The sequence below is a fragment of the Pseudomonas sp. W3I7 genome (assembly GCF_030816095.1).
Classification (GTDB): domain Bacteria; phylum Pseudomonadota; class Gammaproteobacteria; order Pseudomonadales; family Pseudomonadaceae; genus Aquipseudomonas; species Aquipseudomonas salomonii.
This window is the reverse complement of record NZ_JAUSXP010000001.1, coordinates 398660-454446: the sequence shown is the minus strand read 5'-3', so window position 1 is coordinate 454446 and position 55787 is coordinate 398660. Positions and strand designations below refer to the sequence as shown.

Genomic DNA, 55787 nt, shown 5'->3' with positions numbered 1-55787 from the left:
CGGTTTTGCCAGTGCCGGTCTGGGCCGCGGCCATCAGGTCGCGACCGGCCAACACCGCCGGAATGGCTTGCGCCTGCACCGGCGTCGGGGTCTGGTAGCCAAGCGTCTGAAGGGCGCGCAGCAAGGGTTCGATCAGGCCAAGTGTGGCGAAAGTCATGTGTTTACCGTAGGAAAAATTCAGCGCCATAAGCGGGTAAAAAAAGCCGTAATGCGCCGCAGTTTACCTTATTTCCGGCTTGGGCTTGCGCCACTGGGGCAGGCTGATCAATAGCACCGCGCTGATGATCACCAGCATCGCCAAGGCTTCTTCCATGCCGATGGTCTCACCGACGAACACAATCCCCAACAACACCGCCACGGCCGGGTTCACATAGGCATAGCTGGTCGCCGCCGCCGGGCGTACGTGCTTGAGCAGGTACATATAGGCATTGAAGGCGATGATCGAACCGAACGCGGCCAAGTACGCCAGAGCCAGCCAGCCTTCAATCGGCGGCACAGCCTGCAGGCGTTCACCGGTGAGCGCACTGCCCACCAACAGCAAGGCACCGGCGACGATCATTTCCGCCGCACTGGCCATCGCGCCGGCAGGTAATGGCAAGTGCCGGCTCCACACCGAACCAAAAGCCCAGGCGGCAGCGGCGAACAGCAACAACATCGCCCCGGTCGGGCTCGACTGCAGGTTGGAACCCATATTGAGCATGGCAATACCGATTATCCCCAGCACTACCCCGGCCCATTCCAGGCGAGTATTTCGCGCGCCCCAGAAATAGCCGAACAACAACGTGAATAATGGCACTGTCGCCACCGCCAATGCCGCAACACCCGACGTCACCCCCGTGTGCTCAGCCACCGACACCGCGCCATTGCCAAAGGTGAGCAGCAAAATGCCGATCTTGCCCGCAGCCTTCCACTGCACCCACGTCGGCGCAGGTGCCCCGCGCCAGCGCAAAAAGCCATACATCAGCAAACCCGCCACCAGGAATCGAATCCCGCCGAGCATCAGCGGCGGCCAGTATTCAACGCCGATTCGAATCACCAGGTAGGTGGAACCCCAAATCACATACAGCGCAAAAAAAGCGGCGATCAACGGTAATGGAAAGCGACGTGGGCCAGGCATTGGGCGGCTCTATGGCAGGAGATGGAAGGCTTATTCTAAAAAGGCAGCAGGCTAAACATAAGTTACAAAACCTGTTTAAAGCGCCCATACACTTTTCAAAGCATGGTTATGAAGGCTATAAACCATGCTTTCGAAAGCCACGCGTTACTGGAGCCTTATCATGGACAAATACGACCGCATGCTCCTCAGCGCCCTGCTCGAAGACGGCCGCGCGTCTTACGCGCAATTGGCCCGCACGGTTAACCTCTCCGCGCCCGCCGTGGCTGAACGCGTGGCCAAGCTGGAGGCCAGTGGTGTGATTACCGGGTATCAGGCCAAGGTGGACCTGTCCAAAATCGGCTTGCCCATCCAATGCACCATCGAACTGCGCTTGACCAATAACGGCAGCCAGAAGGTGTACGACGCGCTGGCTGAAATTCCCGAGCTGACTGAATGCCACCGGGTCACGGGCGACCCGTGCGTGATCATGCAGGCGGCGGTGGGGTCGATGCCGGAATTGGAGAATTTGATTAACCGGGTGGCGAAATTCGGGTTCAGCAAGACTTCGATTATTTTGTCCAGCGCGATAGAACGGCGGGTACCGTTGGGCCATTTGGAGGTAAAAAATGCTGGGTAAGCACAGCAAAATCGTCAGCCTCAGCCACCCGATCACTGCGCGCATGCCGTTATGGCCGGGGGATCCGCCGGTGGTATTTGAAGACGTCGCGTGCCTGGAAAAAGACGGCTATTTCCTGCGCCGCTTCAGTATGGGCGAACACAGCGCCACCCACATGAATGCACCGAACAGCTTCTATGCCGATGGCATCGGGATTGACGGCTATCAACCCCAAGACCTGGTTCGGCCTGCCGTGGTGATTGACGTGCGCGCGCAAACCCAAGGTAACCGCGATTACCAGATCGGCCTGCATGACCTTCAAGCCTGGGAACACCAACACGGGCGCATCGAGCCGGGCTCGGTCGTGCTGATGTACACCGGCTGGCAGCACCTCTGGAACGACCCCATCGGCTTTTTTGGCGAAGATGCCCAAGGCCTGCACTTCCCGGGCATTGGCGAGCCGGCGATACGCTGGCTGCTGGAACACCGACAGATCGCCGGCGTGGGCATTGATACCCACGGGGTTGATCCGGGGCAAAGCACTGCCTTTGCCACCAACCATGCCGTACTGGCCGGCAATGGCATCGTATTGGAGTGCCTGACCCATCTGGAGCGGCTGCCGGCCAAGGGCGCGACCCTTGTGATTGGAGTACTGGGACTGGAAGGCGGCTCGGGATCGCCGGTTTCGGTGATGGCGTTTATTCCCTGACAATGCCATCGCAGGCAAGCCAGCTCCCACATTTTGAATGCATTTCACCTGTGGGAGCTGGCTTGTCGAATCGTCGCAGCGCTGCGATGGCGTTAGTTGCATCACCGCTTCCGATTCTTTTGAAGGACATTTCCGAGCGCCATTTCATGCCTTGTTCCGGCTGAATTCGGCCGCTAGTCTTCCCCATGTCATCGGCCCTTCGATGACCGGAAGTGCAAGCCGAAATTGACGGAGGAGTGAGTTACAAGTGCCGGAGAATCAACATGGTCAAAGCAACCTCTGCCTCAACTACTACCCCGACGGACTTCCTCAGCGAAGACGCCCTCCTCAACCGCCGAGCCATCGACTACTACCTCAAGGCATCCGCCCCGGACGCGCCCAATTTTGTACTGAATGACAACCTGAGCTTCGAAGACGCCCTCGCCCATGCGGCCGACTTGCTGCATTGCGCGGTGGAGACGGTGAATGTGTCGGGTGAGACGCTGAGCACCCAGCAGCGGGCGGTGATGCATTTGGTGGGGATGGCCAAAGGTGTGGTGGATCGGGCGTTGGAGTGTGTGCAGCCTCGATGAGCACCGCATAACCCCTGTGGGAGCTGGCTTGCCTGCGATAGCGGTGGGTCAGTCACTGAATACCTGGCTGATATACCGCTATCGCAGGCAAGCCAGCTCCCACATTTTGATCTGCGCTTGAGTTAGAACCCGCGGTGCTTTTTCAGGTGTTCGTTAATCTTCGCCGCGGGCACTTTCTGCAAGGCACACAGCAGGTCGTGGGACAGTTCGCGCAAGCCGTGGGTGCCGCGCAGTTGCTGGGCCAGGTGCGTGGTGAGGTTGGCGGCCATCTCCGCATCCGCCATCGCCCGGTGAGCCTTGCCGGTGTGGGGCAGTTGGGCGAGCGCGTTCAGCGTGCCGAGCTTGTGATTGGGCGCAGTCGGCATCAGGCGGCGGGCCAGTAGCAGCGAGCAGGCGAATTTTTGCAGGCGGGTGCGGCGGATCAGGCCCAGTTCAAAGTCCCAGAACCTCTGGTCGAACGCGGCGTTGTGCGCCAACAGTGGCGTGGTGCCGACAAATTCATTCACTTCATTCATCACCCGCTCAGCCGGTGGCGCGCTGCGCAGCATGGCGTTGCTGATGCCGGTGAGTTGTTCGATAAACCCTGGCACGCGCACGCCGGCATTCATCAGGCTTTGGTAGCGGTCCACGATTTGGCCGCGCTCGAGGATAACCACCGCGATTTCCGTGGCCCGGCAGTGGCTGCTCGGGGTGATGCCGGTGGTTTCAAAGTCGATGACCGCTATACGTTCCAAACCTGTTCCAACTCCGTCTAACTATTTATTGAGCCTGAGCGCTTATTTGAGCAGCAGCGCGCCTTCGATGGGCACGTAGCGGCTGGCGGCGCGAATCAGCGAGTTGGCCGTCAGCCCCGGCACGCCGTAGGCCACGGCTTCAACGCCGTGCTTTTGGATGATGCGTTCGAGCAGCATGTCGAAATCACCATCGCCGGAGGCCAGCACCACTTCGTCGACGTGGTCGGCGGCGTCCATGATGTCCAGGGTGATGCCCACGTCCCAGTCGCCTTTGGCCGAGCCGTCGGCGCGCTGGATGTAGGGTTTGAGTTTTACCGTAAAGCCCAGGTTGCGCAGGATCTGTTGGAATTGCTGCTGCTTGCTGTCACCACGGTCGATGGCATAGGCGTACGCCTCGACGATCTGCCCGCGTGAACTGATATCAGCCCACAGCGCCGCATAGTTGAAGTGGCAGCCATACGCCTGGCGCACGGTGTAGTAGAGGTTTTGCACATCGGCGAACACTGCAATTTTTTTCACCGCACTTCCTCATGACAGCCAGGCGCCACGGCCCGGAAAGGTTGCCAGTATGCCAGCCATGGGAAAGTTTCAGCGAAAAATCAGCCCGGGGCGACGAAGCGCCCCGGTTGAAGGTGGGTCAGACGAAGGAGTCGTCGTCGCCAAAGGAGGAGGAATCGTCGGAATAGTCGCTGTCTGCGAAGCTGTCGGATGAGTTGTCATTGCCCCAGCTGTCATTGCCGGCAAACTTCTGGTCGTCATTGCCCCAGTTGCCGTTGTCGCTGGCCGGTGCCGGCTCTTCGCGGATGATTTCTTCCACCACCTGCGGCTGCTGCGAGTTGTGGCTGAACAGGCTGCTGATGCCTTCGGCCAGCATCACACCACCGGCCACACCGGCGGCGGTTTTCAGCGCGCCACCCAGGAAACCACTGCCGATGGGCGCGGCGGGGGCTTGCTGCGGCTGTTGATAATTCTGCTGTGGCGCAGCGTAGTTCTGTTGCGGTGCAGGCTGGCCAAACGAAGGCCGCGCCGGCTCACGCCAGCCGCCGCCGGAAGAAGGCGGAGCACTTTGTGGCGGTTGCGAGTCGCGGGAACTGCTGCCACCAAAGATGCTCGACAGGAAGCCACCACTGCTCGGCGCCGGTTGCGCGGCCTGGGAGCGGGCCTGTTGCAGTTCGTCCTGCAATTGCTGGATCTGCTGCGCCTGTTGCTTGTTCTGCGCGTCGAGGCTCTTGATCGCGTGTTCTTGCACCAGGATCGACTGGGTCATGTAGTACCCGGCGGCCGGTTGGCGAGTCATATGCTCCTTGATCCGCGCTTCGGCCAGGGCGTCGCGGGGGGCTGAGTCCGTTTCGGCTTGTTGCAACCGTGAAAACAGTCCATCGATCAGGGTTTGCTCTTCGCTGTTCATGGCGACCTCGTTAGATTGCCGGTAGAAATCATGGGCCCGCCTGTAATCAGGTGAGCTACAGCGTAGTTATGGGGGTGTTACCAGACGTTTCAATGGTCTTTACGTAAGGTTTACGTTTGCTTACCTCTCGTCATGATCGGTTAAAGTGTTGGCCTTGCTTTTAGGGCTGTGATGAACCTGATGAATCCGTTAGACGTATTGCGCGACTCCCTCCGTTTCACCCAACGCAACCTGGGCGCCATCGTCCAGCTGTGCCTGCCGTTGGTGATCCTCGAAGCCCTGCTGCAACAGGTGCTCGACCACACACTGGGCCCGGATGCGTTCCCCGGTTACAGCGTGGTCGTCGGGTTGTTGGTGTACCCGCTGTACACCGGCGCCTTGATCCTGTTTCTGGATGCGCGCACCCGTGGTGAGTCGCCCAGCACTAAAGATGTGTGGGCCATGGCCCTGGCCATGTGGCCGCGTTTCGCCCTGCTGACGGCGGTCAGCACCTTGCTGATTTTGCTGGGGCTGTCGCTGTACTTCCTGCCGGGCCTGTGGCTGATGGTGGTGCTGGCGTTTGCCGAGTACCTGCTGGTGTTGCGCGGCATGTCAGCGCTGGAGGCGATGAAGGAAAGTTTGCGCCTGACCCGTGGGCATTTCTGGCGAATCCTGGTGTGCCTGCTGTGCGTAATGACGCCGTTGTGGCTGCTCAAAGGCGCGAGCGTGGCGGTGTACCCCAACCCCGCGCCGCTGCTGGGTTTGCTGATCGACAGTGCCCACAGCTTCCTGCAACTGTTTACCAGCGTGGTACTTTTCCGTTTGTTTATGCTGATCGGTGGCGATGCCGACGCACGGTGATATGCTCCGTGCCACTTCTGATAACGCTATAAGCCGAGCCAATGACCCGTTTATTGCGCATCACCCTGCTGAGCCTGTTGATCATCGCGGGCCTGCTCGCGGCCCTTATCTACAGCCTGACTTGGCGCCCCGTCGACAAGCAGACCCTGCCCGTCAGCTGCGTAGCGCCACGTGCGCCGACCTTGCTGCCGGGGCAGGCGCTCAAGGTCATGACCTGGAACGTGCAATACCTGGCCGGCAAGAACTATGTGTTCTGGTACGACAGCCCCGACGGCAACGGCCCGGACGATCGCCCCACGGTGGAAGACATGGCCTTCAGCCTGGACGAAGTGGCGCGGGTGATTCGCGACGAACAGCCCGACATCCTGCTGTTGCAGGAACTCGATGAAGGCGCCAAGTCCTCTCACTATCAGGACCAGGTGGCGTTGCTCCAGGAACGCCTGGTCGACCTTTACCCATGCAGCGCCCAGGCCTTCGACTGGAAAGCCGACTTTGTGCCCAACCTGCATATCTTCGGCAGCGTCGGCCGCAAGCTCGTCACGCTGAGCCGCTACCAGATCGAACACGCCGAACGCCTGCAACTACCGGTGTCGCCGGCCAACTTCATCAGCCGCCAGTTCCAGCCGAAACCTGCGTTGTTGCTGACCTACCTGCCGTTGAGCGATGGCGGCCAACTGGCCGTGCTTAATACGCGGCTGGATGGCGATAAGCCTGGGCGTTCCGCCGTGCAGGAGCAGGCCAAAGCCACGGTAAAACTGTTGGATAAGTTCGAAGGCCGTGGCACGCCTTGGCTGATTGGCGGGGATTTCAACTTGCTGCCGCTGGGGCAATTCCTGCGCCTGGATGCCGGCAAGCGTGGGCAATATTCGCCGGACAGCGAATTGCATTTGTTATGGGATAAGTACCCGATGATCCCGAGTAACAGTGAATCCAGTGGGATTGACCGGGCGAAGTGGCTGACACACTTCCCCAATGACCCGAGTGTGGATGGGCCGGATCGGACCTTGGATTATTTGTTCTACAGCCCAAGGATCAAACGGGTGGAGGCCAAGGTGCGCCAAGACGACACACTGCGCATCTCCAACCACCTGCCGGTGATCGCCCGGTTCCTGCTGCCGGCTGCGCAATAGCCCGCACCACAACACCCCATGTGGGAGCTGGCTTTTGTGGGAGCTGGCTTGCCTGCGATACAGACGACTCGGTCTGTCCGTTTCACCGAGGCGATGCTATCGCAGGCAAGCCAGCTCCCACAAAAGCCAGCTCCCACATTGGATCTTCACATCACCTACTTTCGGGGTTTGATCCGGGCAGTGGGTTCGGCCACCAGTGGATCATCCGGCCAGTAATGCTTGGGGTATCTTCCTTTCAAATCCTTCTTCACTTCGGCGTAGGTACTGCGCCAGAAGTTCGCCAGGTCCTGCGTCACCTGCACCGGCCGGCGCGCCGGGGACAGCAGGTGCAGCTTGACCACCTGGCGCCCACCGGCAATGCGCGGCGTGTCCGCCAGCCCGAACAATTCCTGCAAGCGCACCGCCAGAATCGGCGGCTGTTCGCTGTAGTCCAAACGCACCGATGAGCCCGAGGGCACCTTCACATGCTGTGGCGCCAGCTCGTCCAGGCGTTGGGGCAGCGGCCAGGGCAGCAGGTTGTGCAGGAAGCTGGAAATATCCAAATTAGAAAAGTGGCTGAGGCGCGAGACTTTGCCCAGGTAGGGCATCAGCCAATGCTCCAAATCGGCCAGCAAGGCTTTGTCGCTGATATCCGGCCATTCGCTGGTTTTACCCGCGTCCAGCTGGCGCAGCAGCATGACGCGGGCCTGCCACTGGCGCAGTTCGGGCGTCCACGGCAGCAGCTCCAGGCCTTTGCGACGCACCAGGTTGACCAATGCCTGGCTGCGCGCGGACTCATCCAGGCCGGTCAGCGGTTCACGGCTGAGCACCAGCTCACCGACTTTGCGTTGGCGTTCGGCGCGCAGCACGCCTTCGCGTTCATCCCAATCAAGCTGGTCAACCGTGCGCACTTGCTCGGCCAGCACGCTGTCGAACAGCACCGGGTCAAAATCCGTCGCGAGGTAGATGCGCTCTTCGCGCTGGCCCTGGCGGCTGCCGAGGTCGGCGATCACCAGCCACGGTTGCTTCATCAGGCTGTCGGCCTCGGCGAACAGCGCGGCGCGGCCGTTGGCCAGGCGATATTCGGCGCCACCGGGGCGGCGTTGCTGGGCGACGCGGTCGGGGTAGGCCAGCGCCAGCAAGGCGCCGAGCCAGCGCGGGTGGTCGGGGTCGGCCACCGCTTGAGTCGGCTGGCCTCGCAAGTAGCCCCGGTACTGACGGGCCAGTTGCTTGGCGCGCTGCACGCCGCCCTGGGTGCCACGCGCGCGTTCTTCGCCCGACATCAATGCCAGGCGACTGTGCAAATCCGCACCGCCGCCGCGCAAGATATCGCGCTCACCCAATAAGGCCGCCACATCACAAGCGGTCGCGGCCAGCCCCAGGTCCTGCCCGCGCAGCAACAAGTGGGCGATACGCGGGTGCGCGGGCAACTCCGCCATTTTCTGGCCATGGGCGGTGAGCGTGTCATCGTTCAACGCGCCAAGGCGCACCAGCAAATCCTGGGCCTGGGCATACGCGGCAGTCGGCGGCACATCCAGCCACACCAGTTGCGTGGGCGTCACGCCCCAACGCGCCAGTTGCAAGGCCAGGCCCGCCAGGTCGGCGGCGAGGATTTCCGCACTGCCGTAGGCGGCCAAACCTTCGTGCTGGTCTTCGGACCACAGGCGATAACACACGCCCGGCTCCAGCCGCCCTGCCCGACCGGCTCGTTGGGTGGCGCTGGCGCGGGAGATGCGTTGGGTGTCGAGGCGGGTCATGCCGCTGCCGGGGTCGAAACGCGGCACCCGCGCCAGCCCGGCATCGATCACCACGCGCACGCCATTGATGGTCAGGCTGGTCTCGGCAATGTTGGTGGCCAGCACCACTTTGCGCTTGCCAGCGGGCGCCGGGTCGATGGCGGCGCGCTGGGCGTTAAGGTCGAGTTCGCCATGCAGCGGGCACAGCAGCACATCAGGGCGATCACCCAAGGCTTCGGCCAGTTGTTGATTGACCCGGCGAATCTCGGCCTGCCCCGGCAGAAACACCAGAATGCTGCCCGTTTGGTCCTGCACCGCGTCGAGGACGGTCTGCACCACACGCGGCTCGATAAATTCACCGGCCTGGTAAGGCCGCCCCCAGCGCATCTGCACCGGGAACATGCGCCCTTCGCTGCGCAGGATCGGCGCATCGTCCAGCAGACCCGCCAGGCGCTCGCCTTCGAGGGTGGCGGACATCAGCAGGATTTTCAGCGGTTGCTCGTCGCGAAACAGCTCGCGGCCGTTGAGGCTCAGGGCCAGTGCCAGGTCGGCGTCGAGGCTGCGTTCGTGGAACTCGTCAAAAATCAGCAAACCCACGCCGTCCAGTGCCGGGTCGTCTTGCAGCCGGCGCGTAAGAATGCCTTCGGTGACCACTTCGATGCGGGTGTTGGGGCCGACTTTGCTGTCCAGGCGGATGCGGTAGCCGACCGTTTCACCGACCTTTTCACCCAGCTCACTGGCCAGGCGTTCGGCAGCCGCACGCGCGGCGAGGCGCCGAGGTTCGAGCATCAGGATGGTTTGCCCGGCCAGCCAAGGCTCATTCAATAAAGCCAAGGGCACGCGGGTGGTTTTACCGGCACCGGGCGGCGCTTCCAGCACGGCCTCATGGCGATTCGCCAAGGCGTCACGCAGGGCGGGTAAAACATCATCAATCGGCAACGAATTCATACTGGCTCCAAAGCAGAGCGGCGAGTATAACGGCGAACGTTCGTCCTTAATTGGAATGCAGGCAAATGTGGGAGCTGGCTTGCCTGCGATAGCGGTGGGTCAGCCCGCCCATGTGGCACTGATACACCGCTATCGCAGGCAAGCCAGCTCCCACATTAGAGCGGCGTGGCTCAATACAATTGTCATATAGTTTCGTATCAACCGTGTTCAGGAGCATTTTATGCGTATCGCTTCCCGTGTTATCGGCGGTGTCCTCGCCGTCACCCTGCTGAGCCAACTGACGGCCTGCGGCTCGATTTTCTACCCGGACCGTCGTGGCCAGATCGACGGCAAGATCGACCCGGCCATTGCCGTGCTCGACGCCGTGGGCCTGCTGTTTTATGTGATCCCGGGCCTGATCGCCTTTGGCGTGGACTTCGCCACCGGCGCCATCTACTTCGAGCCGGGCAAGACCGCCCAGGTCGCGCCGGAAAAACTGCACGAAGCCATCGGCGCCGACGGCAAGGTCGACAACGCCAAGCTGCAAACCATCATTGAAAAGGAAACCGGCCGCCGCCTGCCGCTGGATGACCCGCGCATGATCCAGTTCAAGGGCAGCGTGCAACAACTCGCGTCCCTGGGCCTGCAACCCGCCGCTTAAGGATCCGTATGACCAGCAGTCCCGAACACGCCAGGCTCCTGCGCCTGGCCACCCGCGCCTCGGTGGGCGTGGCCTGTGCGCTGATTATCACCAAGGCCATCGCCTGGTGGTTCAGTGGCTCGGTGAGCATGCTCGCCGGGTTGACCGACTCGCTGCTCGATGGCGTGACCTCGCTGCTGAACTTGCTCGCGGTGCATTACGCGCTGCGCCCAGCCGATGACGATCATCGTTATGGGCATGGCAAGGCCGAATCGCTGTCGGGCATGGCCCAGGCGTTGTTTATCGCTGGCAGTGCGGTGTTGATCGCCGTCCAGGCGTACCAGCGTTTGCAGCACCCGGAACCGGTCGGCGCGCCGTGGCTGAGCATTGGCGTCATCGTGTTTTCGCTGCTGATGACCGTGGCGCTGCTGATGCTGCAACACCGGGTAATCCGCGAAACCGGCTCCAACGCCGTGCGCGCCGACTCACTGCACTACCGCTCCGACCTGATGCTCAACGGCAGCATTTTGGTGGCACTGGTGTTGGCAGGGTTTGGCTTTCATCAGGTGGATGCGTGGTTCGGCCTCGGTATTGCCGCTTATATCCTGTGGAGCGCGATCCAGATCGCCCGCGAGAGCTTTGCCGTGCTGATGGATGAGGAACTGCCGCCGGATGTCAGCCAGCACATGCTGGAGTTGGCGCGCGGTGTGCCGGGCGTGCTGGGTGCGCACGATTTGCGCACGCGCATTTCCGGCAGCCACTGGTTTGTGCAGTTGCATTTGGAATTGCCGGGGGAATTGACCCTGTCAGTGGCCCACGGCATCAGCGACCAGGCCGCCGATGCCATTCACAGGGCTTACCCGCGTGCCGAAGTGCTGGTGCACGCCGACCCGCGGGAAGTGGTGACGGGTAACAAGGCCTAGTACTGCACCTGATAACCACGACTGGTCAGGCAGTTGCCCTGGGCCTGGCGGTAGGTTTGCACCACCGCCGGGTCCGGGGCGTAGGTGACGGTGCGTGGGTCGAAACCGCTTTGCTGCACCGCCCAGCGATAACAGTCGTAACCGTCCTGCTGTACCTGGGCCGGTGACTGGCCGTTGGCCGGGTAGGCCACCACGTCATAGCCGTTGCCCTGCGGCGCGGGTTGTGGCGCCGGCACTTCGGTCGGCGGTTGCACCACCACGTATTGCTGGGTGGCGTTTTCATAGGTGTAGTAGGAACCCGCCGCGAGGAAGAACAGCGCGCTGCCCACCCACACTTCCCGTGCGTAGTCCGGCAGGTATTGCACGCGAATACCGTAGGGCGGCGTCACCACCACATAGCGCGGGCCTTGCGGGCGATACCAGTAGCCGCCGGAGAAGAAGTAATCCTGGCCACGGTAGGGCACGCGATAATTGCGATCGGGGAAACGGTCAACGGTGTAGCCGGGACGATATTGCGGGCCTGGCCCCCAGCCGTTGCCGTGACCATTGGGCCGACCCGGCCAGCGGTTGTCATTGGGGTGACCATTATTGAAGCCGCCACCCGGACGTGGGCCTGGGCCATTGCCGGCCTGCCAGTGCTGGTTGCCATCGTTACGGCGTGGGATGTCCTGATAGTAACCCTGGCGCGGTTCCTGGGTTTGCCGCACCGTGTCCGGGCGGCCCTGGATCGGCAGGTTGTTCGCTGGCTGCGGCGCCGGCCGCGGTTGCTCGGCATTTTGCGGGCGGCCTTGCCACTGCCCACCGCCGTGCTGCTGTTGCTCGGCGCGATCAAAATGCGGGTTCTGTGGGCGCGGTGGGTTGTTTTCCGGACGCGGTTGAGTGTTCTGCGGGCGCGGCTGGTTATTCTGCGGTCGCGCCTGTTCATTGCCACGCCCGCCTTCCGGGCCTCTTTCATGCTGACCACCGCCTTCATAGCGCGGGTCGTCGGCCATCACTTGGGTGCCGACGCTTACCATCAGCAAACCTACACCTGCCATACGCCAGATGCGCTTCATGCTATTCCTCACTGCGGATTAGGGCCTGGAGTGTCCGGCCTTACTGCATGAGACTGGAAAAGCCTCACCCGGTTCTGAGACAGGTTATCAGTCACGAGAAGTATTTTTTGAGGTAAACGCGCAGACAAAGAAAAAGGGGCGACCCGTCGGCCACCCCTTGAGAATTTCGTCCTGGCTCAACGCTTTTGACGTTGGCTCACCTCACGCCGTCTTGTGGACAGTGTGCAGCCTGGAGGCCGGCTCAACCCTGCTGGGGCGGCGGCCGCAGCAGGCCTGATTGGGCTTGCTGCAGTGGACTGTTGTCCAGGCGGTGATTCTGTTGATAACGATACAGGCCAACGTCCGACAGATGATTGCGAAGATTGCGTCAATAAACAGTGCTTGCGCAATTTTTAACCCTTCATAGATAATTCACCGCAATAGTTACGACAAAGGCCAACCCAATGAGCAAGCTTGACCGATACGACCTGAGTATTTTGGCGGAATTGCAGCGCGACGCGAGGATCTCCAACCAGGAGTTGGCCGAACGCATCGGCCTGTCGCCGTCACCGTGCTCACGCCGGGTCAAGCAGTTGGAAGACGACGGTTATATTGCACGCCAGGTCGCCCTGCTCGACCGCAAGATGCTGGGTCTGAGCCTTACGGCCTATGTACTGATCGGCATGGACCGTCACACGCCTGAGCGTTTCGAGAATTTTGAAGCGGCAATCCGCACCTTGCCTCAGGTGCTGGAATGCAGCTTGGTCACCGGGATGGACGCGGACTATCAGTTGAAAGTGGTGGTGCCGGACATGGACCACTACCAGAAATTGCTGCTGGGGCATTTGACCCGGATTGAAGGCGTGACCAGCGTAAGGTCGAGTTTTGTGCTGAACCAGGTGCTCAACAGCACCGAGCTGCCGTTGACGCACCTGCGTACCTGACCTCAAACACACTAATAATCCCCTGTGGGAGCTTGATCCCTTGTGGGAGCTGGCTTGCCTGCGATAGCGGTGTGTCAGCCTGCCCATGTGGCACTGATACACCGCTATCGCAGGCAAGCCAGCTCCCACATTGACAGCGTCACGACGCAGGTCAATGTTGTGCTTGAAGCCCTGCCTTATACTTCCCGCCTGCCCTGTCGGAAAAAATCCCCATGAACAACATCGACCCCGCCCTCTTTGAAGAATGGATGATGACCGGCCTGGTCACGATCCTGATCATCTTCATGGGCTTTATCGTCTGGGACCTGGCGAAGAAATCCAAGGCCGGGCGCTTTGGGTCGTTCATCCTGTTTTTCGTGCTGGGCCTGGGCGTGGCCGCGTTCATCATCAAAAGCGTGGTGATCGGACTGATCGAGTCCGGCGCTTTATAAACGCGCCGGCACTGCCTTCCATTGGCCTTGGTCGAGGCCATCAATCGACCAGTCACCAATACGCACACGCACCAGGCGCAACGTCGGCAAGCCCACCGCCGCAGTCATGCGCCGCACCTGGCGGTTACGCCCCTCACGGATGACCAACTCCAACCAGTGCGTTGGCACGCTTTTGCGAAAGCGCACCGGCGGGTTGCGCGGCCACAGTTCGGGTTCGTCCAACTGCCGCGCTTGGGCAGGCAAGGTCATGCCGTCATTGAGCTCTACGCCGTCACGCAGGCGTTGCAGCTGTTCTTCGGTGGGCTCGCCTTCAACTTGCACCCAGTAGGTTTTCGCCAGCTTGTGCTTGGGGTCGGCAATGCGCGCCTGTAGCTGGCCATCGTTGGTCAGCAGCAGCAGGCCTTCGCTGTCACGGTCCAGGCGCCCGGCCGGGTAGATGCCGGGAATATCGATAAAGTCCTTGAGGGTCGCGCGCCCGCCTTCGTCGCTGAATTGGGTCAGCACGTCGAAGGGTTTATTGAACAGGATCAACTTCGGCTCGGCCGGTGGCGCCTTGGCAACACGCCGTGCTGCAGAATATGGGGGTTTCGCGCCAGGGCGACGCGAATCGGGGCGGGTAGGACGGGACATGGCAAAGGAACATCTAACGGTCAGGACCGACAATGCTAGTGGCCTGACCGCTAAATGACCATCCCAACCGCTTAGCGGAACGGCGGCTCGTCGAAGCTACGCAGTTTGCGCGAGTGCAGCGAGTTGAGTTCGGTGCGCAACAAATCCACCGCCTCGATGCCGATTTTCAAGTGCTGGCTGACCGCACGCTCATAAAACGCGTTAGCCGAACCCGGCAGCTTGATCTCGCTGTGCAGCGGTTTGTCCGACACGCACAGCAAGGTGCCGTACGGAACCCGCAAACGGTAGCCTTGGGCCGCGATGGTGCCGCTTTCCATGTCCACCGCCACTGCGCGGGACAGGTTGATGAGTGGCCGCTCTTGCGCCCAACGCAGTTCCCAGTTGCGGTCGTCGTAGGTCAGCACGGTGCCGGTGCGCAGGCGCTTTTTAAGCTCTTCGCCTTTCTCGCCGGTGACATTGGCAGCGGCTTGCTGCAAGGCCATCTGCACTTCGGCCAGCGCCGGGATCGGGATATTCGGCGGCACCACGCGGTCGAGAATCCCGTCGCGGCGCATATAGGCGTGAGCCAATACGTAGTCGCCGATGGTCTGGGATTGGCGCAGGCCGCCGCAGTGGCCAATCATCAGCCAGCAATGCGGGCGCAGCACGGCCAGGTGGTCGGTGATGTTCTTGGCGTTGGACGGACCGACGCCGATGTTCACCAGGGTCACGCCGTGGCCATCAGTGGCCTGCAGGTGGTAGGCCGGCATCTGGTAACGGTGCCACACCACGCCTGCGGCAATGGCCGAGGCTTCGCCGTGGTCCATGCTCTTGTCGATGATCACGTTGCCCGGCAACACCATGCGGATAAACCGCGGGTCGCTGCGCAGTTGCTCGAGGCCATGCAGGATGAACTGGTCAACATAGCGGTGGTAGTTGGTCAGCAGGATCCATGGCTGCACATGGCGCCAGTCGCTGCCGGTGTAGTGCACCAGGCGGCGCAGGGAAAAGTCCACGCGCGCCGCATCGAACAGCGCCAGTGGCAGCGGGTCGGTATTTTCCCAGTCGTAGAGGCCATCGGCAATGCCGTCGGTGGCGGCGGACAAGTCGGTGCTGGGGAACACACGGGCGAGGGTCGCAGCGGTAACGCCGGAGCCCGCCAGTTCATCACCCTGCTCCACCACATACGGGTACGGAATATTCTGCTGGCTCACGCCGACTTCCACCGTCACGGTGAAGTCATGCATCAACGGCACCAGTTGCTCCAGCAGGTACTTACGGAACGCCGCCGGATGGGTGACGGTGACACTGTAGGTTCCCGGCAATTGCACCTTGGCGTATGCGCGGGTGGTCTGTGGGACTTCGCCATGGCAGTGGTAGGTCAGGCGCAGTTCCGGGTAGCGAAACAGCGCGCGCTGTTCGGCGTCCGGCTCGACGCGGTCCTTGAGGTATTGCTTGAGGGCTTGGTTAAGCGCACCGGTAGCGCGCTCATGCAGAGCGGCCAGCCGGTCCACGGCTTCTTCGGCGGTTTGAACGACAACAAAAGCTTCGGTCACGGTAAGCATCCTGTGTTCTGACTTGCAGGCCTTTATCTTGCCTGTATCCCAAGCTCACTGAAACACCAGAGTTGGAATGCTGCTTTTAAAGGTGGGAGCTGGCTTGCCTGCGATGCAGACACCTCGGTACATCAGGTACACCGAGTCGATGCCATCGCAGGCAAGCCAGCTCCCACCTTTAACCGAGTATGGCTTTGCTGTTGCTGTTGCTGTTGCTGTTGCTGTTGCTGTTGCTGTTACTCTGGCTCTTACATCCTTTTCGATGACGAAGTCAGCGGTCTTTTGATCTGCGCTTTTGATCTTGATCTTGATCTGAAATCGCCCCGTCAAACACGATGGCCGGAATTCGACAGTGATTTGGGGGGTAAACCGGCAGGGATGCCGGTTTAGCCGCCCCGCGCCATGGATGGCGCGTGGCGGCGGCCCCCCAAATCAGTGTCGGATTACGGGCATGCCGAGCCACAGCGAGGCACCGAGTGTTGGGGCGAAGACCTTTTGGTTACTTTTGGGTCTTTCCAAAAGTGACCCGCTGTAAGAGCGGAACCCTAAGCAGCCGTTACAGCAGCAACGGATATGTACACCACCAACACGCCATCGCAGGCAAGCCAGCTCCCACATTTTGACCGTGTTCAATCAGAGGGATTGTGGAGTTGAACGGGTAACGATCGCCGCCACATCCACCTCGCGCGGCAAGGTGCCATACACGCGGCCGGACGACGCCCCCAGGCGGCTGGCGATAAACCCATCACTGACCACCGCATTCCCGGCCTCCAGCAACAGCTTGGCCTGCAACGCCACGGCAATGTCCTCGGTCAACTGCCGGGCGCGGTACTGGATATCCTGGGTATCCATAAACGCCGACTTCAATTGCTCGATATGCCGCGCCAGTTGCTTGTCGCCATGCCCATCGCCCAGTTCGACAAACAACGCCTCCAGCACGCCCGGCTCTTTGGACAATGCGCGCAACACATCCAGGCACTGCACATTGCCGGAACCTTCCCACGTCGAATTCACCGGCGCCTCACGGTACAGACGCGGCAGAATGCTGTCCTCCACGTACCCGGCGCCGCCCATGCACTCGGCCGCCTCATTGATCATGGCCGGAGCGCGCTTGCAGATCCAATACTTGCCCACCGCCGTCACCAACCGGGCGAATTTGGCTTCCTGTTCGTTATCCAGATGGTCCAGCGCCCGGCCCATGCGCATGCTCAAGGCCAGGGAGGCTTCGCTCTCCAGCGCCAGGTCGGCCAGCACGTTTTGCATCAATGGTTGTTCACTGAGCACGCGGCCGCCGACTGAGCGATGGGCGCAATGATGGCTGGCCTGGGTCAACGCCTGACGCATCAAGGCGCTGGAGCCGACCATGCAGTCGAAACGGGTCATGGCGACCATCTCGATAATGGTCGGCACGCCCCGGCCTTCTTCGCCAACCATCCACGCCAGGGCGCCACGGAACTCCACTTCGCTGGAGGCGTTGGAGCAGTTGCCGAGTTTGTTTTTCAGGCGCTGGATGTAGAACTGGTTGCGGGTGTCATCCGGGCGATGCCTTGGCAGCAGGAAACACGTCAGGCCTTTGTCGGTCTGCGCCAGGGTGAGGAACGCATCGCACATCGGCGCCGAGCAGAACCACTTGTGCCCGACCAGCTCATAGGCCTGGCCAGGGCCGCCGGCGCCCACCGGGTAGGCGCGGGTGGTGTTGGCGCGCACGTCGGTGCCGCCCTGTTTCTCGGTCATGGCCATGCCGATGGTGGCGCCGGCTTTGTGGGCGATGCCGACGTTGCGCGGGTCGTATTCGGTGTTGAGGATTTTCGGCAGCCAGGTCTGCGCCAGGTCCGGTTGCAGGTGCAGGGCCGGGACGCAGGCGAAGGTCATGGTCAACGGGCAACCGCTGCCGGCTTCGGCCTGGCTGTGCAGGTAGGTCATGGCGGCGCGGGCTACATGGGCGCCGGGCTGCGGATGCGCCCACGGCAGCGATGGCAGGCCATGCTCGATGGCGGTGCGCATCAACTCGTGATAGGCCGGATGAAACTCCACCAGGTCGATGCGATGGCCGTAGCGGTCATGGCTGTTGAACACCGGCTTGTTCTGATTCGCCAAAAACCCGGCCTCCATCAGTGGCCCGCCCGCCAGCGCACCATACGCATCGATTCGAGCCTGTGCCCAGCCGGCGCCATAGCGGCGCGACCATTCTTGCAAGGGCAGGTCGATGCGATAGAGGTTGGTACCGTCCAGGGACGGCGGCTGGTTGGTGACGTCGTGGGTTTCGGCAAACGGGTGCAGGTTCATGACGGGCCTCCTGGAAAATAGGCCACGTGCAGTTGAGGCCTGAATTTCAGTTAAGCACCGTCATCGGGCTTAAAAAAGTGGCATACCCGCCTATTGTTCGGCGCTTTCGCCCTCTAACGGGCACAACAGGCGCCGCTCCAGCACCGTTTGCAACGCCTCGAAACGCACGGGTTTACTGAGGCGATCAGTGATGCCGACCCCATGGCAGCGTTCGCGGTCCGGGGCGTGCAGCGAGGTGCTCAGGGCAATCACCGGCAGTTCGCCGCAGCCGGGTAGTGCACGAATCTGACAGCACAACGAGAAGCCGCCTTCAGACACATCCAGCAGCACCGCTTCAAACGTATCGTCCTGCAAGAGCGCCAAGGCGGCCGGGCCGTTATCCACGGTTTTCACCCGGTAACCCAGTTTGAGCAGCATGCCGCGTACCGCCAATTGGCCGACACTGTTGTCGTCCACCAACAGCACCGTGCACTGCTGGGGCGCTCGTTGCGCAGGGGGCTTGTGCGTTGCGGGTTTGGGCTCGGGCGGCACCGCGTTGACGCTCATGTCCAACTGGAAGCGGCTGCCCTTACTGAGTTCGGAATGATGGGTCAAACGCCCACCGAGCAGTTCTATCAGCTGCCGGCAAATCGCCAGGCCGATGCCCAGGCCGCCGTATTCGCGGGTCATCGAACCGTCGACCTGGAAGAAGCGCTGATACAGCGTGGCCTCATCGAGAAAAGCGAAGCCGATGCCGCTGTCGGTCACAATAAAGCTCAGGCGCAGCTCGCCGTCACTGTGGGGCACACCTACCACACGCACGCGCACCGCGCCTTCGTGGGTGAACTTGAAGGCATTGTCGAGCAGGCAGTCCAGGCACTGGGTAAGTTTGCCGGCATCGCCAATCACCCGGTCCGGCAGTTCATCGGCCACGTCGATGGAAAATTCCAGGCCTTTGCTCTGGGCGCTGGCGGTGAATTGCTGGCGCAAGGTGTCGAGGGTGCCGCGCAGGCTGAAGACCTGGGGCTGGGCGGTGAGGCGCCCGGCTTGCAATTCGGTCAGGGTGAGAATGCCGTTGACCATGCGCATCATGTCCCGCGCAGAACCGGCGGCGGTTTGCTGGTATTGGGCAAGGTCGTCGTCCAGCGGCACGGTTTGCATCAGCTCTAACGAGCCGATCACACCGTTCATTGGGGTGCGCAACTCATGGGTCAGCGTGGCGAGGAACTCATCTTTAAGGCGGTTACTGCGTGCCAATTGCTGATTGAGCACTTCAAGCTTCTGGCTGGCGTCAAACAGGATCTGCGCCTGTTGCTCACGCATGCTGTTGATGCGGTCCGCCAGCGCCAGGGACAACAGCGCCACTTCGATGGCCGAGCCGAGCTGGCTGGCGTACATGGTGAGGAACATATTCGGCAGGTAGCCCAACACCATCAGCGTGTTGACTACCCCGCCCAGCAGGAATGCCGACCAGGCGATGATGAAGTAACGCGCCATGCGCTGGCCGCAATACCAGGCCTTGATGGCGGCCACAAAGATGGTCACGGTAAACACCAGCGCCAACCCCGTGGCCAGACGCAGGGCCACGGCGTAGCTGGTCAGCAGCGCCAGCACCATGACCAACGCGCCGGCCGCTGCCAGCGCCAGTAAAACCCGATCGAGCCAGCGGCTGTGCTGCGCGGTGTGCAGGAAACTGCGCGCGAACAAGCTGCCGAACAACGCCGCCGAACCAATCAGGAACGGCACCGCCGCGTTCGCCCACCATGGGTTGTTCGGCCAGAAATACTCTACCGCTACGCCGTTGACCGACAGTTGGTACAGGCCAAACGAGGCGATATAAAGGATGTAATACAGGTAGCTGGTGTCGCGCACGCTCAAATAGATGAACAGGTTGTAGACCAGCATCCCCAGTAACACGCCATAGATCGCCCCCAACACATACAGGCGCAGTGGCTGCTGCTCCATGTACGCGGTGGCGGACCAGAGCGTCAGCGGTGCCTGGATCGAGCCTTGGCTTTGCAGGCGCAGGTACACGGTTTGCTGCTGGTCGGGCACGAAGTTGAGCTTGAACAGGTAGTTGGCCTGGCGCACTTCACGGCTGGAAAACGCCAGGCTGCTGCCCGTGCGAGTTGTCAGGCGGTAATTGCCGGTGCTGTCGCGCTGGTAAAGGTCGAGTTCGTTAAGCGGCGGGTACGCCAACTCCAGAAACCAGGTGCGCGGGGCTCGTGGGTCAGTGGCGGTGTAATGCAGGTCGACCTTGAGCCAGAACACCGAGCGCGAATAGCCGGCGTTGAGAGTGGCTTTGTCATGGGTTTTGAATTGGGCGGCGTAGGCGGGAGCACTGACATCGGCGATGGTGAGGGCGTCGGTTGGGTCTTCGAGTACTTGCATGACGCGGCCCAGCGGCAGGCTTCGAGTGTCCGGGTTGAACTCGATGGCGCTGGCGAGCATCGGCAGCCCGCACAATAAAAAGATCAGCAAATAGCGCATAGAGCCCCAGCGTGGCCTGTCCGGTTATGTCAAAAGCCCCCCATTCCTTTTGAGTAGACGTATACCGGCGATACATTAAGTTGTTTGGATCCACTTTAGCATAGCCGCTAGAGGCCATTGGACACCATTGAAATAATTTTTTGAAAGGCTCTAGAACAGCACTTTCAGGCATATAAACGCATAAAAACGGTGAACCAACAGCTATAAACACAGGGTGAAATTCCCCGCTCGCCCAACAGCCACGCAAAAAGCGATTGGTGGTAAGCTCGCGCACCATGAATATCTACAGCTCTCGCCCTGTTGTCCTCTGTCTCTCCGGCCACGACCCCAGTGGTGGCGCCGGCTTGCAGGCAGATATCGAAGCCCTGCTTGCGCAAGGCTGTCATGCGGCTCCGGCCGTCACCGCCCTGACCGTGCAGAACACCGTCAATGTCAGCGATTTCCGCGTGCTCGACCGCGAGTGGGTGCTGGCCCAGGCCAATGCCGTGCTCAGCGACTCCGAAGTCGCGGCGGTGAAGTTGGGCATGCTCGGTTCCACCGCGATGGTCGACACCGTGGTGGAACTGTTGCAGGCGCACCCGCACCTGCCAGTGGTCTGCGACCCGGTGCTGCGTGCCGGTGGCGGCGGCAGCCTGGGCAAGGACGAAGTCGGCTATGCCATGCGTGAGCGGCTGTTGCCGCTGTCGCTGATCGCCACGCCGAACCTGCCGGAAGCGCGCATCCTCGCCGAATTGCCCGAGGGTACGGCGGACGAATGCGCCGAGAAGCTGCTGCCGTTTGTAAAGCATCTGCTGATCACCGGTGGCCACGGCGACGAGCATGAAGTGCACAACCGCCTGTACAGCCGCGACGGCACGCGCCAGACCTTTACCTGCCAGCGCCTGCCCGGCAGCTATCACGGTTCGGGCTGCACGCTGGCCAGCGCCTTGGCCGGCAGGATCGCCCAGGGCGAAAGCTTGGCCAGCGCGGTGCAATCGGCGCTCAACTACACTTGGCGCACCTTGCGTGATGCCGAACAACTCGGCCAAGGCCAGTTCGTGCCGCGCCGTTTGCCGCTGGATTTCTGCTCTTAACCGCACAAGAGGCCTGCTCGATGAAACTACGTGGCCTTTACGCCATTACCGACAGCCAACTGTTGGCCGGCAAACTCCTTGCCTACGTCGAAGCGGCGCTGGACGGTGGCGTGACCCTGTTGCAGTACCGCGACAAAAGCAGCGACGAAGCCCGGCGCCTGCGTGAGGCCGAGAAACTGCGCGAGCTGTGCTCACGCTACAAGACCCAGCTGATTATCAATGATGACGCCGAGTTGGCCGCACGCCTCGGCGTCGGCGTGCACCTGGGCCAGACCGACGGCCCACTGACCCCGGCCCGTGCATTGCTCGGTTCCAAAGCCATCATCGGCGCCACCTGCCACAGCCAGATCGAACTGGCCGAGCAGGCCGCCAAGGAAGGCGCGAGCTACGTCGCCTTCGGTCGCTTTTTCAATTCCAACACCAAGCCCGGCGCGCCGGCCGCCACGCTCGACATGCTGGCCCAGGCCCGCACGCGCCTGCAGTTGCCGATCTGCGTGATCGGCGGCGTCACCCTGGAGAACGCCGCCCCCCTGGTGGCCCACGGTGCCGACCTGCTCGCCGTGGTACACGGCCTCTTCGGTGCCGACAGCACCCAGGAAGTCACGCGCCGCGCCCGCGCCTTCAACGACCTTCTTAAAGTTTAAGTGTAGAGAGCCCGATCATGTCCCGTTCCGAAACCCTGTTTGCCAATGCCCAAAAACACATCCCCGGCGGTGTGAACTCCCCCGTGCGTGCGTTCAAGAGCGTCGGCGGCACACCGTTGTTCTTCAAGCATGCCGAAGGCGCCTACGTCACCGACGAAGATGACAAGCGCTATGTTGACTACGTAGGTTCCTGGGGGCCGATGATCCTCGGCCACAGCCACCCGGACGTGCTCGACGCCGTGCGCCAGCAGTTGCAACACGGCCTCTCCTATGGCGCGCCAACCGCCATGGAAACCGAGATGGCGGACCTGGTGTGCTCAATCGTGCCGTCGATGGAAATGGTGCGCATGGTCAGCTCCGGCACCGAAGCCACCATGAGCGCAATCCGCCTGGCCCGTGGTTTCACCGGCCGCGACAGCATCATCAAATTTGAAGGCTGCTACCACGGCCACTCCGACAGCCTGCTGGTAAAAGCCGGTTCCGGCCTGCTGACCCAAGGCGTGCCAAGCTCGGCCGGTGTGCCGGCCGCGTTTGCCAAACACACCCTGACCCTGCCGTTCAACGACATTGCGGCCGTTGAGCAGATGCTCAGCGAAGTCGGCCAGGACGTGGCGTGCATCATCGTCGAGCCGGTAGCCGGCAACATGAACTGCGTGCCACCGGCACCGGGTTTCCTGGAAGGTTTGCGCGAACAGTGCGACAAGCACGGCGTGGTGCTGATTTTCGACGAAGTGATGACCGGTTTCCGCGTAGCCCTCGGCGGCGCCCAGGCTTACTACGGCGTCACGCCGGACCTGAGCACCTTCGGCAAGATCATCGGCGGCGGCATGCCCGTGGGCTGCTTCGGCGGCAAACGCGAAATCATGCAGCACATCGCGCCGCTGGGCCCGGTGTACCAGGCGGGCACCTTGTCGGGTAACCCGTTGGCCATGGCTGCCGGCCTGACCACCCTGCGCCTGATCAGCCGTCCGGGTTTCCACGCCGAGCTGACCGACTACACCACCCGCCTGCTCGATGGCCTGCAACAGCGCGCCGATGCCGCCGGCATCCCGTTCGTGACCACGCAAGCGGGTGGCATGTTCGGCCTGTATTTCAGCGGCGCCGACGCCATTGTTACCTTTGATGACGTGATGGGCAGCGATGCCGACCTGTTCAAGCGCTTCTTCCACCTGATGCTCGAAGGAGGCGTTTACCTGGCACCGAGCGCTTTTGAAGCGGGTTTCACCTCGATCGCCCATGGCGAAGCCGAGTTGAAATTGACCCTGGCTGCTGCCGAGCGCGCTTTTGCCGCCCTGAAGCAAGCCCCGAAGTAAGGGACACACACATCTGACGTTGCCCCTCGCAGCGTCAGATTTGCTACTTTGCCTACAGAGATTTCCTGCATTTTTCGAGAAATCACCTGCAATCCGGCAGATAACTTGCCTACGCAGCAGAAAAACGAGTAAAGACTTTGTAAGCAGGGGCCTGCTTATTTCATAATGCGCGCTTATTGGACTCCCCCGAGGGTCCGCGTGCCCCGTCAGAGGTAAGTCGATTCCCATGAAACGCACCGGCCGCACCCTGGTTCTGGGCTGCCTGTTGCTCCTTCAACCGCTGCTGGCACATGCCCAGGCAGGCGGCAACTCGTTGTTAATCCCAGCGATGGGTCGTTGCACCCTCAATACCCAGCCAGACAGCCAGGCCGAAGCGCTGAGCGCGTGCCAGAAACAGGCCGACGGTGGGGATGCGCAGGCGCAATACGAGTTGGGCGAATACTTCCACGACGACAAAAACCCTGCCCGCGACCTCAACAAAGCTCTGAGCTACTTCGAAAAGGCTTCGTTGCAGGGCCATGCCCAGGCGCAATTCCAGCTGGGCAACATGTTCTTCAAAGGCGAAGGCGTGCCGGCCAATAACGTTCAGGCTTACATCGTGCTGAAAATGGCGGCGGTCAACGGCGCCGAAGACGCACTGGACACGGCCGACGAAGTCGCCGAGCACATGCAGCGCGATGAACTGGAAGTGGCCACCCAGGTACTGGGCCAGATCTTCCGCAATTACCTGCAGGAATTGCAGAGTGCCGATGGGCGTTCGCCCTTCTCGCCCCTGCCCTGATTTCAGCTAAACCCCTCTACCGCTATCGCAGGCAAGCCAGCTCCCACAAGGTAATGCATTCCAAATGTGGGAGCTGGCTTGCCTGCGATCGCTTGACTCGGTCTAACGCCTTACTTCTCCGGCATGGGCATCGGAAACGGCATCACATTGCTGGTGCCGCGCGCCTCGCTGATCTTCGGCGTGCCGAGGCGCTCGACTTCATCGATGCGCACAATCGAATGCATCGGCACAAAGCTGCGCACCACGCCTTCAAACTGCGCCTTGAGTTTTTCTTCGCCCGGGTCGACGACCAATTGGGTGCGCTCGCCAAAGACGAACTCTTCCACCTCCAGGAAGCCCCACAGATCACTTTGATAGATCTGCTTGGCGTACATTTCGAACACCTGGCCCTGGTTGAGGAAAATCACCTTGTAGATTGGAGCTTCACGTTTGGTCATGGTGGGCGAACAACACATCGGGGATATAAAAGAGGGCGCGAACTATAGCATGGCACCCGATGCACAGCGCTAGGAACCAATGGGCATGCCCCCTATAATGCGCGGTTCTTTACCACCAGTTGATGATTCCCATGGCCAAGAAGCTTTACATCGAAACCCACGGTTGCCAGATGAACGAGTACGACAGCTCGCGCATGGTCGACCTGCTGGGCGAACACCAGGCCCTGGAAGTCACTGCCCGCGCCGAAGATGCCGACGTCATCCTGCTCAATACCTGCTCGATCCGCGAGCGTGCCCAGGACCGTGTGTACTCCCAGCTGGGCCGCTGGCGTGAATTGAAACTGGCCAACCCGGACATGGTGATCGCCGTCGGCGGCTGCGTGGCCAGCCAGGAAGGCGCCGCGATCCGCGACCGTGCCCCCTATGTCGACGTGGTTTTCGGCCCGCAAACCCTGCACCGCCTGCCGGAAATGATCGACGCCGCACGCATCACCAAGCTGCCGCAGGTGGACGTGTCATTCCCGGAAATCGAAAAATTCGACCATTTGCCCGAACCGCGCATCGACGGGCCGAGTGCCTATGTGTCGGTGATGGAAGGCTGCAGCAAGTACTGCACCTTCTGCGTGGTGCCCTACACCCGTGGCGAAGAAGTCAGCCGGCCGTTTGACGACGTGCTGGCCGAAATCATCCACCTGGCCGAAAACGGCGTGCGTGAAGTGACCTTGCTGGGCCAGAACGTCAACGGCTATCGCGGCCAGACCCACGACGGGCGCCTGGCTGACCTGGCGGAGTTGATCCGCGTGGTGGCGGCGGTGGATGGCATCGAGCGTATTCGCTACACCACCTCGCACCCGCTGGAGTTCTCCGACAGCCTGATCCAGGTGCACGCCGAGGTGCCGGAGCTGGTCAAGCACCTGCATTTGCCGGTGCAGTCGGGTTCGGACCGCATTCTGGCGGCCATGAAACGCAACCACACGGCCCTGGAATACAAATCCAAGCTGCGTAAATTGCGCGCCGCGGTGCCGGGTATCTGCATCAGCTCGGACTTTATCGTCGGGTTCCCCGGCGAGACCGAGAAGGATTTCGAGCAGACCATGAAGCTGATCGAAGACGTCGGTTTCGACTTCTCGTATTCGTTCGTCTATAGCCAGCGCCCAGGCACGCCGGCAGCGGACCTGGCAGATGAAACGCCTGAAGCGCTGAAAAAAGAGCGCTTGAACGCGCTGCAGCATCGCCTGAACCAGCAAGGTTTCGAGATCAGCCGACAAATGGTCGGTTCGATCCAGCGCATCCTGGTCACCGACTACTCGAAAAAAGACCCGGGCGAGTTGCAAGGGCGTACCGAGAACAACCGGATCGTCAACTTCCGCTGCGACACGCCCACCCTGATCGGCCAGTTTGCCGATGTGCACATCGATGCGGCGCAACCGCACTCGCTGCGCGGGTCGCTAATCAACTGACCTCAAGACATATGAGGATCAAATGTGGGAGCTGGCTTGCCTGCGATAGCGGTGGGCCAGTTAACACAATTGGCACTGATACACCGCAATCGCAGGCAAGCCAGCTCCCACAGTGGATTTTCATGGTTCTTGAGATTGAGCCAGCACTATATAAGTGCTTTCGCACGCCGAGCACTGGCGTTATCCTCTCCTTCACCTAAACAGCCAAAGGGCGGCTAAAAGCAACCTTGAACGCACCCATAGCAGAACCCCATCGTTTTATCCTCGAGCCGTTTGAGGCTCGCCGTTTCGCCAACCTGTGCGGACAGTTCGACGAGCACCTGCGCCTGATCGAACAACGCCTGAGCATCGAGATCCGCAACCGCGGCAATCAGTTCGAGCTTATTGGTGAACCCCAGCACACCACGTCTGCAGAAAACCTGCTGCGCCGCCTCTACCGCGAAACCAAGGGTAGTGAGCTGTCGCCGGAGACCGTGCACCTGTACCTGCAGGAATCCGCCGTGGAAGACTTGGCCAACAACCCGGTGGCCGAAGCCAGCGTGGCCCTGCGCACCAAAAAAGGCATGATTCGCCCACGCGGCTTGAATCAGCAGCGCTACGTCAAGGAAATCCTCGGTAACGATATCAACTTCGGTATCGGCCCCGCCGGTACCGGCAAGACCTACCTGGCCGTGGCCTGCGCGGTCGACGCCCTGGAGCGCGAGCAGGTGCGACGCATCCTGCTGGTACGCCCGGCGGTCGAGGCTGGCGAGAAGCTTGGCTTCCTGCCCGGCGACCTGGCCCAGAAGATCGACCCGTACCTGCGCCCGCTCTACGACGCGCTGTACGAGATGCTCGGCTTTGAATACGTGGCCAAGTTGATCGAGCGCCAAGTGATCGAGATCGCCCCGCTGGCCTACATGCGTGGTCGCACCTTGAACAACAGTTTCATCATCCTCGACGAAAGCCAGAACACCACCGTCGAACAGATGAAAATGTTCCTCACCCGTATCGGTTTCGGCTCCACCGCCGTGATCACCGGCGACGTCACCCAGGTCGACCTGCCCAAGGGCACCAAGTCCGGCCTGGCCCAGGTGATCGACGTGCTCAAGGACGTGCCAGGCATCAGCTTCACGCATTTCATGCCCAAAGACGTGGTTCGCCACCCGTTGGTGCAGCGCATTGTCGAAGCCTACGAGCGCTTTGAGCACCGCGATGACGCACCCGCCAAGGACGTGCGCCGCGATGCTTGAGCTAGACCTGCAGCGGGCCACCGAAGCGCCCGCCCCCAGCGAAGCGCAGTTCCGTCAATGGTGCGCCCTGGCCCTGCGCCAGCGCACCGCCGACTCGGAACTGACCATCCGCCTGGTGGACGAGCCCGAAGGCCGTGAACTGAATCACACCTGGCGCCAAAAGGACTACGCGACCAACGTACTGTCCTTTCCCGCCGACGTGCCGGATGAGTTACTGGATATCCCGTTACTGGGCGACCTGGTGATCTGCGTCGAAGTGGTCGAGCGCGAGGCGAAGGAACAAGGCAAGGAACTTGAGGCCCACTGGGCCCATCTAGTCATCCACGGCTGCTTGCATCTCTTGGGTTACGACCATATAGACGATGACGAAGCCTGCGAAATGGAAACACTGGAACAAACGTTGCTTGCTGAACTGGGTCACCCTGATCCGTATGCAGACGACGAAAACTGAAACTACACATAACTGACACAACAAAGGATTTAGAGTAATCGCTATGAGCGAAGACCGATCGAGCAACGGGCAGAAGTCATGGCTGGGTAAACTGACCCAGGCTTTTGCCCACGAGCCGAAAAACCGCCAGGAGCTGCTGGAGCTGCTGCGCGAGGCCCATCAGAACAAGTTGCTGGACAGCGAAGCGCTGGCCATCGTCGAGGGCGCCATCCAGGTGGCTGACCTGCAGGTTCGGGACATCATGGTCCCGCGCTCGCAGATGATCAGCATCAAGGCGACCCAGACCCCACGGGAATTCCTCCCGGCCGTGATCGACTCGGCGCACTCGCGCTACCCGGTGATCGGTGAAAGCCATGACGACGTCATGGGCGTCCTGCTGGCCAAGGACCTGCTGCCGCTGATCCTCAAGGAGAACGGCGACAGCTTCAACATCAAGGACTTGCTGCGCCCGGCCACCTTCGTGCCTGAATCCAAGCGCCTGAATGTGCTGCTGCGCGAGTTCCGCGCCAACCACAATCACATGGCCATTGTGATCGACGAATACGGCGGCGTGGCCGGTCTTGTGACCATCGAAGACGTGCTTGAGCAAATCGTCGGCGACATCGAAGACGAGCACGACGTCGAAGAAGACAGCTACATCAAGCCGCTACCCAGCGGTGATTTCCTGATCAAGGCGCTGACGCCGATCGAGAACTTCAACGAGTTCTTCGACAGCGAGTTCTCGGATGATGAGTTCGACACCGTGGGCGGTTTGGTGATGAGTGCGTTCGGGCACCTGCCAAAACGTAACGAAACCACCGAGATTGGCGCTTATCGCTTCCGCATTCTGAATGCGGATAGCCGTCGTATCCACTTGATCCGCCTGACTCCGATTGCCCGCTAAGGACTGATATGCGCCGTCTGATTGCACCCGGCTGGCCCGGTAACCTGCTGGCCGTGGTGGCCGGCGCCATCACTACTCTGGCGCTGGCGCCGTTCGATCTGTGGCCATTTGCGCTGGTTGCAGTCGGGCTGTTCTACATCGGCCTGCGCGAGCTGACGCCACGCCAGGCCCTGGGCCGTGGCTGGTGTTTCGGTTTTGGCCTGTTTGGCGCCGGCACCAGCTGGATCTACTACAGCATTCACCACTTCGGCGGCGCTTCGGTGTTGCTGGCTGGCTTTTTGATGCTGCTGTTTACCGCCGCGATTGCCTGGTTCTTCGCCCTGCCCGCCTGGCTGTGGGCGCGCTGGCTGCGTCGTAATGAGGCGCCGCTGGCCGATGCGCTGACCTTTGCGGCGCTGTGGGTTGGCCAGGAAGCGTTTCGTGGTTGGTTCCTGACGGGGTTCCCTTGGCTGTACTCCGGTTACAGCCAACTCGATGGCCCGCTCACCGGCCTGGCGCCACTGGGCGGCATGTGGCTGATCTCCTTTGCCCTGGCGCTGACGGCTGCGGTGCTGTGCAACCTGCCGCGCCTGCTGGCCAGCAAGCGCAACGGCTTCATCGGCGCAGGCTTGGTGTTATTGGTTGCACCCTGGGCCATCGGCCTGGCGCTCAAGCATCACGCCTGGACCTCGCCCTCCGGCGCACCGCTGACCGTGGCGGCGATTCAGGGCAATGTCGAACAGAGCATGAAATGGGACCCCGCGCAGATCGACGCGCAGTTGGCGCTGTACCGCGACATGAGCTTCAGCTCCAAGCCAGTGGACCTGCTGGTATGGCCGGAAACCGCGGTGCCGGTGCTCAAAGAGTCAGTCGAAGGCTACCTGGGCATGATGGGCAAGTTTGCCGCCGACCGGCACTCCGCGCTGATCACCGGCGTACCGATCCGCCAGGAAGTGCACCACCAGAAGCGCTACTTCAATGGCATCACCGTGGTGGGCGAAGGCGAAGGCACTTACCTCAAGCAAAAACTGGTGCCTTTTGGTGAATACGTGCCGCTGCAAGACATGCTGCGCGGGCTGATCGCTTTCTTTGACCTGCCGATGTCGGACTTCGCCCGCGGCCCGTCCGATCAGGCGATGCTGCAGGCCAAGGGCTATCAGATTGCGCCGTTCATTTGCTACGAAGTGGTGTACCCGGAATTTGCCGCAGGCCTGTCGGCCCAGAGCGATTTACTGCTGACCATCAGCAACGACACCTGGTTCGGCCGTTCCATTGGCCCGCTGCAACACCTGCAAATGGCGCAGATGCGTGCGTTGGAAGCTGGCCGCTGGATGATCCGCGCCACCAACAATGGCGTGACCGGCCTGATCAACCCGTTTGGGCAGATCACCGCGCAGATCCCGCAGTTTGAACGCGGGATTCTCTACGGCGAAGTGGTGCCGATGCACAACCTGACGCCGTACCTGCAATGGCGCTCGTGGCCGTTGATCATTGTGTGCCTGGGCTTGTTCGGCTGGGCGCTGCTGGCGGGCCGGATGTCGAAAACCGTCTAACTCTGAGCGACACTACAAAATCAATGTGGGAGCTGGCTTGCCTGCGATAGCGGTGGGCCAGCTAAAAACCGGCCAACTGACACGACGCCTTCGCAGGCAAGCCAGCTCCCACACTTGATCTGCGGTGCTTCTGCTTACCGGTAAAACACCCGATACCCCACCTGCCCCACCGCCTCATTGATCAACTGCCCGCTGCGCCACACCGACACAAACTCCGGCATCCAGCCGCCCAGTGGCCGCGCATTGTCCACGCCCAAAAAGCCCACCGGCCCCGGCACCACGGTAAAGCCGGCCTTCTCGAAGCTCCACACCGCACGCGGCATGTGCCAGGCCTGGGTCACTACCACCACACGCTTGATGCCTTGCGGCAACAGGATGTCGGCGCTCATCTGCGCGTTTTCCCAGGTGGTGCGGCTGCGCTCTTCTTTCCAGCGCACGGTGACGCCAAAGTCATCCTGCATCGACACCGCCATCAGCTCCGCCTCGCTGGGTGGCGTGCCGTAGTGCAAGCCGCCGCTGGTCAGCACCGGCAAGCCAGAGGCCTTGGCCAGACGCGCGGCATAACGCTGACGCTCAAGCCCTGTACCGGTGGGTTGATCGGTGCCCCACGCAGGGTCGCCGCGCTCACGCCCGGAACCCAACACCACAATTGCATCGGCGCGCTGGGCCAGCGCCGCCCATTCTTCACGGGCCAACGGTGGCTCGGTCTCCAAGGCATGCGCGCCCCATTGCACCATCACCGGCAGGCTGATCAACCACAGCCCCCCGAACCCCACGGCAAAGCAGCAGCCGGCCAGGCGCGGGCGACTTTTACGCAACCACCAGGCAAGCGCCAGCAGCAGCAAAAAAAGGCCGGGCGGCAAGAGCAATTGTTTAATGAAATAACGAAAAGGCATCGGGCATCTCCAAAGATGCCCGAAGCCTAGATGCAACGGGGTTCAGCGACAATCTTTACCAACCTGTTTCGAGACGACTCAAAGGTTAACGTGGTGCTCCACGTTTACCGTGCGGCCCGACGTTTGTCGGAACCGCGACCCGCAGACACATCTTTCAGCCAGATCACCTTGGCCGAACGCAAAGGCTCTTGGGCGGGCGGGGCAGCCCGGTCCTCGGAGGCACGGTGGTGATTCAATTCCAGGTAGCCCTTGATCAATTCAAGTTCAGCCTGGCTCAAGCCTCGCAACTCCAGCTCCAGAGGCCGCTCATCAAGCAATCGGCCTGCGGTTCTTGCGGCATCCAATGCCCGACCCAAACGGTCGATCAGTCCTTCATACAATTGCGGTTTCATTAAAGTTCGCTGCGATTCAAGCATCCCCTCACCTCATTGAAGATAAGACTCACTCCCCAATAAACAGCGTAGTCCCCGTGGCTGCGCCTGCCTCGCGCCGCGACAGACGGCCCTCGCCGCGCAATCAGGGTTTCCCTCGATAGAGTGGGGTCATGTATGCTACGGCGCTTCCTGTAACTCCACTTCCCGCAGGGTTTGGGCACGGACGCGCCGCTTTTTGGTGTCGATCAACCTGAATGTTGTACCGAAGAGGATTAGGCCACCCCTATTCAGTTCAAAAGTAGCCATGCACGAACAATATCAGCCCCGTGAAATAGAAAATGCCGCCCAAACCTTCTGGGACGAGCAAAAGTCCTTTGAAGTCAGTGAACAGCCAGGCAAGGAGACTTACTACTGCCTATCGATGTTCCCTTACCCCAGCGGCAAGCTACACATGGGGCACGTGCGTAACTACACCATCGGCGACGTAATTTCCCGCTACCAGCGCATGCTCGGCAAAAACGTCCTGCAACCTATGGGTTGGGACGCCTTCGGCATGCCGGCGGAAAACGCCGCGATGAAAAACAACGTGGCGCCCGCCAAGTGGACCTACGAAAACATCGCCTACATGAAAACCCAGCTGCGTAGCCTGGGCCTGGCGGTGGACTGGTCCCGCGAAGTGACCACCTGCAAGCCCGATTACTACCGCTGGGAACAGTGGCTGTTCACGCGCCTGTTCGAAAAAGGCGTGATCTACCGTAAAAACGGTACCGTGAACTGGGACCCGATCGACCAGACCGTACTGGCCAACGAGCAAGTCATCGACGGTCGCGGCTGGCGTTCCGGCGCGGTGATCGAAAAGCGCCAGATCCCCATGTACTACTTCAAGATCACGGCCTACGCCGATGAACTCTTGTCGAGCCTCGATGACATGCCGGGCTGGCCTGAACAGGTCAAGACCATGCAGCGTAACTGGATCGGCAAATCCAAGGGCATGGAAGTGCAGTTCCCGTACAACGTCGATTCGATTGGCGAAGCCGGCGCACTCAAAGTCTTCACCACCCGCCCCGACACCCTGATGGGCGCGACTTACGTCGCCGTGGCCGCCGAGCACCCGCTGGCCACCCAGGCTGCACAGAACAATCCTGAGCTGCAAGCGTTCATCGCCGAATGCAAAGGCGGCAGCGTGGCCGAAGCCGACGTTGCCACCCAAGAGAAAAAAGGCCTGCCAACCGGCCTGTTCGTCGAGCACCCACTGACGGGCGAAAAACTGCCGGTGTGGGTCGCCAACTACGTGTTGATGCACTACGGCGATGGCGCAGTCATGGCTGTGCCGGCCCACGACGAGCGCGATTTCGAGTTCGCCACCAAGTACAGCCTGCCGATCAAATCCGTGGTGCGTACCAGTTCCGGCGAGACCAACCCGGCCCCGTGGCAAGACGCCTACGGCGAGCACGGCACGCTGATCAACTCCGGTGAGTTCGACGGCCTGGACTTCCAGGGTGCCTTCGACGCCATCGAAGTTGCCTTGATCAAGAAAAACCTCGGTGCCTCGCGCACCCAGTTCCGCCTGCGCGACTGGGGCATCAGCCGCCAGCGCTACTGGGGCTGCCCGATCCCGATCATCCACTGCGAAACCTGCGGTGACGTGCCGGTGCCGGAAGACCAGTTGCCGGTGGTCTTGCCTGAAGACGTGGTGCCGGATGGCGCCGGTTCGCCATTGGCGCGCATGCCCGAGTTCTACGAGTGCACGTGCCCTAAATGCGGCGCACCTGCCAAGCGTGAAACCGACACCATGGACACCTTCGTCGAGTCCTCGTGGTATTACGCCCGCTACGCCTCGCCACACTATGAAGGCGGCCTGGTAGAAAAATCCGCAGCCGACCACTGGTTGCCGGTGGATCAATACATCGGCGGCATCGAACACGCGATTCTTCACCTGCTCTACGCACGCTTCTTCCACAAGCTGATGCGCGACGAAGGCCTGGTGAGTTCCGATGAGCCGTTCAAGAACCTGCTGACCCAAGGCATGGTAATCGCCGAGACTTACTATCGCCGCGAAGCCAATGGCGCCTACACCTGGTTCAACCCGGCGGACGTCGAGCTTGAGCGTGACAGCAAAGCCAAGGTAATCAGCGCCAAGCTGAAATCCGACGGCCTGCCGGTGGAAATCGGTGGCACCGAGAAGATGGCCAAGTCCAAGAACAACGGCGTTGACCCACAGTCGATGATCGATCAGTTCGGCGCCGACACCTGCCGCTTGTTCATGATGTTCGCCTCGCCGCCCGACATGAGCGCCGAATGGTCCGACTCCGGGGTTGAAGGTTCGCACCGCTTCCTCAAGCGCGTCTGGCGCCTGGCGCACGCCCATGTCAGCCAGGGTTTGCCGGGCAAACTGGACGTGGCGTCATTGAGCGATGAGCAAAAAGCCATCCGTCGCAGCACCCACCTTGCCATCCGCCAGGCCAGCCAGGACGTGGGCCAGAACCACAAGTTCAACACCGCCATCGCCCAGGTGATGACGCTGATGAACGTGCTGGAAAAAGCCCCGCAAGCCACCGAACAGGACCGCGCGCTGGTACAGGAAGGCCTGGAAGCGGTGGTGTTGCTGCTGGCGCCAATCACGCCGCACATCAGCCATGAGCTGTGGAGCCGCCTGGGCCATAGCGATGCGGTCATCGATGCGCGCTGGCCGGTGCAGGATGACAGCGCGCTGGTGCAGGACACATTGCAACTGGTTATCCAGGTTAACGGTAAACTGCGCGGCCAGATCGACATGCCTGCCAGCGCCAGCCGTGAAGACGTGGAAGCCGCAGCGCGCATCAACGAAAACGTGCTGCGCTTTACCGAAGGCCTGACGATCCGCAAAGTGATCGTAGTGCCGGGCAAACTGGTCAACATCGTCGCCAGCTAATCGGATCGGGCGCAGGGCTTGAGCCCTGCGCCGAACTAAACCTTTAAGGCCTCGATAAGGCCAACATGGTTTCAAGGGGAGCAACAAAATGATCAAACGCAATTTGCTGGTGATGGGCCTCGCTGTGCTGCTGAGCGCTTGCGGCTTCCAGCTGCGTGGCACCGCCACCAATGAACTGAGCATCAAGGAACTCGACGTCAGCGCGCGCAACGCCTACGGCGATACCTTGACCCAACTGCGCCAGACCCTGGAAAGCAGCGGTGTACGTGTGGCCTCCGGCGCGACTTACAAACTGAACCTGGTGGACGAGAAAGAAACCCAGCGTAACCTCAGCTACGCCAGTGCCGGCCGTGCGTCGGACATTGAGCTGAACACCCTGGTCGTCTATGAACTGCAAGGCCGCGACCACCTGCCATTGATGGGTGACAAGGTTGAAGTGCAGAAAGTCGTCAGCCACGACGGTAACAACCTGGTGGGCTCGGACTCGGAGATCATCCAGGTTCGCAAGGAAATGCGTCGCGAGCTGATCCAGCGCCTGATGATTCGCCTGCAACAGCTGACGCCGGAAAAACTCGCCGCCTTGCAGCTGACCGCCGACAACAAGGCCAAGGCTGACGCCGACGCCCTGAAAGCTGCGCAGGAATACGAAGACAACACGCCGAAACAATCGCCAGCCGAAGTCCCTGTCGAGTAAGCCAGACGGGGCGCCCCTGGCGCCCCGTTCGCCCTGCCTATGAAACTTGCCCCCGCCCAACTCGCCAAGCACCTGCAAGGTGGCCTTGCGCCTGTCTATATCGTCAGCGGTGATGACCCGTTGCTGTGCCAGGAGGCAGCCGACGCGATTCGCACCGCCGCACGCCAGCAAGGCTTCGATGAACGCCAGGTGTTCAGCGCCGACGCCAGTTTCGACTGGGGCACGCTGCTGCAAGCCGGTGCGAGCATGTCGTTGTTCGCCGAGAAACGCCTGCTGGAACTGCGCCTGCCTTCGGGCAAGCCCGGTGACAAGGGCGCGGCGGCGTTGATGGAATACTGCTCACGCCCCGCTGAGGACACGGTGCTGCTGATCAGCTTGCCCAAGCTCGATGGCAGCGCGCAGAAAACCAAGTGGGGCAAGGCGCTGGTAGAAGGCCCGCAAACCCAGTTCATCCAGATCTGGCCAGTAGACAGCAACCAGCTGCCGCAGTGGATACGTCAGCGCCTGTCGCAATCAGGGCTGTCGGCAACGCAAGATGCCGTCGAGCTGATTGCCGCCAGGGTCGAGGGCAACCTGCTTGCCGCCGCCCAAGAGATCGAAAAGCTCAAGCTGATGGCCGAAGACGGGCAGATCACCGTCGAAACCGTCCAGGGCGCAGTCGCTGATAGCGCGCGCTTTGATGTGTTCGGGTTGGTGGATGCCATTCTCAATGGCGAACCCGCCCACGCCCTGCGCATGCTCGAAGGCTTGCGCGGCGAAGGCGTGGAACCACCGGTGATTCTGTGGGCGCTGGCTCGAGAGTTGCGAGTGCTGGCCAATATTGCCCTGCAATACAGCCAAGGCACGCCGCTGGACAAATGCTTCAGCCAGGCCAGGCCGCCGGTGTGGGACAAGCGCAAACCCCTGATGAGCAAAGCCCTGCAACGCCACTCGGCGCAACGCTGGGCGCAGCTGTTGCTCGAAGCGCAGCGCATCGACGCGCAGATCAAAGGCCAGGCGGCGGGCTCGCCGTGGATGAGCCTGAGCCGTTTGTCACTGTTGATGTCTGGCCAACGCCTGACACTCCCCGCCGAATAACCCCCTCTCTCGTAAGCACCACAGTCCCAATGTGGGAGCGGGCTTGCTCGCGAAGGCGCAGTGTCAGTCACTGAGGTTGTTGACTGATGCACCGCCTTCGCGAGCAAGCCCGCTCCCACATTTCGACCGCGTGTACACTTCTTGAAACTCGCCGGGCTTTACAGCCGCGCAACTTCGGCAGATGATTTGCACCGCGTCGCCCCACCTCAAGCACCCCACCTCAAGAGAGTAATGAACATGAGCAAAAAGCCATCCAAGCATGGCACCAACAAGGCCAAATCCATCATCGCCCAGCCACTGTTCCGCAGCCGTCAGGAACGCGCCGGCAAGGGCAAAGGCAGCTACCGCCGCGAAGCCTTCCAGTCTAATAGCTGGGAGGCTTCTTACTTTCTGGCTGCCTGAAGGCAAGTGCCCCTCCGGCATGATAAGGTCGGTACTTGATTTGTAATCCCTGGACCTGTGCATGCCCTCTAGCCTTTCCCGTCGTTGGCACCTTCGCCAACTGATCGCTGCCTCCAGCCTCATTCTGCTTGTCGCCTGCGCCGAGAAACCCACCGCCGCGGACGCGCAACCCCTGCCGAAGCTCCAGACCGTGCCTGCCGTCGCGCCTGCCGTGGTCCCCCCCTTGGCCGTGGACAATCTTGATATCCAGCCGACCCAGACCTTTGCCGAATGGCAGGCTGGCTTTCGTGCGCAAGCCCTGAGCGCGGGGATCACCCCCGCCGTCTTCGATAACGCCTTTGCTGGCGTGACGCCCGACATGGCGGTGATTCGCGCCGATCGCAGCCAACCGGAATTTTCCCGCCCGGTATGGGAATACCTCGACGGTGCCCTGTCGCCGGTACGTGTGCGTAATGGCCAAGCGTTGCTGATCAAGTACGCCGATATCCTGCAACGCATCGAAGAGCGTTATGGCGTTGACCGCCAGGCACTGGTTTCGGTGTGGGGCATGGAAAGCAACTTTGGCCAGTTCCAGGGCAATAACTCGGTGATCCGTTCGCTCGCGACCCTGGCCTATGAAGGCCGCCGCCCGGCGTTCGCCCAGGCGCAACTGCTGGCGGCGCTGCAGATCATCCAGCATGGCGATATCTCTGCCGACCAGATGAAAGGTTCGTGGGCCGGGGCCATGGGCCAGACCCAGTTCATCCCGACCACCTACAACACCCATGCCGTGGATTTCGATGGCGACGGTCGCCGCGATATCTGGAACAGCCCGGGCGACGCCCTCGCCTCCACTGCGCACTACCTGCAAAGCTCCGGCTGGCAGCGTGGCCAGCCGTGGGGCTTTGAGGTGAAACAACTGCCGGCGAACTTCGATTACGCCCTGGCCGACGGCGGCATACGCAAGACCGTTGGCGAGTGGATGAGACTCGGTATCCAGCTGCCATCTGGCGCGAGCATGCCACCCAACGTCGAGCAACTGTCCGCCGCCCTGCTGCTGCCGGCCGGCTACCGTGGCCCGGCATTCCTGGTGCTGGATAACTTCCGCGCAATCCTCAAGTACAACAACTCATCGTCCTATGCGCTGGCCGTGGGCCTGCTGTCGGAGCGGTTTGGTGGCGCGGGTATGATTCGTGGCGATTGGCCCAAGGATGAGCTGCCGCTGAGTCGCTCCCAGCGTATCGATTTGCAGACGGTGCTCAGCGCCAAGGGCTATGACGCGGGCAACCCGGACGGGATTATCGGCGCCAACACGCGCAAGGCGATCCGGGCGGCGCAGCAGTCGTTGGGTTGGCCCGCGGATGGGTATCCGACGGTGAAGCTGCTGGAGTCGCTGCAAAGCCGTTAAATCGGCCTATGGCGACTGCCGCTTTCGCGAGCAAGCCCGCTCCCACATTTAACCGCGTACATCCTTTGGAATGCGGTCGAATGTGGGAGCGGGCTTGCTCGCGAAGACGGCATGACAGGCGACAATTACTTCAGAACTACATCCTGCTCCAACACCAACTGCTGCTCCCCCGCATCCAACCGCACCAGCGCGCCCAGCGGCAGCGTCAGGTTCGGATCGCAGTGCCCACTGCGCCAGCCGGACAGCACCGGAATACACAGCGGCTTGAACGTCTGCTTGAGCAGCCGCTCCAATGCCGCCTTGTCCACACCCGATACATCCCCGACCAGCACACCGGCGACCTGGCACAGCTTGCCCGCCAGGCGCAAATGGGTCAGCAGTCGGTCAATTCGGTAGAGCGGCTCGTTGACGTCTTCGATAAACAGGATGATGCCTTCAGCGTCGATCTCAAACGCCGTGCCCATCACTGCGGCGATCATCGACAGGTTGCCACCGAGCAAACGCCCGCAGGCGATACCCGGCTCAATTGTGGTCAGCGGGTAAGCAACCGGGTGTGCCAGCACGCTGCACTCGCTCAGTTGCCCGCGCAGCATGCTGAACAGCGATGACTCGGTGGGCTGCTGTTTGTCACCGAGCAGGTCAGCGTTGAGCATTGGCCCATGAAAGGTCACAAAACCCGCGTAGCGGTTGATGGCCAGGTGCAATGCGGTGATGTCGCTGTACCCCACAAATGGCTTGGGGTTGGCACCAATCAGGTCGAAATCGAGCATGTCCAGTAATCGCGGGGTGCCGTAACCGCCCCGCAGGCAGAAGATTGCATCGATTTCGGGATCGGCAAACGCCGCATGCAAATCGCGCAGGCGCACCTCGTCGCTGCCGGCCAGGTAGCCATCGCGTTCATACACACCGGGGAATATGCGCAGCTCATGGCCACGGGCGCGCATCCACTGGCCGGCTTTTTCAACATCCAGTGCGGCAGGGCCGGCGGGGGCGATCAGGCCAATTACGCCTTCGGGGCGCAGGGCAGGCACGGCAGCCGAGAGTTGAGTCGTCATCCATGGTTCTCCGTGGTTGGATACCCAGGCACTCTAGCCACTGATGGTTGCAAACAGAAGGGAGAAAAGGAGGGAAACTCTGTAGGAGCAGTTCGGCTGCTCCTACAGGGGGGAAGTGCTTACGAAACCAGGCTCGCCTTGACCAGCTTGGCTTGCTCATCGGCGTGGTACGAGGAACGTACCAGCGGGCCCGAAGCCACGTTCTTGAAGCCCATCTTGTAACCTTCCTCGGCGAACCAGGCGAAGGTGTCCGGGTGCACGAAACGCTGCACCGGCAAGTGGCTGCGCGACGGTTGCAGGTACTGGCCCAGGGTCAGCATGTCGATGTCGTGTTCGCGCATGCGCTTCATGACTTCGATGACTTCTTCGTCGGTCTCGCCCAAGCCCAGCATCAGGCCGGATTTGGTCGGGATGTGCGGCATCATCTGCTTGAATTTTTGCAGCAGGGTCAGCGACCACTGGTAGTCCGAACCCGGACGCGCGGCCTTGTACAGGCGTGGCACGGTTTCCAGGTTGTGGTTGAACACATCCGGTGGCTCGGCCGCGGTGATTTCCAGCGCGACGTCCATGCGGCCACGGTAGTCCGGCACCAGGGTTTCGAGCATCACGTTCGGCGACAGCTTGCGGATCTCGCGGATGCAGTCGGCAAAGTGCTGGGCACCGCCGTCACGCAGGTCGTCGCGGTCTACGGAAGTGATCACCACGTATTTGAGTTTCAGGTCGGCAATGGCAATCGCCAGGCTTTCCGGCTCGTTAACGTCCAGCGGCTTCGGCCGGCCGTGGCCAACGTCGCAGAACGGGCAACGACGGGTGCAGATGTCACCCATGATCATGAACGTGGCGGTGCCGCCGGAGAAGCATTCGCCCAGGTTCGGGCAGGAGGCTTCTTCGCACACGCTGTGCAGCTTGTGTTTGCGCAGCAGGGCCTTGATACGGTCGACTTCCGGCGAAACCGGGATGCGCACGCGGATCCAGTCGGGCTTCTTCGGCAGTTCGGTGGTCGGGATGATTTTCACCGGGATGCGTGCAACCTTCTCGGCGCCGCGCAGCTTGACGCCGGCTTCGACCTTGGCACGCGGGGCCGGGGCCGGACGCTCGGTGATGTCCAGCGTCGGGATCATGGTTTGCACTGCATCAGTAGTCATAATCAGTCGATTCCGCCCGTAAGGGTCGTCTGCTCAGCATAGTCGAGGTGTTTGACGAGCTGCGCACGCAGCCGGGCACTTACCTCGGCAAATTTAATCGGTGTGGCGTGGTCGCTCAGTTGAGTCATCGCAAGCCCGGCGTAACCGCACGGGTTGATGCGCCGAAACGGCGCCAGGTCCATGTCCACATTCAGGGCCAGGCCATGAAAGGAGCAACCATGGCGAATGCGCAAACCGAGGGAGGCGATTTTCGCGCCGTCCACGTATACACCGGGTGCATCGGGCTTGGCCGCGGCAGTGACGCCGTAACTGGCCAACAGCTCGATCAGGCAAGCCTCCATGCGGCTTACCAGGTCACGTACGCCATAGCCCAGCTTGCGTACGTCCAGCAATAGATAAGCGACAAGCTGACCAGGGCCATGGTAAGTCACTTGGCCACCTCGGTCGACCTGCACCACCGGAATATCACCCGGCAGCAGCAGATGCTCAGCCTTGCCGGCCTGGCCCTGGGTGAAGACCGGCGGGTGTTCCACCAGCCAGATTTCATCCGGGGCCGAGGTGCCGCGCTCGTTGGTGAAGCGCTGCATGGCATGCCAGACCGGCTCGTAGGCCATCTGGCCGAGCTCGCGAAAGCCCAGGACCTGTGACATCACAACACCATGTGCACGAAGCCGGTGGCCCGCAGTTCACTGTTGATGTCGTAGAGCTGGTCTTGACCGGTCGCCACGATGTGCAACTGGATCGTGGTGTACTTACCGTTGGAACTCAAACGCTCGTCCACCCGGTTGTCGTTGATCGTCGCGTGTTTACGCACGATCTCGAGAATCCTGTCTTTGTTGCCTACACCGGTATCGCTGATCACCTTGACGGGATAGTCCACGTTGGGGAATTCGATCTTTGGCGCCTTTACTTCTACTTCTTTATCGGTCATGGCAGAACAGCCTCGTAAGCGCTAAGCCGTGGCGACGGGCAAAGCCCCGCGCTGGATCAACGCGGGGCTTTGCAGGTGCGCACAATCAGTTGAACAAGCCGTAGAAGAATAGACGGATGCTATCCCACACGCGGCGGAAGATACCACCTTCGTCAACGGCGTCCAGTGCGATCAGGTCGGCGCTGTGCACCACCTTGTCGTCCAGCTTCACTTCGACTTTACCGATCACGTCACCCTTGGCGATTGGAGCAACCAACTGCGGGTTCATGGTCATGCTGGCCGCGAGCTTTTTCAGCTGGCCTTTAGGCATGGTCAGGGTCAGGTCATCGGCCAGGCCGGCCTTGACTTGATGGGTCGCGCCTTTCCATACCGGGGCTTGAGCCAGCTCGGCGCCCTTCTGGTAGAAGGTCTGGGTTTCGAAGAAACGGAAGCCGTAAGTCAGCAGTTTTTGCGTTTCGGCCGCACGGGCCTGCTCGCTGTTGGTGCCAAATACCACGGCGATCAGGCGCTGGCCATCACGTACGGCGGACGACACCATGCAGTAGCCGGCTTCGTCGGTGTGGCCGGTTTTCAGACCGTCGACGGTCTTGTCACGCCACAGCAGCAGGTTACGGTTAGGCTGCTTGATGTTGTTCCAGAAGAATTCCTTCTGGGAGTAGATCGCGTAGTGCACCGGGTCGACACGGATGATCGCGCGAGCCAGTACGGCCATGTCGTGAGCCGACGAGTAGTGCTCCGGGTTCGGCAGGCCGGTCGGGTTCATGAAGTGGCTGTTGGTCATGCCCAGGTCGCCGGCAGTCTTGTTCATCAAGTCGGCGAACGCGTCTTCGCTGCCGGCGATGTGCTCGGACAGGGCCACGCTGGCGTCGTTACCGGACTGGATGATGATGCCGTGCAGCAGGTCGCTCACGGTCACTTGCGAACCGACCTTGATGAACATCCGCGAACCGCCGGTGCGCCAGGCATTTTCGCTGACGGTAACCGGGTCATTCTCGCCGATCTGGCCGCGACGGATTTCCAGGGTCGCGATGTAGGCCGTCATCAGTTTGGTCAGGCTGGCCGGGGGCAGGCGCTGGTCACCGTTGTTCTCGACCAGCACGTTGCCGCTGGCGGCATCCATGAGGACCCAGGCCTTGGCGGCCAGTTGCGGGGAAGCTGGCACCATTTCCACCGCCCAGGCGGCCGGGGTAATGATCAGCGAAAGAAGCAGGCACGTGCGTTTGGCTAAGGTGGTGATGTTCATCCGTCTCTCGAAATTGCTTATGGAAACTTGCCCTCGCGGGCAAAACTATTCAGACAGCCCGCTGCCAGACTGTCGCGTGTTCGGTTGCCCGCTCACCCCTTGCCCCTGGGTTTTTATTGTTCAACGAGCCAACAACCTCGGTTCAGGCGAACCTGAACCATCAATCCTTTTACTTATTCAGCCGTGACGACGCTGGGTTGCCCCAGGTTGGCCAGGCGCACACTGTTCTGCACCTGCGCCACTTCACTTGGCGAACCAATCGGGCCCATGCGCACACGGTGCAGGGTTTGCTGGTTACGCACGATGGAGCTGATAAACACTGGCGCGCTGACCATGCCGCTGAGCTTGGACCTTAACAGTTCTGCCGCATCCGGGTTGGCGAAAGCGCCGACCTGCAGGTACTGGCCGCCGACTGTAGATGCGCCTGGCGCTGCATGCGGCACCACCACCGTGTCCGGTGCGTGCTGCGCCGGTGGTGGGGTCCACTGCTCGATCTTGCCCGCCGAGGCGGTCACTTGCGGTTGCGGGGTTTGCGGCTCGTTGAGCATCAATGGCGCCGGTTTGCCACGCTGAGCCCAATACTGCGCCGGGTCGATACCTTCGACTTTCACGCGCGCGGTGCCGGTTTCGGCATAACCGAGTTTCTTCGCGGCGGCGTAGGACAAGTCGATGATCCGGTCCGAATAGAACGGCCCACGGTCGTTGACCCGCAGGATCACCGTGCGGTGGTTGTCCAGGTTGGTCACGCGTACATAGCTGGGCAGCGGCAAGGTCTTGTGGGCCGCGCTCATGCCGTACAGGTCATACACTTCGCCGTTGGCGGTGTTCTGGCCATGGAATTTGGTGCCGTACCAGGACGCCGTGCCCGTTTGCGAGTAGGTCTTGGAATCCTGCAGCGGGAAGTAATTCTTGCCCAGCACGGTATACGGGTTGGCTTTGTAAGGCCCGGTGTGCAGGGTCGGCGTGGCATCCGGGATCTTCGATACGTCGACATCCCACCACGGCGCGCCGTCTTTGTGCGCGCGGTTGATGTCCAGGCCCGGCTGGGCGCGCACGATAGCCCCGCCCTTCGGCGCCGGAGCACGGCTGGTGGTGGAGGAACAACTGACAACCAGCAAGGACAACGCGGCGAACGCCACCAGCGTGAGCGGTTTTTGGAACGGCGATACCCGCATTACTTGTTGCCCCGTGCTTGGACCAGCATGTCTGACAGCTGATGCACGGCCATGGCGTACATCACACTGCGGTTATAACGCGTGATTGCGTAAAAATTCTTCAGGCCCATCCAGTATTCCGGGCCGTTTGCGCCTTCGAGGCGGAACGCCGTCACCGGCATATCATCGCGTGGCGCATTCTGACTCGACCAGCCCAGCGCTCGCAACTCCCCGACGGTCTTGACCGGCTCAATACCTTGGGTCAAACCTTCGTCGGCGTGCTCGCCGGTGACATCGGCGCGGATCACCACCGGTTCACCGGCCACCCAGCCGTGGCGCTTGAAGTAGCTGGCCACGCTGCCGATGGCGTCGTCCGGGTTGCTCCAGATATTAATGTGGCCGTCGCCGTCGAAATCCACCGCATACGCCCGGAAACTGCTCGGCATGAACTGCGGCAGGCCCATCGCACCGGCGTAGGAGCCCTTGAGAGTCAACGGGTCGACCTGTTCTTCGCGGGCCAGCAGCAGGAATTCACGCAGCTCCTTGCGGAAAAACTCGGCGCGCGGCGGGTAATCGAAGCCCAAGGTCGACAAGGCGTCGATCACCCGGTAACTGCCGGTGTTGCGCCCGTAGAAGGTTTCGATACCGATGATGGCGACGATAACCTGGGCTGGCACGCCGTATTCCTGCTCGGCGCGCGCCAGTACCGCTTCGTGCTGGCGCCAGAAATCCACGCCACGCGCCACGCGGGCGTCGGTGAGGAACATCGGGCGGTAGTCTTTCCACTGTTTGACGCGCTCGGCGGGACGCGAGATCGCATCAAGGATCGCCTGCTTGCGCTGGGCTTCACGGAACACGCCCATCAGCTGTTCACCGGCGAAACCGTAGTCGCGGGTCATTTCACCGACAAATTCGGCGACCTGGGGTGAACCATCGTAGTCACCGGCCTGCACCTCTTGCGTCGCGCCCAGGAGCCCAATCAGGCCCATCCAGGACGCGTGCCGAGTCGCCCAGCCGCGCATTACTTGCATTGACATCTTCACCTTATTCAAACCTGCGCGATCCACTTGCGATGCGTGTGAATCGACATCAAAACCCCAAACGCTGACATCAATGTCACCAGCGAAGTTCCGCCGTAGCTAATGAACGGCAACGGCACCCCAACCACCGGCAACAGGCCACTGACCATACCGATGTTGACGAAAACGTAAACAAAAAAAGTCATGGTCAGGCTGCCGGCGAGCAATTTGCCAAACAGCGTCTGCGCCTGGGCGGTAATCACCAGGCCGCGACCAATCAGCAGCAAATAGATCAGCAACAGCGCGCAAATGCCCACCAGGCCGAACTCTTCACCCATTACCGCAATGATGAAGTCGGTATGGCTTTCGGGCAAAAAGTCCAGGTGTGACTGGGTACCCAATAACCAACCTTTGCCAAATACGCCCCCGGAACCAATCGCCGCCTTGGACTGGATGATGTTCCAGCCGGTGCCCAGCGGGTCGCTCTCCGGATCAAGGAACGTCAGGATCCGCTGCTTCTGGTAGTCGTGCATAAAGAAGAACCACATGGCCACCGCCACCGGAATCGCTGCGGCCAGCACGCTGAGGATCCAGCGCCAACGCAGGCCACCCATAAACAGCACGAACGCCCCGCCCGCCAGGATCAGCAGCGAGGTGCCGAGGTCGGGCTGGCGCACAATCAGGATGAACGGCACGCCGATCAATATCAGGCTGATGCCCACGTGTTTGAGCTGCGGCGGCAAGGTGCGCTTGGACAAATACCAGGCGATGGTCGCCGGCATCAGGATCTTCATGAATTCCGACGGCTGGAAGCGAATCACGCCAGGAATGTTGATCCAGCGCGTCGCGCCCATGGCGTTGTGACCCATTACGTCCACCACCACCAACAGCAAAACACCAACGACATACCCCAGCGGCACCCAGCGCGCCATAAAACGCGGCTCCAGCTGGGCGATAACCACCATCGACAACAGACCCAGGCCGAACGACGACGCCTGCTTGATCAGCAAGTCCCAGTTTTTACCGCTGGCCGAATACAGCACGAACAGGCTGCCGGCCGCCAGGGTCAGCAGCAAAATCAACAGCGGGCCATCAATGTGCAGGCGCTGCAGCAACGTCGCACGGCGACGCATCACATCCTCACTGGAGAGGATGCGGTCAAAATTACTCTTCACGGGCCGTAACCTCGGTACTTGAAGGGGGGCCGCCATATTCGGGTTTAAGCCTGCCGTCGTCGGCCAACAGCCAGGCGTCCATGATCTGGCGCACCACAGGCGCCGCGACGCCGGAGCCGGACTCGCCGTTCTCGACCATCACCGCCACCACGATTTTCGGGGCGTCGGCCGGCGCAAAGCCGACAAACAAGGCGTGGTCGCGGTGACGCTCCTGAACCTTGGAGCGGTCATATTTCTCGCCCTGCTTGATCGCGACCACCTGGGCCGTACCGCTTTTGCCGGCAATGCGGTATTGCGCACCGACCGCGGCCTTGCGCGCCGTGCCACGGGCGCCGTGCATCACTTGCTGCATGCCGTGGTTGACCTTGGTCCAGTCGGACGGGTCGCGCAGCACAATGTCCGGAATCGGGTTTTCATCCACAGGCTTTTCGCCTTCGATGGTTTTGGCCAAGTGCGGGCGGTTCCACACGCCTTTGTTGGCCACCAGCGCCGTGGCCTGGGCCAGTTGCAGCGGTGTGGCCTGCATGTAGCCCTGGCCGATGCCGAGGATCAGGGTTTCGCCCGGGAACCATGCCTGGCGACGGGTCGCGCGCTTCCACTCCCGCGACGGCATCAAGCCAGGGGATTCTTCGAACATATCCAGGGAGACTTTCTGACCAAGGCCGAACTTGCCCATATAGGCAGACAGCCGATCAATCCCCAGCTTGTGGGCCAGGTCATAAAAATAGGTGTCGTTGGAACGCATGATCGCGGTGTCCAGGTCGACATAGCCGTCACCGGTGCGGTTCCAGTTACGGTATTTGTGATCGTAGTTGGGCAGCATGTAGTAGCCGGGGTCGTACACGCGGCTCGAGGCCGTGACCACACCCGAATCCAGGCCGGCAATCGCCACCGCCGGCTTGATGGTCGAACCCGGCGGGTACAGCCCGCGCAGTACGCGGTTGAACAGCGGCCGGTCGATGGAATCACGCAACTCGGCATAGGCCTTGAAGCTGATACCGGTCACAAACAGGTTCGGGTCGAAACTCGGCTGGCTGACCATCGCCAGCACTTCGCCAGTGGCCGGGTCAAGCGCCACCACGGCGCCACGACGACCGCCGAGCGCCATCTCCGCGGCTTCCTGCAACTTGATATCCAGGCTCAGCACAATGTCTTTGCCGGGGATCGGGTCGGTGCGCTTGAGCACGCGCAGCACGCGGCCACGGGCGTTGGTCTCGACTTCTTCGTAACCCACCTGGCCGTGCAACTCCGGCTCGTAGAAACGCTCGATGCCGGTTTTGCCAATATGGTGGGTGCCGCTGTAATTCACCGGATCGAGGCTTTTCAGCTCTTTCTCGTTGATGCGCCCCATGTAGCCCACCGAGTGCGCAAAGTGTGCCCCTTGCGGGTAATGCCGCACCAACTGCGCCACCACTTCCACACCCGGCAAACGGAACTGGTTCACCGCGATGCGCGCGATCTGTTCTTCATTGAGCTCGAACAGGATTGGCACCGGCTCGAACGGCCGACGCCCCTGCTTCATGCGTTTTTCGAAGATCACGCGGTCTTCCGGCGTCAGTTGCAGCACCTCGACGATCACGTCGAGGACCTGCTGCCAGTCGCCGGAACGCTCGCGGGTCATGCTCAGGCTGAAACTGGGCCGGTTGTCTGCAACCACTACGCCATTGCGGTCGAAAATCAGCCCGCGGGTCGGCGGGATCGGCTGCACATGCACCCGGTTGTTTTCCGACAACGTGGAGTGATAGTCGTACTGGATCACCTGCAGGTAATACAGGCGCGCAATCAGCACCGCAATCAAACCCACCACCAAAAAAGCGCCAAACACCACGCGCGCGCGTACCAGACGTGCGTCTTTCTCGTGGTCCTTGATGCGGATCGGCTGGGTCATCGGCAATGGCGCAGATTATTTGTGGTAAGGGTGCCCGGACAGAACTGTCCAGGCGCGATACAGCTGTTCACCGATCAGAATCCTTACCAACGGGTGCGGCAACGTGAGAGCCGACAGCGACCAGCGCTGGTCCGCCCGCGCGCAGACTTCCGGCGCCAGCCCTTCGGGGCCGCCGACCATGAAGTTGACGGTACGCGAGTCCAGGCGCCAGCGGTCCAGTTCCACCGCCAACTGCTCGGTGCTCCAGGGCTTGCCGTGCACCTCGAGGGTGACGATGCGCTCATTGGGGCCGACCTTGGCCAACATGGCTTCGCCTTCCTGACGGATAAAGCGCGCCACGTCGGCATTCTTGCCCCGGGTGTTGAGCGGTATTTCCACCAGCTCCAGCGACAGCTCAGCGGGCAGACGCTTGGCATACTCGTGCCAGCCTTCTTCCACCCACTTGGGCATGCGTGAACCGACAGCGATCAGACGCAGGCGCACAGCCGTTCCTTATTCCTGGTCTTTGTTGAGCTTGTCGAAGTGCGCGTGGCCCACTTCCGGGCTGTGGTGCTTGCCATCCGCCGCACGGCTCTGCTCGGCGCCTTTCCACAGACGCTCCAGGTCGTAGAACTGACGGGCGTTGCTGGTCATCATGTGAACGATCACGTCGTCCATGTCCAGCAATACCCAGTCGCTGTCGCCCTTGCCTTCTTCACCCAGTGGCTTGACGCCCTGGGCTTTGACGGCTTCGCGAACCTTGTCGAGCATCGCGCCGATCTGGCGGTTGGAGGTACCGGTGGCAATGATCATGTAGTCGGTGATGCTTTGCTTGTCGCGCACGTCCAGCACCTGGATGTCCTGGGCTTTAACGTCTTCCAGGGCCGCCACGGCGACTTTTACCAGTTCTTCGCCAGCCAGCTCAGGGCCGGTGTGCGCTTCTACTGGCAGCGGGGCGCTTTTGAAAGTGCCTTTGCGCTTAACTTTGCTTACGTCTTTGTTCGTCATATAAAACTCGTTTTGCTCGTATGTTCGGGCGCTCGCTGCACGAATGTTCGTGCGATCAAGCGCGCCTTTTCAGTTCGACGCACGGTAAAGCCCGTGCGCATCGATGTAGGCCAGGACCGCGTCAGGCACCAGGAAACGTACCGACTTCCCGCTGGCCAGCAGTTGACGGATCTGGGTGGCGGACACCGCAAGCGGGGTCTGCCAGACGAATGCAATATTCCCGTTCGGCCCGGTCAGGGCCAAGGGGTCACTTACCGATCGCGCGGCCAGCAGGTTGCGCAAGGCATCCGGCGATTCGCTGTCGGCATCCGGGCGTTGCAAAACCAGGATGTGGCAATGCTGGAGGAGTTCCTCCCAGCGATGCCAAGAGGGCAGGCCGCAAAATGCGTCCCAGCCCAAAAGCAGAAACAACTGGTCATCTGCGGCCAACTCGGCGCGCATCAGTTCCAGGGTGTCGACAGTGTAGGACGGTTTATCGCGTTTGAGTTCGCGGTCGTCCACCACCAGCGGCGGTATGCCGTCTACAGCCAGGCGCACCATCTCCAGGCGTTGCTGCGCAGACACCTGCGGCATATCGCGATGAGGCGGGCGCGCATTGGGCATCACGCGCAACTCATCCAGCGCGAGGGCATCCGCGACTTCCAGGGCACTGCGCAAATGGCCGATGTGCACGGGGTCGAAGGTGCCGCCGAGCAGCCCGATGCGTTTACCCATCAAGTGCGCACATGACCGTCGCCGAACACCACGTACTTCTCGCTGGTCAGGCCTTCCAGGCCAACAGGGCCGCGTGCGTGGAGCTTGTCGGTGGAAATGCCGATCTCCGCCCCCAGGCCATACTCGAAGCCGTCGGCAAAACGCGTCGAGGCGTTGATCATCACCGAGGCGGAATCCACTTCGGTGAGGAAACGCCGGGCATCGCTGAAATGCTCGGAAACAATAGCGTCGGTGTGCTTGGAGCCGTATTGGTTGATGTGTTCGATGGCCTGGTCCAGGTCGTCGACGATGCGGATCGACAGGATCGGCGCCGTGTACTCGGTGTACCAGTCGTCTTCAGTCGCTTCGAGCACGTCCGCGCCCAGCAATGCACGGGTGCGTTCGCAGCCGCGCAGTTCCACGCCCTTGTCACGGTAAATGGCAGCCAGCGGCGGTAGCACGCGCTCGGCAATGCCGACGTGCACCAGCAGGGTTTCCATGGTGTTGCACGGCGCGTAGCGGTGGGTCTTGGCGTTGTCGGCGATGCGGATCGCCTTGTCGATATCGGCCGCGATATCGATGTACACATGGCACACGCCGTCCAGGTGCTTGATAACTGGCACCTTGGCATCACGGCTGACGCGCTCGATCAGGCTCTTGCCACCACGCGGCACGATCACGTCGACGAATTCCGGCATGGTGATCAACGCGCCTACGGCAGCGCGGTCGGTGGTTTCCACCACCTGCACCACTTCAGCCGGCAGCTCGGCCACGGCCAGGCCCTGCTGAATGCACACAGCAATGGCGCGATTGGAGTGAATGGCCTCGGAACCGCCACGCAGGATGGTGGCGTTGCCTGACTTGAGGCACAGGCTCGCGGCGTCGATGGTCACGTTCGGGCGCGACTCATAGATGATACCGATCACGCCCAGCGGCACGCGCATCTTGCCGACCTGAATGCCGGAAGGCAGGTAGCGCATATCGCGGATTTCACCGATGGGGTCAGGCAGCTTGGCCACCTGACGCAGACCTTCGATCATGTCGTCGATACGTGCCGGGGTCAGCGCCAGGCGGTCCAGCAGGGCCGGCTCCAGGCCATTGGCGCGGCCGTTGGCCAGGTCCAGTTCGTTGGCGGCGGCCAACTCGGAGCGCGAAGCATCCAGAGCATCGGCGGCAGCCAGCAAGGCACGGTTCTTCTGCGCAGTGCTCGCACGGGCGATCAACCGCGAGGCCTGCCGGGCAGCGCGACCCAGGCGGGTCATGTAGTCAAGAACGGACTCAGTCATGGTCAGGGAGTCTTGGCAAAGAGGAAAGCGGCAGATTATAGCTGTGACGCCGCTCGACTGACAGCGGTGAGGGGCGGATGGTCGAAATGAACTGTAAAAACTTGGGGTTCAGCGGTAATTAAGGTGGGAGTTGTTATGATTCGGTCACATTTAGCCGTATTAACCCGTGCCGCCATGTCCAGTTTTGCCCCCCAGCTCCCCGCCAGCGCCCTGCCCGACAGCTTCTTCGACCGTGACGCGCAACTACTTGCGCGCGAATTGCTCGGCAAAGTCATCCGCCACCGCGTCGGTGAAACCTGGCTTTCGGCGCGAATTATCGAAACCGAAGCCTATTACGTGGCCGAAAAAGGCAGCCATGCCTCACTCGGCTACACAGAAAAGCGTAAGGCTTTGTTTCTGGATGGTGGGCACATCTACATGTACTACGCCCGTGGCGGCGATTCGCTGAACTTCAGCGCCCACGGCCCCGGCAATGCGGTACTGATCAAATCGGCTTACCCGTGGGTCGATGAGCTGTCCGGCCCGGCGAGCCTGGCGCAGATGCTGCTCAACAACCCGGACGCCAATGGCCACCCACGCCCCTCGCAAAAGCTCTGCGCCGGCCAAACGCTGCTGTGCAAAGCACTGGGCCTGAAGGTGCCGATGTGGGACGCCAAGCGCTTCGACCAGGAACTGCTGTTTGTTGAAGACGTGGGCCAAACCCCGACGCAGATCATCCAGACCACCCGCCTGGGCATCCCCAGCGGGCGTGATGAGCACCTGATGTACCGCTTTGTGGACGCGGGTTATGCGCCTTATTGCACGCGGAACCCGCTGCGCCGGGGCCAGGTCGAAGGCCGTGATTATTTTTTGATTTGACTGCGAACATCAAAACCGGCAGCGCAGCAGATCGAATGTGGGAGCGGGCTTGCTCGCGAATGCGGTGTATCAGTAAAGGAAGCCGTAGCTGACACACCGCATTCGCGAGCAAGCCCGCTCCCACAGTTGATCTCCACTGACTCAGGTTATGTCTTGCATAAATGGAGTGAAGTTTTATGGGCCAATGGCTCGATAGCATTACCGGCTGGCTCACACTGAACCCCGAATGGCTGGCGGTGGCGGTATTTATCGTCGCGTGCGTTGAGTGCCTGGCCATCGCCGGTCTGATCGTGCCAGGCACGGTATTGCTGTTTGCCATTGCGGCCCTGGCCGGCAGCGGTGCGCTGTCGTTGAGTGAAACCTTGCTGCTGGGCTTTCTCGGCGGTTTGCTGGGCGACGGGGTTTCCTACTACCTGGGCCGACACTTCCATCAGAACATCCGCCGCCTGCCCGGTTTACGCCACCATCCGGAATGGATGAACGGCGCCGAAACCTACTTCCATAAATACGGCATCGCCAGCCTGCTGGTCGGGCGGTTCATCGGCCCGTTGCGCCCTATGTTGCCGATGGTGGCAGGCATGTGCGACATGCCGTTCCCACGCTTTGCCGCCGTGAGCATCGTGGCCGCCGCCGGCTGGTCGGTGGCCTACCTGCTGCCGGGCTGGGCCACCGGCGCGGCCTTCCGCCTGCCGCTGCCGGAAGGTTTCTGGCTGGAAGCCGGGATTGTCGCCGGGTGTATCGCGGTGTTGCTGGGGCTGAGCTTGAACAGCAGCCTGCGCGGCCATCGTCGTGCCACCTTGTGGGTCGGTTGCGCCAGCCTGACGTTGTTGATCGCCCTGTTTATCGGCTATCCCCACCTCAATCACTTCGACCAGGGCCTCAGTGCGCTGGTGCAGGAGCACCGCAGCCCATGGCTGGACGAGGTGATGGTGCGGATGACCCAATTGGGTGAGTTCCGGAAGATGTTTATCGCCAGCGCGATTTTCACCGGCCTGCTGCTGGTGGCGCGGCAATGGCGGCATGCCGTGTTCGTCGGCGCCACGTTGGCGGGGGCGGCGGTGATCAACACCGGCACCAAGCTGTTCTTCGCCCGTGGCCGCCCGGAAATCCTCACAGAGCCACTGACCAGTTTCAGCATGCCCAGCGGCCACGCCTCCGGCGCCTTTGCATTCTTTCTCGCGCTGGCAGTGCTGGCCGGGCGCGGGCAACCCACGCGCCTGCGCCTGACCTGGATGCTGCTGGGCTGTATTCCCGCCGCCTTCATTGCCTTGTCGCGGGTGTACCTGGGCGCGCATTGGCCCACGGACATCCTGGCCGGCACCTTGCTGGCGATGACGGTGTGCGCCTTCAGCCTGGGCGCCAGCCAGTACCGCAGCCCACTGCCGGCGATGCCGCAAAAGGTCTGGTGGTGGATGTTGCCGGTGGTGGTCGCGGTGCTCGGTTTTATCGCCTTCACCGGCACCCCCCACGCGTTGCTGCGCTACGCCTACTGAGTGAAGAGTTCGCCCTGCAACTCGTCGAGCAACATCTGGATCGCATCCAGGCGTTGCTGCGGGTCATCGAGTTGCAGCAGGTCGATCTTGTCGGCCTCGGTGAACGGCAGCAGATACGCCAGCTGATTGCCCAAGGCTTGCTGGCCATCGGCATGGGCGTCCATGTCCAGCGAGGCCACCATTGGGTGCTCGGCCAGGGCCTGGAGCAGCGCCAGCAGGTCAGCGTCCTCTTCTTCCAAAGGCTGGTCGGGCTGTTCTTCGAGCCATTGCACCTCGGCTACCAGTAACTGGTCCTTCTGCACGCCGGCGTCGCGTACACGGAAGCGGCGACCACCTTCGACACGAATCCCCAGCAGGCCGTTGTCCTGCTGCTTGAAATCGCGGATCAGCGCTTCACAGCCGATCAGCGCGTAGCCGTCCGGTGCCATGCCGACTTCCTTGCCGTCGAGGATGCACACCACACCAAAACTTTCGCCCTTTTTCATGCAGCGGCTGATCATGTCCAGGTAGCGCGCCTCGAACAGTTGCAAGTCGAGGGTGCAGCCAGGGAACAGCACGGTATTGAGCGGGAACAGCGCCAGACTCATAAAGGTTTCCTTAAACCTGGTTTAAACGATCACCGACACGGCCAACGGCAGGAAAACCGCCGTGCCCACGCCCATCAGACTCATGGCCAGCGCCGCAAAGGCGCCGCACTCTTCACTTTCCTGCAAGGCCACCGAGGTGCCGACGGCGTGGGCGGTCATGCCCAACGCCATGCCGCGCGCCTCGGGGCTGTGCACACCGAGGCGCGACAGGTACGCCGGGCCGATCATCGCGCCGATCACCCCGGTGATCAGCACAAACACCGCCGCCAGCGCGGCCACGCCACCGATCTGCTCGGCCACCAGCATGGCAATCGGCGAGGTCACCGACTTCGGCGCCATGGTCATCAGCATCATATGTTCAGCGCCGAACCACCAGCCCAGCAGTACGCACAAGCCGGTAGCCACCACGCCGCCTATCACCAGCGTAGTAAAAATCGGCCAGAACAATTGACGAATCCGTCGCAGGTTCAAGAACAGCGGCACCGCCAGGGCCACCGTCGCCGGGCCGAGCAGGATGCCCATGATCTCGGTGCTCTTGCGGTATTCGACGTAGGTCAGGCCGCAGCTGAGCAACACGCCGATCACCAGCAGCATCGACACCAGCACCGGTTGCAGGAAAATCCAGCGGGCTTTCTCGAATGCCGCCAGCACCAGTTGATAGGCGCCAAGCGTGATGCCGATGCCGAACAAGGGGTGATGAATGACCGCCGACCACGCGCCCTGCCAGTCGACGCTCATTGGTCCTTCTCCTTTCGCTTGACCATCTGCTGCATCAGCACGCCGACAAGGCCCATGGCGATCACCAGCGACAAAACAAGCGCGCCGATGATGGCCCAGAAATCGGCGGCAATGTCCTTGGCGTAGACCATCACACCCACCGCCGGCGGCACCAGCAGCAACGGCAAATAACGTAACAGGCTGCTGGCGGCCAGGCTCAGGGGCTCGCCGACTTCACCGCGCCAGATCAAAAAACCGAGCATCAGCAGCAAACCGATAATCGGCCCCGGCAGCACCGGCAACAGCAAATGGTTGATCGCGGTGCCGATCAATTGAAACAACACCAGCCAGGTCAGGCCCCGTAACAGCATCGCTCTCTCCCCTCTAAAGCTGGGACGCATTATAAGCACGCCCACCGTATGCTTCGGCATTCGCCAAAAGCATGGTGGGTTGACCGGGTGGGTTGCCCATGATGATCTACATTGGTTCTCTGCAACCCATAAAAACAGAATCGATGAACCAAGGAGAGTCGCAATGCCCTATGTACCTGTAGCGCAGCTCAAAGATTATGTCGGCAAGGAACTGGGACGTTCCGATTGGCTCACCATCGACCAGGCGCGTATCAACCTGTTCGCCGAAGCCACTGGCGATCATCAGTTCATCCACGTCGACCCGGTCAAGGCCGCCAAGACCCCGTTTGGCAGCACCATCGCCCACGGCTTCCTGTCGCTGTCGTTGATGCCCAAGCTGATGGAAGACATCCTGATCATGCCCGAAGGCCTGAAGATGGCCGTCAACTATGGCCTGGACAGCGTGCGTTTTATCCAGCCAGTGAAGGTCGATTCCAGGGTCCGCCTGAACGTCACCCTCACCGACGTGACCGAGAAAAAACCTGGCCAATGGCTATTTAAGGCCACCGCCACCCTGGAAATCGAAGGCCAGGAAAAACCTGCTTACATTGCCGAGTCGTTGTCACTCTGCTTCGTGTAAGGCCGTGCCTGTGGCGAGGCAATAAACCTTGCCACAGTGTATGTAAATTTATGTATGAAACTCGCAGCTGCGGCATACTCGGCGCTTAATTATCCGGATCCCGCTATGCGCCCACTCGCTCCCCTTGCCCTTGCCCTGTTGCTCACCGCTTGCGGAGACGGCGAATCGCTGTTGCCGCCCGATGCGCGCCTGCCCGACGGCGGCCGTTACCGGGGTGATGTGGTCAACGGTTTGCTGCAAGGCCAGGGCCGCGTGGACTACCCCAACGGCAGTTGGTACGCCGGCCAGTTCGACAAAGGCCAGTGGCATGGCCAGGGCGAATGGCATGGCAGCAACGGCGAGGTCTACAAAGGCCAGTTCCAGCAAGGCCTGTTCGACGG

Annotated in this window: 58 protein-coding genes (2 of these 58 running past the window's edge); 27 read left to right on the top strand and 31 right to left on the bottom strand. The window is 61.4% G+C overall.

Going from position 1 to position 55787, the window contains the following annotated elements; all coding sequences use genetic code 11:
- Positions 1-157, bottom strand: partial view of a DEAD/DEAH box helicase gene (locus QF043_RS02240; protein WP_307417366.1) — the start only. It extends 1181 nt beyond the left edge of the window; 157 of the gene's 1338 nt are visible here — the first part of the coding sequence; it begins with the start codon at positions 155-157; its stop codon lies off the left edge, out of view.
- A gap of 63 nt (positions 158-220) precedes the next feature.
- Positions 221-1117: a drug/metabolite exporter YedA gene (gene yedA, locus QF043_RS02235; protein WP_307417365.1), complete on the bottom strand. Its 897-nt coding sequence runs from the start codon at positions 1115-1117 to the stop codon at positions 221-223.
- A gap of 160 nt (positions 1118-1277) precedes the next feature.
- Here yedA and QF043_RS02230 point away from each other — a divergent pair, with 160 nt between their 5' ends.
- The 3 genes from QF043_RS02230 (at position 1278) to QF043_RS02220 (ending at position 2993) form a co-directional block, all read left to right on the top strand.
- Positions 1278-1733, top strand: a complete 456-nt coding sequence (locus QF043_RS02230; protein ID WP_305455915.1) for an Lrp/AsnC family transcriptional regulator — start codon at positions 1278-1280, stop codon at positions 1731-1733.
- Positions 1723-2421, top strand: a complete 699-nt coding sequence (locus QF043_RS02225; protein WP_307417364.1) for a cyclase family protein — start codon at positions 1723-1725, stop codon at positions 2419-2421. Before QF043_RS02230 ends, QF043_RS02225 begins: the two co-directional genes overlap by 11 nt.
- A 263-nt stretch (positions 2422-2684) precedes the next feature.
- Positions 2685-2993 carry a DUF3077 domain-containing protein gene (locus QF043_RS02220; protein ID WP_285678621.1) on the top strand — a complete coding sequence of 103 codons (309 nt, stop codon included), beginning with the start codon at positions 2685-2687 and terminating at the stop codon, positions 2991-2993.
- Between the two features lie 122 nt (positions 2994-3115).
- On the opposite strand, the gene QF043_RS02215 is transcribed toward QF043_RS02220, so the two are convergent.
- The 3 genes from QF043_RS02215 to QF043_RS02205 all read right to left on the bottom strand — a co-directional run bounded on the left by QF043_RS02215 (position 3116) and on the right by QF043_RS02205 (position 5135).
- Positions 3116-3727, bottom strand: coding sequence for a PolC-type DNA polymerase III (locus QF043_RS02215; RefSeq protein WP_307417363.1), 612 nt, complete (start codon positions 3725-3727; stop codon positions 3116-3118).
- A gap of 42 nt (positions 3728-3769) precedes the next feature.
- A complete protein-coding gene (locus QF043_RS02210) occupies positions 3770-4246 on the bottom strand; it encodes an NYN domain-containing protein (RefSeq protein WP_017139349.1) in 477 nt (158 codons plus the stop codon).
- 118 nt (positions 4247-4364) lie between these two features.
- Complete coding sequence (locus QF043_RS02205) at positions 4365-5135, bottom strand: DUF2076 domain-containing protein (RefSeq protein WP_307417362.1); 771 nt, start codon at positions 5133-5135, stop codon at positions 4365-4367.
- A 180-nt stretch (positions 5136-5315) separates the two neighbouring features.
- Here QF043_RS02205 and QF043_RS02200 point away from each other — a divergent pair, with 180 nt between their 5' ends.
- A complete protein-coding gene (locus QF043_RS02200; RefSeq protein ID WP_069786530.1) occupies positions 5316-5975 on the top strand; it encodes a YciC family protein in 660 nt (219 codons plus the stop codon).
- A 41-nt stretch (positions 5976-6016) separates the two neighbouring features.
- Positions 6017-7105 carry an endonuclease/exonuclease/phosphatase family protein gene (locus tag QF043_RS02195; protein WP_307417361.1) on the top strand — a complete coding sequence of 363 codons (1089 nt, stop codon included), beginning with the start codon at positions 6017-6019 and terminating at the stop codon, positions 7103-7105.
- Positions 7106-7260: 155 nt separating this feature from the next.
- On the opposite strand, the gene hrpB is transcribed toward QF043_RS02195, so the two are convergent.
- The gene (hrpB, locus tag QF043_RS02190) at positions 7261-9768 is read right to left on the bottom strand and encodes an ATP-dependent helicase HrpB (protein WP_307417360.1); all 2508 of its coding nucleotides are present in this window, start codon (positions 9766-9768) and stop codon (positions 7261-7263) included.
- Positions 9769-9988: 220 nt separating this feature from the next.
- Between hrpB and QF043_RS02185 the strand changes: the two genes are divergently transcribed.
- Positions 9989-10408, top strand: a complete 420-nt coding sequence (locus QF043_RS02185) for a polyribonucleotide nucleotidyltransferase (protein ID WP_307417359.1) — start codon at positions 9989-9991, stop codon at positions 10406-10408.
- 8 nt (positions 10409-10416) lie between these two features.
- Complete coding sequence (locus QF043_RS02180; protein WP_307417358.1) at positions 10417-11310, top strand: cation diffusion facilitator family transporter; 894 nt, start codon at positions 10417-10419, stop codon at positions 11308-11310.
- Here the strand turns inward: QF043_RS02180 and QF043_RS02175 are convergent.
- The gene (locus tag QF043_RS02175) at positions 11307-12365 is read right to left on the bottom strand and encodes a DUF6515 family protein (RefSeq protein ID WP_307417357.1); all 1059 of its coding nucleotides are present in this window, start codon (positions 12363-12365) and stop codon (positions 11307-11309) included. The two genes, QF043_RS02180 and QF043_RS02175, sit on opposite strands and share 4 nt — an antisense overlap.
- 443 nt (positions 12366-12808) lie before the next feature.
- Between QF043_RS02175 and QF043_RS02170 the strand changes: the two genes are divergently transcribed.
- Together QF043_RS02170 and QF043_RS02165 are read left to right on the top strand one after the other, a co-directional pair.
- Positions 12809-13288: an Lrp/AsnC family transcriptional regulator gene (locus tag QF043_RS02170; protein ID WP_003194418.1), complete on the top strand. Its 480-nt coding sequence runs from the start codon at positions 12809-12811 to the stop codon at positions 13286-13288.
- 221 nt (positions 13289-13509) lie between these two features.
- Positions 13510-13719: a DUF2788 domain-containing protein gene (locus tag QF043_RS02165; protein ID WP_025999909.1), complete on the top strand. Its 210-nt coding sequence runs from the start codon at positions 13510-13512 to the stop codon at positions 13717-13719.
- Here the strand turns inward: QF043_RS02165 and QF043_RS02160 are convergent.
- From QF043_RS02160 to QF043_RS02140, 5 genes are all read right to left on the bottom strand, one after another.
- A complete protein-coding gene (locus tag QF043_RS02160) occupies positions 13714-14349 on the bottom strand; it encodes a pseudouridine synthase (protein ID WP_307417356.1) in 636 nt (211 codons plus the stop codon). The genes QF043_RS02165 and QF043_RS02160 overlap by 6 nt on opposite strands.
- A gap of 71 nt (positions 14350-14420) precedes the next feature.
- Entirely contained in the window at positions 14421-15893 is a 1473-nt protein-coding gene (gene amn / locus QF043_RS02155) for an AMP nucleosidase (protein ID WP_162232034.1), read from the bottom strand.
- Between the two features lie 45 nt (positions 15894-15938).
- The gene (locus QF043_RS02150; protein ID WP_307417354.1) at positions 15939-16214 is read right to left on the bottom strand and encodes a hypothetical protein; all 276 of its coding nucleotides are present in this window, start codon (positions 16212-16214) and stop codon (positions 15939-15941) included.
- Between the two features lie 303 nt (positions 16215-16517).
- The gene (locus QF043_RS02145) at positions 16518-18170 is read right to left on the bottom strand and encodes an acyl-CoA dehydrogenase family protein (protein ID WP_307417353.1); all 1653 of its coding nucleotides are present in this window, start codon (positions 18168-18170) and stop codon (positions 16518-16520) included.
- Between the two features lie 90 nt (positions 18171-18260).
- Entirely contained in the window at positions 18261-20639 is a 2379-nt protein-coding gene (locus tag QF043_RS02140) for a hybrid sensor histidine kinase/response regulator (RefSeq protein ID WP_307417352.1), read from the bottom strand.
- Between the two features lie 275 nt (positions 20640-20914).
- Between QF043_RS02140 and QF043_RS02135 the strand changes: the two genes are divergently transcribed.
- From QF043_RS02135 to QF043_RS02120, 4 genes are all read left to right on the top strand, one after another.
- The gene (locus QF043_RS02135; protein WP_058420182.1) at positions 20915-21712 is read left to right on the top strand and encodes a hydroxymethylpyrimidine/phosphomethylpyrimidine kinase; all 798 of its coding nucleotides are present in this window, start codon (positions 20915-20917) and stop codon (positions 21710-21712) included.
- A gap of 20 nt (positions 21713-21732) precedes the next feature.
- Positions 21733-22356: a thiamine phosphate synthase gene (gene thiE / locus QF043_RS02130; protein WP_307417351.1), complete on the top strand. Its 624-nt coding sequence runs from the start codon at positions 21733-21735 to the stop codon at positions 22354-22356.
- A gap of 17 nt (positions 22357-22373) precedes the next feature.
- A complete protein-coding gene (gene hemL / locus QF043_RS02125) occupies positions 22374-23669 on the top strand; it encodes a glutamate-1-semialdehyde 2,1-aminomutase (protein ID WP_307417350.1) in 1296 nt (431 codons plus the stop codon).
- A 226-nt stretch (positions 23670-23895) separates the two neighbouring features.
- Entirely contained in the window at positions 23896-24450 is a 555-nt protein-coding gene (locus tag QF043_RS02120; RefSeq protein WP_017136068.1) for a tetratricopeptide repeat protein, read from the top strand.
- A 110-nt stretch (positions 24451-24560) separates the two neighbouring features.
- On the opposite strand, the gene QF043_RS02115 is transcribed toward QF043_RS02120, so the two are convergent.
- Positions 24561-24887 carry a DUF1820 family protein gene (locus tag QF043_RS02115; protein ID WP_003194436.1) on the bottom strand — a complete coding sequence of 109 codons (327 nt, stop codon included), beginning with the start codon at positions 24885-24887 and terminating at the stop codon, positions 24561-24563.
- Positions 24888-25018: 131 nt separating this feature from the next.
- Here QF043_RS02115 and miaB point away from each other — a divergent pair, with 131 nt between their 5' ends.
- From miaB to lnt, 5 genes are all read left to right on the top strand, one after another.
- The gene (gene miaB / locus QF043_RS02110) at positions 25019-26347 is read left to right on the top strand and encodes a tRNA (N6-isopentenyl adenosine(37)-C2)-methylthiotransferase MiaB (RefSeq protein ID WP_307417349.1); all 1329 of its coding nucleotides are present in this window, start codon (positions 25019-25021) and stop codon (positions 26345-26347) included.
- 227 nt (positions 26348-26574) lie between these two features.
- Positions 26575-27579 carry a PhoH family protein gene (locus tag QF043_RS02105; RefSeq protein ID WP_058420190.1) on the top strand — a complete coding sequence of 335 codons (1005 nt, stop codon included), beginning with the start codon at positions 26575-26577 and terminating at the stop codon, positions 27577-27579.
- The gene (gene ybeY, locus QF043_RS02100) at positions 27572-28030 is read left to right on the top strand and encodes an rRNA maturation RNase YbeY (protein WP_307417348.1); all 459 of its coding nucleotides are present in this window, start codon (positions 27572-27574) and stop codon (positions 28028-28030) included. Before QF043_RS02105 ends, ybeY begins: the two co-directional genes overlap by 8 nt.
- Before the next feature lie 43 nt (positions 28031-28073).
- Positions 28074-28913 carry an HlyC/CorC family transporter gene (locus tag QF043_RS02095; RefSeq protein WP_010206772.1) on the top strand — a complete coding sequence of 280 codons (840 nt, stop codon included), beginning with the start codon at positions 28074-28076 and terminating at the stop codon, positions 28911-28913.
- An 8-nt stretch (positions 28914-28921) separates the two neighbouring features.
- A complete protein-coding gene (gene lnt, locus QF043_RS02090; protein WP_307417347.1) occupies positions 28922-30445 on the top strand; it encodes an apolipoprotein N-acyltransferase in 1524 nt (507 codons plus the stop codon).
- 134 nt (positions 30446-30579) lie between these two features.
- Here the strand turns inward: lnt and QF043_RS02085 are convergent, their stop codons facing one another.
- Both QF043_RS02085 and QF043_RS02080 read right to left on the bottom strand, forming a co-directional pair.
- Positions 30580-31341: a YdcF family protein gene (locus QF043_RS02085; RefSeq protein WP_307417346.1), complete on the bottom strand. Its 762-nt coding sequence runs from the start codon at positions 31339-31341 to the stop codon at positions 30580-30582.
- A gap of 104 nt (positions 31342-31445) precedes the next feature.
- Positions 31446-31757 carry a hypothetical protein gene (locus QF043_RS02080; RefSeq protein ID WP_307417345.1) on the bottom strand — a complete coding sequence of 104 codons (312 nt, stop codon included), beginning with the start codon at positions 31755-31757 and terminating at the stop codon, positions 31446-31448.
- A 262-nt stretch (positions 31758-32019) separates the two neighbouring features.
- Between QF043_RS02080 and leuS the strand changes: the two genes are divergently transcribed.
- From leuS to QF043_RS02055, 5 genes are all read left to right on the top strand, one after another.
- On the top strand, positions 32020-34626 hold the full coding sequence (gene leuS, locus QF043_RS02075; protein ID WP_307417344.1) for a leucine--tRNA ligase: 2607 nt from the start codon (positions 32020-32022) through the stop codon (positions 34624-34626).
- 88 nt (positions 34627-34714) lie between these two features.
- Entirely contained in the window at positions 34715-35320 is a 606-nt protein-coding gene (lptE, locus tag QF043_RS02070; RefSeq protein WP_305455972.1) for an LPS assembly lipoprotein LptE, read from the top strand.
- Between the two features lie 39 nt (positions 35321-35359).
- Complete coding sequence (holA, locus tag QF043_RS02065; protein WP_017136058.1) at positions 35360-36397, top strand: DNA polymerase III subunit delta; 1038 nt, start codon at positions 35360-35362, stop codon at positions 36395-36397.
- 237 nt (positions 36398-36634) lie between these two features.
- Positions 36635-36799, top strand: a complete 165-nt coding sequence (gene arfA, locus QF043_RS02060) for an alternative ribosome rescue factor ArfA (RefSeq protein ID WP_307417343.1) — start codon at positions 36635-36637, stop codon at positions 36797-36799.
- 61 nt (positions 36800-36860) lie between these two features.
- Positions 36861-38186, top strand: coding sequence for a lytic murein transglycosylase (locus QF043_RS02055; protein ID WP_307417342.1), 1326 nt, complete (start codon positions 36861-36863; stop codon positions 38184-38186).
- A gap of 125 nt (positions 38187-38311) precedes the next feature.
- On the opposite strand, the gene QF043_RS02050 is transcribed toward QF043_RS02055, so the two are convergent.
- From QF043_RS02050 to QF043_RS01990, 13 genes are all read right to left on the bottom strand, one after another.
- Positions 38312-39241 carry an LD-carboxypeptidase gene (locus QF043_RS02050; RefSeq protein WP_307417341.1) on the bottom strand — a complete coding sequence of 310 codons (930 nt, stop codon included), beginning with the start codon at positions 39239-39241 and terminating at the stop codon, positions 38312-38314.
- A gap of 119 nt (positions 39242-39360) precedes the next feature.
- Positions 39361-40362 carry a lipoyl synthase gene (lipA, locus tag QF043_RS02045; RefSeq protein WP_057444888.1) on the bottom strand — a complete coding sequence of 334 codons (1002 nt, stop codon included), beginning with the start codon at positions 40360-40362 and terminating at the stop codon, positions 39361-39363.
- 26 nt (positions 40363-40388) lie between these two features.
- Positions 40389-41036 (bottom strand): lipoyl(octanoyl) transferase LipB, encoded by a 648-nt coding sequence (gene lipB / locus QF043_RS02040; RefSeq protein ID WP_056861968.1) that lies wholly within the window; start codon positions 41034-41036, stop codon positions 40389-40391.
- Positions 41036-41317 carry a DUF493 domain-containing protein gene (locus QF043_RS02035; RefSeq protein WP_307417340.1) on the bottom strand — a complete coding sequence of 94 codons (282 nt, stop codon included), beginning with the start codon at positions 41315-41317 and terminating at the stop codon, positions 41036-41038. The genes lipB and QF043_RS02035 overlap by 1 nt, the downstream gene beginning before the upstream one ends.
- 85 nt (positions 41318-41402) lie before the next feature.
- Complete coding sequence (locus tag QF043_RS02030; RefSeq protein WP_017136053.1) at positions 41403-42560, bottom strand: D-alanyl-D-alanine carboxypeptidase family protein; 1158 nt, start codon at positions 42558-42560, stop codon at positions 41403-41405.
- 173 nt (positions 42561-42733) lie between these two features.
- A complete protein-coding gene (locus QF043_RS02025) occupies positions 42734-43735 on the bottom strand; it encodes a septal ring lytic transglycosylase RlpA family protein (protein ID WP_307417339.1) in 1002 nt (333 codons plus the stop codon).
- On the bottom strand, positions 43735-44745 hold the full coding sequence (gene mltB / locus QF043_RS02020; RefSeq protein WP_307417338.1) for a lytic murein transglycosylase B: 1011 nt from the start codon (positions 44743-44745) through the stop codon (positions 43735-43737). The genes QF043_RS02025 and mltB overlap by 1 nt, the downstream gene beginning before the upstream one ends.
- Before the next feature lie 17 nt (positions 44746-44762).
- The gene (gene rodA, locus QF043_RS02015) at positions 44763-45866 is read right to left on the bottom strand and encodes a rod shape-determining protein RodA (RefSeq protein ID WP_056861965.1); all 1104 of its coding nucleotides are present in this window, start codon (positions 45864-45866) and stop codon (positions 44763-44765) included.
- A 31-nt stretch (positions 45867-45897) separates the two neighbouring features.
- Positions 45898-47796: a penicillin-binding protein 2 gene (mrdA, locus tag QF043_RS02010; RefSeq protein WP_056861964.1), complete on the bottom strand. Its 1899-nt coding sequence runs from the start codon at positions 47794-47796 to the stop codon at positions 45898-45900.
- Between the two features lie 15 nt (positions 47797-47811).
- A complete protein-coding gene (gene rlmH, locus QF043_RS02005; protein ID WP_003176297.1) occupies positions 47812-48279 on the bottom strand; it encodes a 23S rRNA (pseudouridine(1915)-N(3))-methyltransferase RlmH in 468 nt (155 codons plus the stop codon).
- Positions 48280-48288: 9 nt separating this feature from the next.
- Positions 48289-48783, bottom strand: a complete 495-nt coding sequence (gene rsfS, locus QF043_RS02000) for a ribosome silencing factor (RefSeq protein ID WP_010206793.1) — start codon at positions 48781-48783, stop codon at positions 48289-48291.
- A gap of 69 nt (positions 48784-48852) precedes the next feature.
- The gene (nadD, locus tag QF043_RS01995; RefSeq protein WP_056861963.1) at positions 48853-49497 is read right to left on the bottom strand and encodes a nicotinate-nucleotide adenylyltransferase; all 645 of its coding nucleotides are present in this window, start codon (positions 49495-49497) and stop codon (positions 48853-48855) included.
- On the bottom strand, positions 49497-50762 hold the full coding sequence (locus QF043_RS01990) for a glutamate-5-semialdehyde dehydrogenase (protein WP_307417337.1): 1266 nt from the start codon (positions 50760-50762) through the stop codon (positions 49497-49499). The genes nadD and QF043_RS01990 overlap by 1 nt, the downstream gene beginning before the upstream one ends.
- Before the next feature lie 174 nt (positions 50763-50936).
- Here QF043_RS01990 and QF043_RS01985 point away from each other — a divergent pair, with 174 nt between their 5' ends.
- On the top strand, positions 50937-51620 hold the full coding sequence (locus tag QF043_RS01985; RefSeq protein WP_307417336.1) for a DNA-3-methyladenine glycosylase: 684 nt from the start codon (positions 50937-50939) through the stop codon (positions 51618-51620).
- A 176-nt stretch (positions 51621-51796) separates the two neighbouring features.
- The gene (locus tag QF043_RS01980; protein WP_307417335.1) at positions 51797-53113 is read left to right on the top strand and encodes a bifunctional DedA family/phosphatase PAP2 family protein; all 1317 of its coding nucleotides are present in this window, start codon (positions 51797-51799) and stop codon (positions 53111-53113) included.
- Here the strand turns inward: QF043_RS01980 and QF043_RS01975 are convergent.
- From QF043_RS01975 to QF043_RS01965, 3 genes are read right to left on the bottom strand one after another with little or no spacing between them, the layout of a single operon-like run.
- Positions 53107-53700, bottom strand: a complete 594-nt coding sequence (locus QF043_RS01975; protein WP_307417334.1) for an LON peptidase substrate-binding domain-containing protein — start codon at positions 53698-53700, stop codon at positions 53107-53109. The two genes, QF043_RS01980 and QF043_RS01975, sit on opposite strands and share 7 nt — an antisense overlap.
- Positions 53701-53721: 21 nt before the next feature.
- Positions 53722-54438, bottom strand: coding sequence for an LrgB family protein (locus QF043_RS01970; RefSeq protein ID WP_307417332.1), 717 nt, complete (start codon positions 54436-54438; stop codon positions 53722-53724).
- Entirely contained in the window at positions 54435-54788 is a 354-nt protein-coding gene (locus tag QF043_RS01965) for a CidA/LrgA family protein (protein ID WP_307417331.1), read from the bottom strand. Before QF043_RS01965 ends, QF043_RS01970 begins: the two co-directional genes overlap by 4 nt.
- 163 nt (positions 54789-54951) lie before the next feature.
- Between QF043_RS01965 and QF043_RS01960 the strand changes: the two genes are divergently transcribed.
- Both QF043_RS01960 and QF043_RS01955 read left to right on the top strand, forming a co-directional pair.
- On the top strand, positions 54952-55407 hold the full coding sequence (locus QF043_RS01960; protein WP_307417329.1) for a MaoC family dehydratase: 456 nt from the start codon (positions 54952-54954) through the stop codon (positions 55405-55407).
- A 105-nt stretch (positions 55408-55512) separates the two neighbouring features.
- Positions 55513-55787: the start of a C13 family peptidase gene (locus QF043_RS01955; RefSeq protein ID WP_307417328.1), read on the top strand. Its footprint extends 1444 nt past the window's final position; only the first 275 of its 1719 coding nucleotides appear in the window; it begins with the start codon at positions 55513-55515; its stop codon lies off the right edge, out of view.

Bases quoted from the DNA above. Each gene is read 5' to 3' on its own strand.
- amn (WP_162232034.1), bottom strand. From the start codon at position 15,893: ATGCTTACCGTGACCGAAGCTTTTGTTGTCGTTCAAACCGCCGAAGAA.
- thiE (WP_307417351.1), top strand. From the start codon at position 21,733: ATGAAACTACGTGGCCTTTACGCCATTACCGACAGCCAACTGTTGGCC.
- QF043_RS02185 (WP_307417359.1), top strand. From the start codon at position 9,989: ATGCGTATCGCTTCCCGTGTTATCGGCGGTGTCCTCGCCGTCACCCTG.
- QF043_RS02025 (WP_307417339.1), bottom strand. From the start codon at position 43,735: ATGCGGGTATCGCCGTTCCAAAAACCGCTCACGCTGGTGGCGTTCGCC.
- QF043_RS02145 (WP_307417353.1), bottom strand. From the start codon at position 18,170: ATGAACCTGCACCCGTTTGCCGAAACCCACGACGTCACCAACCAGCCG.
- QF043_RS02175 (WP_307417357.1), bottom strand. From the start codon at position 12,365: ATGAAGCGCATCTGGCGTATGGCAGGTGTAGGTTTGCTGATGGTAAGC.
- hemL (WP_307417350.1), top strand. From the start codon at position 22,374: ATGTCCCGTTCCGAAACCCTGTTTGCCAATGCCCAAAAACACATCCCC.
- QF043_RS01965 (WP_307417331.1), bottom strand. From the start codon at position 54,788: ATGCTGTTACGGGGCCTGACCTGGCTGGTGTTGTTTCAATTGATCGGC.
- QF043_RS01985 (WP_307417336.1), top strand. From the start codon at position 50,937: ATGTCCAGTTTTGCCCCCCAGCTCCCCGCCAGCGCCCTGCCCGACAGC.
- QF043_RS01990 (WP_307417337.1), bottom strand. From the start codon at position 50,762: ATGACTGAGTCCGTTCTTGACTACATGACCCGCCTGGGTCGCGCTGCC.
- QF043_RS02160 (WP_307417356.1), bottom strand. From the start codon at position 14,349: ATGTCCCGTCCTACCCGCCCCGATTCGCGTCGCCCTGGCGCGAAACCC.
- QF043_RS02030 (WP_017136053.1), bottom strand. From the start codon at position 42,560: ATGAACATCACCACCTTAGCCAAACGCACGTGCCTGCTTCTTTCGCTG.
- QF043_RS02115 (WP_003194436.1), bottom strand. From the start codon at position 24,887: ATGACCAAACGTGAAGCTCCAATCTACAAGGTGATTTTCCTCAACCAG.
- yedA (WP_307417365.1), bottom strand. From the start codon at position 1,117: ATGCCTGGCCCACGTCGCTTTCCATTACCGTTGATCGCCGCTTTTTTT.
- QF043_RS02195 (WP_307417361.1), top strand. From the start codon at position 6,017: ATGACCCGTTTATTGCGCATCACCCTGCTGAGCCTGTTGATCATCGCG.
- QF043_RS02035 (WP_307417340.1), bottom strand. From the start codon at position 41,317: ATGACCGATAAAGAAGTAGAAGTAAAGGCGCCAAAGATCGAATTCCCC.
- QF043_RS02080 (WP_307417345.1), bottom strand. From the start codon at position 31,757: ATGCTTGAATCGCAGCGAACTTTAATGAAACCGCAATTGTATGAAGGA.
- QF043_RS02055 (WP_307417342.1), top strand. From the start codon at position 36,861: ATGCCCTCTAGCCTTTCCCGTCGTTGGCACCTTCGCCAACTGATCGCT.
- miaB (WP_307417349.1), top strand. From the start codon at position 25,019: ATGGCCAAGAAGCTTTACATCGAAACCCACGGTTGCCAGATGAACGAG.
- QF043_RS02095 (WP_010206772.1), top strand. From the start codon at position 28,074: ATGAGCGAAGACCGATCGAGCAACGGGCAGAAGTCATGGCTGGGTAAA.
- nadD (WP_056861963.1), bottom strand. From the start codon at position 49,497: ATGGGTAAACGCATCGGGCTGCTCGGCGGCACCTTCGACCCCGTGCAC.
- lipB (WP_056861968.1), bottom strand. From the start codon at position 41,036: ATGTCACAGGTCCTGGGCTTTCGCGAGCTCGGCCAGATGGCCTACGAG.
- mltB (WP_307417338.1), bottom strand. From the start codon at position 44,745: ATGCAAGTAATGCGCGGCTGGGCGACTCGGCACGCGTCCTGGATGGGC.
- QF043_RS02205 (WP_307417362.1), bottom strand. From the start codon at position 5,135: ATGAACAGCGAAGAGCAAACCCTGATCGATGGACTGTTTTCACGGTTG.
- mrdA (WP_056861964.1), bottom strand. From the start codon at position 47,796: ATGACCCAGCCGATCCGCATCAAGGACCACGAGAAAGACGCACGTCTG.
- QF043_RS02050 (WP_307417341.1), bottom strand. From the start codon at position 39,241: ATGACGACTCAACTCTCGGCTGCCGTGCCTGCCCTGCGCCCCGAAGGC.
- rodA (WP_056861965.1), bottom strand. From the start codon at position 45,866: ATGCGTCGCCGTGCGACGTTGCTGCAGCGCCTGCACATTGATGGCCCG.
- lipA (WP_057444888.1), bottom strand. From the start codon at position 40,362: ATGATCCCGACGCTGGACATCACCGAGCGTCCGGCCCCGGCCCCGCGT.
- QF043_RS02220 (WP_285678621.1), top strand. From the start codon at position 2,685: ATGGTCAAAGCAACCTCTGCCTCAACTACTACCCCGACGGACTTCCTC.
- QF043_RS02085 (WP_307417346.1), bottom strand. From the start codon at position 31,341: ATGCCTTTTCGTTATTTCATTAAACAATTGCTCTTGCCGCCCGGCCTT.
- holA (WP_017136058.1), top strand. From the start codon at position 35,360: ATGAAACTTGCCCCCGCCCAACTCGCCAAGCACCTGCAAGGTGGCCTT.
- QF043_RS02170 (WP_003194418.1), top strand. From the start codon at position 12,809: ATGAGCAAGCTTGACCGATACGACCTGAGTATTTTGGCGGAATTGCAG.
- QF043_RS02200 (WP_069786530.1), top strand. From the start codon at position 5,316: ATGAATCCGTTAGACGTATTGCGCGACTCCCTCCGTTTCACCCAACGC.
- leuS (WP_307417344.1), top strand. From the start codon at position 32,020: ATGCACGAACAATATCAGCCCCGTGAAATAGAAAATGCCGCCCAAACC.
- QF043_RS01970 (WP_307417332.1), bottom strand. From the start codon at position 54,438: ATGAGCGTCGACTGGCAGGGCGCGTGGTCGGCGGTCATTCATCACCCC.
- lptE (WP_305455972.1), top strand. From the start codon at position 34,715: ATGATCAAACGCAATTTGCTGGTGATGGGCCTCGCTGTGCTGCTGAGC.
- QF043_RS02135 (WP_058420182.1), top strand. From the start codon at position 20,915: ATGAATATCTACAGCTCTCGCCCTGTTGTCCTCTGTCTCTCCGGCCAC.
- QF043_RS02225 (WP_307417364.1), top strand. From the start codon at position 1,723: ATGCTGGGTAAGCACAGCAAAATCGTCAGCCTCAGCCACCCGATCACT.
- QF043_RS01980 (WP_307417335.1), top strand. From the start codon at position 51,797: ATGGGCCAATGGCTCGATAGCATTACCGGCTGGCTCACACTGAACCCC.
- QF043_RS01960 (WP_307417329.1), top strand. From the start codon at position 54,952: ATGCCCTATGTACCTGTAGCGCAGCTCAAAGATTATGTCGGCAAGGAA.
- arfA (WP_307417343.1), top strand. From the start codon at position 36,635: ATGAGCAAAAAGCCATCCAAGCATGGCACCAACAAGGCCAAATCCATC.
- QF043_RS02230 (WP_305455915.1), top strand. From the start codon at position 1,278: ATGGACAAATACGACCGCATGCTCCTCAGCGCCCTGCTCGAAGACGGC.
- QF043_RS02140 (WP_307417352.1), bottom strand. From the start codon at position 20,639: ATGCGCTATTTGCTGATCTTTTTATTGTGCGGGCTGCCGATGCTCGCC.
- QF043_RS01975 (WP_307417334.1), bottom strand. From the start codon at position 53,700: ATGAGTCTGGCGCTGTTCCCGCTCAATACCGTGCTGTTCCCTGGCTGC.
- QF043_RS02120 (WP_017136068.1), top strand. From the start codon at position 23,896: ATGAAACGCACCGGCCGCACCCTGGTTCTGGGCTGCCTGTTGCTCCTT.
- QF043_RS02180 (WP_307417358.1), top strand. From the start codon at position 10,417: ATGACCAGCAGTCCCGAACACGCCAGGCTCCTGCGCCTGGCCACCCGC.
- ybeY (WP_307417348.1), top strand. From the start codon at position 27,572: ATGCTTGAGCTAGACCTGCAGCGGGCCACCGAAGCGCCCGCCCCCAGC.
- hrpB (WP_307417360.1), bottom strand. From the start codon at position 9,768: ATGAATTCGTTGCCGATTGATGATGTTTTACCCGCCCTGCGTGACGCC.
- lnt (WP_307417347.1), top strand. From the start codon at position 28,922: ATGCGCCGTCTGATTGCACCCGGCTGGCCCGGTAACCTGCTGGCCGTG.
- rsfS (WP_010206793.1), bottom strand. From the start codon at position 48,783: ATGACGAACAAAGACGTAAGCAAAGTTAAGCGCAAAGGCACTTTCAAA.